Origin of the sequence: Propionispora hippei DSM 15287 (assembly GCF_900141835.1) — a bacterium.
GTDB classification, from domain to species: Bacteria; Bacillota; Negativicutes; order Propionisporales; family Propionisporaceae; genus Propionispora; species Propionispora hippei.
Genome location: NZ_FQZD01000004.1, coordinates 57672 through 114648, shown reverse-complemented (window position 1 = coordinate 114648; position 56977 = coordinate 57672). Strand labels below are relative to the sequence as shown.

The 56977-nt window shown below is 49.8% G+C and carries 63 protein-coding genes and 1 riboswitch (2 of these 64 only partly in view); of the genes, 4 read left to right on the top strand and 59 right to left on the bottom strand.

Features of this window, described 5'->3' with window-relative positions:
• The 35 genes from F3H20_RS00580 to mraZ all read right to left on the bottom strand — a co-directional run.
• A protein-coding gene (locus F3H20_RS00580; RefSeq protein WP_149733057.1) for a hypothetical protein crosses the window boundary here: on the bottom strand, window positions 1-293 show its 5' portion. The gene continues 97 nt to the left of window position 1, outside the view; the window shows 293 of its 390 coding nt (coding positions 1-293); its start codon is at window positions 291-293; its stop codon lies off the left edge, out of view.
• A 3-nt stretch (window positions 294-296) separates the two neighbouring features.
• Window positions 297-650 carry a stage V sporulation protein AE gene (gene spoVAE, locus F3H20_RS00575; RefSeq protein ID WP_188128153.1) on the bottom strand — a complete coding sequence of 118 codons (354 nt, stop codon included), beginning with the start codon at window positions 648-650 and terminating at the stop codon, window positions 297-299.
• Between the two features lie 15 nt (window positions 651-665).
• A complete protein-coding gene (gene spoVAD / locus F3H20_RS00570) occupies window positions 666-1670 on the bottom strand; it encodes a stage V sporulation protein AD (protein WP_149733056.1) in 1005 nt (334 codons plus the stop codon).
• Window positions 1671-1672: 2 nt separating this feature from the next.
• Window positions 1673-2140, bottom strand: coding sequence for a stage V sporulation protein AC (spoVAC, locus tag F3H20_RS00565; RefSeq protein WP_149733055.1), 468 nt, complete (start codon window positions 2138-2140; stop codon window positions 1673-1675).
• Between the two features lie 126 nt (window positions 2141-2266).
• Window positions 2267-2464 (bottom strand): dodecin family protein, encoded by a 198-nt coding sequence (locus F3H20_RS00560; protein WP_149733054.1) that lies wholly within the window; start codon window positions 2462-2464, stop codon window positions 2267-2269.
• 20 nt (window positions 2465-2484) lie between these two features.
• Window positions 2485-2712, bottom strand: a complete 228-nt coding sequence (locus F3H20_RS00555) for a hypothetical protein (RefSeq protein ID WP_149733053.1) — start codon at window positions 2710-2712, stop codon at window positions 2485-2487.
• A 229-nt stretch (window positions 2713-2941) separates the two neighbouring features.
• Complete coding sequence (locus tag F3H20_RS00550; RefSeq protein ID WP_149733052.1) at window positions 2942-3670, bottom strand: SigF/SigG family RNA polymerase sporulation sigma factor; 729 nt, start codon at window positions 3668-3670, stop codon at window positions 2942-2944.
• Window positions 3671-3682: 12 nt separating this feature from the next.
• A complete protein-coding gene (gene spoIIAB / locus F3H20_RS00545) occupies window positions 3683-4120 on the bottom strand; it encodes an anti-sigma F factor (RefSeq protein ID WP_149733051.1) in 438 nt (145 codons plus the stop codon).
• 10 nt (window positions 4121-4130) lie between these two features.
• The gene (gene spoIIAA, locus F3H20_RS00540; protein WP_149733050.1) at window positions 4131-4466 is read right to left on the bottom strand and encodes an anti-sigma F factor antagonist; all 336 of its coding nucleotides are present in this window, start codon (window positions 4464-4466) and stop codon (window positions 4131-4133) included.
• Window positions 4467-4587: 121 nt separating this feature from the next.
• Complete coding sequence (locus F3H20_RS00535) at window positions 4588-5757, bottom strand: D-alanyl-D-alanine carboxypeptidase family protein (RefSeq protein ID WP_149733049.1); 1170 nt, start codon at window positions 5755-5757, stop codon at window positions 4588-4590.
• A gap of 152 nt (window positions 5758-5909) precedes the next feature.
• Window positions 5910-7085, bottom strand: a complete 1176-nt coding sequence (locus F3H20_RS00530) for a phosphopentomutase (protein WP_149733048.1) — start codon at window positions 7083-7085, stop codon at window positions 5910-5912.
• Window positions 7086-7122: 37 nt separating this feature from the next.
• On the bottom strand, window positions 7123-8010 hold the full coding sequence (gene xerD, locus F3H20_RS00525; protein ID WP_091743637.1) for a site-specific tyrosine recombinase XerD: 888 nt from the start codon (window positions 8008-8010) through the stop codon (window positions 7123-7125).
• 164 nt (window positions 8011-8174) lie between these two features.
• The gene (locus F3H20_RS00520; protein WP_149733047.1) at window positions 8175-8381 is read right to left on the bottom strand and encodes a hypothetical protein; all 207 of its coding nucleotides are present in this window, start codon (window positions 8379-8381) and stop codon (window positions 8175-8177) included.
• 269 nt (window positions 8382-8650) lie between these two features.
• Window positions 8651-9286, bottom strand: a complete 636-nt coding sequence (spoIIM, locus tag F3H20_RS00515) for a stage II sporulation protein M (RefSeq protein ID WP_149733046.1) — start codon at window positions 9284-9286, stop codon at window positions 8651-8653.
• Between the two features lie 66 nt (window positions 9287-9352).
• On the bottom strand, window positions 9353-10543 hold the full coding sequence (locus F3H20_RS00510; protein WP_149733045.1) for an endonuclease Q family protein: 1191 nt from the start codon (window positions 10541-10543) through the stop codon (window positions 9353-9355).
• A 5-nt stretch (window positions 10544-10548) separates the two neighbouring features.
• Window positions 10549-11076, bottom strand: coding sequence for an NUDIX domain-containing protein (locus F3H20_RS00505; protein WP_149733044.1), 528 nt, complete (start codon window positions 11074-11076; stop codon window positions 10549-10551).
• Window positions 11077-11380: 304 nt separating this feature from the next.
• Complete coding sequence (gene sigE, locus F3H20_RS00500) at window positions 11381-12118, bottom strand: RNA polymerase sporulation sigma factor SigE (protein ID WP_149733043.1); 738 nt, start codon at window positions 12116-12118, stop codon at window positions 11381-11383.
• Window positions 12109-13050, bottom strand: coding sequence for a sigma-E processing peptidase SpoIIGA (locus tag F3H20_RS00495; protein ID WP_188128152.1), 942 nt, complete (start codon window positions 13048-13050; stop codon window positions 12109-12111). Before F3H20_RS00495 ends, sigE begins: the two co-directional genes overlap by 10 nt.
• A gap of 229 nt (window positions 13051-13279) precedes the next feature.
• The gene (ftsZ, locus tag F3H20_RS00490; protein ID WP_149733041.1) at window positions 13280-14326 is read right to left on the bottom strand and encodes a cell division protein FtsZ; all 1047 of its coding nucleotides are present in this window, start codon (window positions 14324-14326) and stop codon (window positions 13280-13282) included.
• A 226-nt stretch (window positions 14327-14552) separates the two neighbouring features.
• The gene (locus F3H20_RS00485) at window positions 14553-14882 is read right to left on the bottom strand and encodes a small basic family protein (protein ID WP_149733040.1); all 330 of its coding nucleotides are present in this window, start codon (window positions 14880-14882) and stop codon (window positions 14553-14555) included.
• Window positions 14882-15574 (bottom strand): DUF881 domain-containing protein, encoded by a 693-nt coding sequence (locus F3H20_RS00480; protein WP_149733039.1) that lies wholly within the window; start codon window positions 15572-15574, stop codon window positions 14882-14884. The genes F3H20_RS00485 and F3H20_RS00480 overlap by 1 nt, the downstream gene beginning before the upstream one ends.
• Before the next feature lie 66 nt (window positions 15575-15640).
• Window positions 15641-16393 (bottom strand): cell division protein FtsQ/DivIB, encoded by a 753-nt coding sequence (locus tag F3H20_RS00475; RefSeq protein WP_149733038.1) that lies wholly within the window; start codon window positions 16391-16393, stop codon window positions 15641-15643.
• Window positions 16394-16627: 234 nt separating this feature from the next.
• Window positions 16628-17557 (bottom strand): D-alanine--D-alanine ligase family protein, encoded by a 930-nt coding sequence (locus tag F3H20_RS00470; protein WP_149733037.1) that lies wholly within the window; start codon window positions 17555-17557, stop codon window positions 16628-16630.
• A 13-nt stretch (window positions 17558-17570) separates the two neighbouring features.
• Window positions 17571-18824: a UDP-N-acetylglucosamine 1-carboxyvinyltransferase gene (gene murA, locus F3H20_RS00465; RefSeq protein ID WP_149733036.1), complete on the bottom strand. Its 1254-nt coding sequence runs from the start codon at window positions 18822-18824 to the stop codon at window positions 17571-17573.
• Window positions 18825-18876: 52 nt separating this feature from the next.
• Window positions 18877-20262, bottom strand: a complete 1386-nt coding sequence (murC, locus tag F3H20_RS00460; RefSeq protein ID WP_149733035.1) for a UDP-N-acetylmuramate--L-alanine ligase — start codon at window positions 20260-20262, stop codon at window positions 18877-18879.
• Between the two features lie 304 nt (window positions 20263-20566).
• A complete protein-coding gene (murG, locus tag F3H20_RS00455) occupies window positions 20567-21691 on the bottom strand; it encodes an undecaprenyldiphospho-muramoylpentapeptide beta-N-acetylglucosaminyltransferase (protein WP_149733034.1) in 1125 nt (374 codons plus the stop codon).
• A 28-nt stretch (window positions 21692-21719) separates the two neighbouring features.
• On the bottom strand, window positions 21720-22826 hold the full coding sequence (spoVE, locus tag F3H20_RS00450; RefSeq protein ID WP_149733033.1) for a stage V sporulation protein E: 1107 nt from the start codon (window positions 22824-22826) through the stop codon (window positions 21720-21722).
• 165 nt (window positions 22827-22991) lie between these two features.
• Window positions 22992-24350: a UDP-N-acetylmuramoyl-L-alanine--D-glutamate ligase gene (gene murD, locus F3H20_RS00445; protein WP_149733279.1), complete on the bottom strand. Its 1359-nt coding sequence runs from the start codon at window positions 24348-24350 to the stop codon at window positions 22992-22994.
• Window positions 24351-24355: 5 nt separating this feature from the next.
• The gene (gene mraY / locus F3H20_RS00440; protein ID WP_149733032.1) at window positions 24356-25336 is read right to left on the bottom strand and encodes a phospho-N-acetylmuramoyl-pentapeptide-transferase; all 981 of its coding nucleotides are present in this window, start codon (window positions 25334-25336) and stop codon (window positions 24356-24358) included.
• A gap of 177 nt (window positions 25337-25513) precedes the next feature.
• Window positions 25514-26887, bottom strand: coding sequence for a UDP-N-acetylmuramoyl-tripeptide--D-alanyl-D-alanine ligase (locus F3H20_RS00435; RefSeq protein ID WP_149733031.1), 1374 nt, complete (start codon window positions 26885-26887; stop codon window positions 25514-25516).
• A gap of 2 nt (window positions 26888-26889) precedes the next feature.
• On the bottom strand, window positions 26890-28383 hold the full coding sequence (locus F3H20_RS00430) for a UDP-N-acetylmuramoyl-L-alanyl-D-glutamate--2,6-diaminopimelate ligase (RefSeq protein WP_149733278.1): 1494 nt from the start codon (window positions 28381-28383) through the stop codon (window positions 26890-26892).
• A gap of 65 nt (window positions 28384-28448) precedes the next feature.
• Entirely contained in the window at window positions 28449-30539 is a 2091-nt protein-coding gene (locus F3H20_RS00425) for a stage V sporulation protein D (RefSeq protein ID WP_149733030.1), read from the bottom strand.
• A 21-nt stretch (window positions 30540-30560) separates the two neighbouring features.
• Window positions 30561-31022 (bottom strand): cell division protein FtsL, encoded by a 462-nt coding sequence (ftsL, locus tag F3H20_RS00420; RefSeq protein ID WP_149733029.1) that lies wholly within the window; start codon window positions 31020-31022, stop codon window positions 30561-30563.
• A 43-nt stretch (window positions 31023-31065) separates the two neighbouring features.
• Window positions 31066-31998: a 16S rRNA (cytosine(1402)-N(4))-methyltransferase RsmH gene (rsmH, locus tag F3H20_RS00415; RefSeq protein WP_149733028.1), complete on the bottom strand. Its 933-nt coding sequence runs from the start codon at window positions 31996-31998 to the stop codon at window positions 31066-31068.
• A gap of 20 nt (window positions 31999-32018) precedes the next feature.
• Window positions 32019-32450 (bottom strand): division/cell wall cluster transcriptional repressor MraZ, encoded by a 432-nt coding sequence (mraZ, locus tag F3H20_RS00410; RefSeq protein ID WP_091743659.1) that lies wholly within the window; start codon window positions 32448-32450, stop codon window positions 32019-32021.
• A gap of 288 nt (window positions 32451-32738) precedes the next feature.
• Between mraZ and F3H20_RS00405 the strand changes: the two genes are divergently transcribed.
• Complete coding sequence (locus F3H20_RS00405) at window positions 32739-32948, top strand: DUF1858 domain-containing protein (protein WP_188128151.1); 210 nt, start codon at window positions 32739-32741, stop codon at window positions 32946-32948.
• Between the two features lie 72 nt (window positions 32949-33020).
• Here the strand turns inward: F3H20_RS00405 and F3H20_RS00400 are convergent, their stop codons facing one another.
• From F3H20_RS00400 to F3H20_RS00385, 4 genes are all read right to left on the bottom strand, one after another.
• Window positions 33021-33242 carry a FeoA family protein gene (locus F3H20_RS00400; RefSeq protein ID WP_149733027.1) on the bottom strand — a complete coding sequence of 74 codons (222 nt, stop codon included), beginning with the start codon at window positions 33240-33242 and terminating at the stop codon, window positions 33021-33023.
• Window positions 33239-35182, bottom strand: a complete 1944-nt coding sequence (gene feoB, locus F3H20_RS00395) for a ferrous iron transport protein B (RefSeq protein ID WP_149733026.1) — start codon at window positions 35180-35182, stop codon at window positions 33239-33241. Before feoB ends, F3H20_RS00400 begins: the two co-directional genes overlap by 4 nt.
• Window positions 35183-35497: 315 nt before the next feature.
• On the bottom strand, window positions 35498-35821 hold the full coding sequence (gene trxA, locus F3H20_RS00390) for a thioredoxin (protein WP_149733025.1): 324 nt from the start codon (window positions 35819-35821) through the stop codon (window positions 35498-35500).
• A 54-nt stretch (window positions 35822-35875) separates the two neighbouring features.
• Window positions 35876-36700 carry an RMD1 family protein gene (locus F3H20_RS00385; protein WP_149733024.1) on the bottom strand — a complete coding sequence of 275 codons (825 nt, stop codon included), beginning with the start codon at window positions 36698-36700 and terminating at the stop codon, window positions 35876-35878.
• A gap of 136 nt (window positions 36701-36836) precedes the next feature.
• Between F3H20_RS00385 and F3H20_RS00380 the strand changes: the two genes are divergently transcribed.
• The gene (locus tag F3H20_RS00380) at window positions 36837-37169 is read left to right on the top strand and encodes an arsenate reductase family protein (RefSeq protein WP_149733023.1); all 333 of its coding nucleotides are present in this window, start codon (window positions 36837-36839) and stop codon (window positions 37167-37169) included.
• A gap of 62 nt (window positions 37170-37231) precedes the next feature.
• Here the strand turns inward: F3H20_RS00380 and cobC are convergent, their stop codons facing one another.
• The 20 genes from cobC to F3H20_RS00280 all read right to left on the bottom strand — a co-directional run bounded on the left by cobC (window position 37232) and on the right by F3H20_RS00280 (window position 54968).
• Window positions 37232-37837 carry an alpha-ribazole phosphatase gene (cobC, locus tag F3H20_RS00375; RefSeq protein WP_149733022.1) on the bottom strand — a complete coding sequence of 202 codons (606 nt, stop codon included), beginning with the start codon at window positions 37835-37837 and terminating at the stop codon, window positions 37232-37234.
• Between the two features lie 4 nt (window positions 37838-37841).
• Window positions 37842-38930, bottom strand: coding sequence for a threonine-phosphate decarboxylase CobD (gene cobD, locus F3H20_RS00370; protein ID WP_149733021.1), 1089 nt, complete (start codon window positions 38928-38930; stop codon window positions 37842-37844).
• Window positions 38917-39810: a GHMP family kinase ATP-binding protein gene (locus tag F3H20_RS00365; RefSeq protein WP_149733020.1), complete on the bottom strand. Its 894-nt coding sequence runs from the start codon at window positions 39808-39810 to the stop codon at window positions 38917-38919. The genes cobD and F3H20_RS00365 overlap by 14 nt, the downstream gene beginning before the upstream one ends.
• A 24-nt stretch (window positions 39811-39834) precedes the next feature.
• A complete protein-coding gene (gene cobS / locus F3H20_RS00360; RefSeq protein WP_149733019.1) occupies window positions 39835-40590 on the bottom strand; it encodes an adenosylcobinamide-GDP ribazoletransferase in 756 nt (251 codons plus the stop codon).
• 189 nt (window positions 40591-40779) lie between these two features.
• Window positions 40780-41727 carry an adenosylcobinamide-phosphate synthase CbiB gene (cbiB, locus tag F3H20_RS00355; protein WP_149733018.1) on the bottom strand — a complete coding sequence of 316 codons (948 nt, stop codon included), beginning with the start codon at window positions 41725-41727 and terminating at the stop codon, window positions 40780-40782.
• Between the two features lie 9 nt (window positions 41728-41736).
• Entirely contained in the window at window positions 41737-43254 is a 1518-nt protein-coding gene (locus tag F3H20_RS00350; RefSeq protein ID WP_149733017.1) for a cobyric acid synthase, read from the bottom strand.
• A 9-nt stretch (window positions 43255-43263) separates the two neighbouring features.
• A complete protein-coding gene (gene cobU, locus F3H20_RS00345) occupies window positions 43264-43824 on the bottom strand; it encodes a bifunctional adenosylcobinamide kinase/adenosylcobinamide-phosphate guanylyltransferase (RefSeq protein WP_149733016.1) in 561 nt (186 codons plus the stop codon).
• A gap of 4 nt (window positions 43825-43828) precedes the next feature.
• Window positions 43829-45235, bottom strand: a complete 1407-nt coding sequence (locus F3H20_RS00340) for a cobyrinate a,c-diamide synthase (protein ID WP_394349553.1) — start codon at window positions 45233-45235, stop codon at window positions 43829-43831.
• A gap of 59 nt (window positions 45236-45294) precedes the next feature.
• Window positions 45295-45924: a precorrin-8X methylmutase gene (locus F3H20_RS00335; protein WP_149733014.1), complete on the bottom strand. Its 630-nt coding sequence runs from the start codon at window positions 45922-45924 to the stop codon at window positions 45295-45297.
• A gap of 27 nt (window positions 45925-45951) precedes the next feature.
• Window positions 45952-46731, bottom strand: a complete 780-nt coding sequence (cobK, locus tag F3H20_RS00330) for a precorrin-6A reductase (RefSeq protein WP_149733013.1) — start codon at window positions 46729-46731, stop codon at window positions 45952-45954.
• Complete coding sequence (gene cobJ, locus F3H20_RS00325) at window positions 46728-47417, bottom strand: precorrin-3B C(17)-methyltransferase (RefSeq protein ID WP_262501590.1); 690 nt, start codon at window positions 47415-47417, stop codon at window positions 46728-46730. Before cobJ ends, cobK begins: the two co-directional genes overlap by 4 nt.
• Window positions 47414-48505 (bottom strand): cobalt-precorrin 5A hydrolase, encoded by a 1092-nt coding sequence (locus F3H20_RS00320; RefSeq protein ID WP_223191538.1) that lies wholly within the window; start codon window positions 48503-48505, stop codon window positions 47414-47416. Before F3H20_RS00320 ends, cobJ begins: the two co-directional genes overlap by 4 nt.
• A complete protein-coding gene (cobM, locus tag F3H20_RS00315; protein ID WP_149733011.1) occupies window positions 48496-49257 on the bottom strand; it encodes a precorrin-4 C(11)-methyltransferase in 762 nt (253 codons plus the stop codon). Before cobM ends, F3H20_RS00320 begins: the two co-directional genes overlap by 10 nt.
• A gap of 26 nt (window positions 49258-49283) precedes the next feature.
• The gene (gene cbiT / locus F3H20_RS00310) at window positions 49284-49859 is read right to left on the bottom strand and encodes a precorrin-6Y C5,15-methyltransferase (decarboxylating) subunit CbiT (protein WP_149733010.1); all 576 of its coding nucleotides are present in this window, start codon (window positions 49857-49859) and stop codon (window positions 49284-49286) included.
• Window positions 49856-50482, bottom strand: coding sequence for a precorrin-6y C5,15-methyltransferase (decarboxylating) subunit CbiE (gene cbiE, locus F3H20_RS00305; protein WP_149733009.1), 627 nt, complete (start codon window positions 50480-50482; stop codon window positions 49856-49858). The genes cbiT and cbiE overlap by 4 nt, the downstream gene beginning before the upstream one ends.
• Window positions 50467-51567 (bottom strand): cobalt-precorrin-5B (C(1))-methyltransferase CbiD, encoded by a 1101-nt coding sequence (cbiD, locus tag F3H20_RS00300; RefSeq protein ID WP_149733008.1) that lies wholly within the window; start codon window positions 51565-51567, stop codon window positions 50467-50469. The genes cbiE and cbiD overlap by 16 nt, the downstream gene beginning before the upstream one ends.
• A gap of 82 nt (window positions 51568-51649) precedes the next feature.
• Window positions 51650-51824: riboswitch (cobalamin riboswitch) on the bottom strand.
• 456 nt (window positions 51825-52280) lie between these two features.
• Window positions 52281-52811: a 2-oxoacid:acceptor oxidoreductase family protein gene (locus F3H20_RS00295; RefSeq protein ID WP_149733007.1), complete on the bottom strand. Its 531-nt coding sequence runs from the start codon at window positions 52809-52811 to the stop codon at window positions 52281-52283.
• Window positions 52811-53632 carry a thiamine pyrophosphate-dependent enzyme gene (locus tag F3H20_RS00290; RefSeq protein WP_262501583.1) on the bottom strand — a complete coding sequence of 274 codons (822 nt, stop codon included), beginning with the start codon at window positions 53630-53632 and terminating at the stop codon, window positions 52811-52813. The genes F3H20_RS00295 and F3H20_RS00290 overlap by 1 nt, the downstream gene beginning before the upstream one ends.
• Complete coding sequence (locus tag F3H20_RS00285; RefSeq protein WP_149733005.1) at window positions 53632-54768, bottom strand: 2-oxoacid:acceptor oxidoreductase subunit alpha; 1137 nt, start codon at window positions 54766-54768, stop codon at window positions 53632-53634. The genes F3H20_RS00290 and F3H20_RS00285 overlap by 1 nt, the downstream gene beginning before the upstream one ends.
• A complete protein-coding gene (locus F3H20_RS00280; RefSeq protein ID WP_149733004.1) occupies window positions 54765-54968 on the bottom strand; it encodes a 4Fe-4S dicluster domain-containing protein in 204 nt (67 codons plus the stop codon). Before F3H20_RS00280 ends, F3H20_RS00285 begins: the two co-directional genes overlap by 4 nt.
• 476 nt (window positions 54969-55444) lie before the next feature.
• Between F3H20_RS00280 and F3H20_RS00275 the strand changes: the two genes are divergently transcribed.
• The gene (locus F3H20_RS00275; RefSeq protein WP_149733003.1) at window positions 55445-56194 is read left to right on the top strand and encodes a GNAT family N-acetyltransferase; all 750 of its coding nucleotides are present in this window, start codon (window positions 55445-55447) and stop codon (window positions 56192-56194) included.
• A 38-nt stretch (window positions 56195-56232) separates the two neighbouring features.
• Window positions 56233-56977, top strand: partial view of a lysophospholipid acyltransferase family protein gene (locus tag F3H20_RS00270; protein ID WP_188128150.1) — the 5' portion only. The gene runs 491 nt beyond the window's last position; 745 of the gene's 1236 nt are visible here — the first part of the coding sequence; its start codon is at window positions 56233-56235; its stop codon lies beyond the right edge, outside the window.

The following is a 56977-nucleotide window of genomic DNA, read 5'->3' as shown; positions in this document are numbered from 1 at the left end:
AGAGTACCGCCCCGTTCATACTCGATACCGCCAACAACCGCACTGACGATATAGTTGGCCAAAGGACCACTGGCCGCAATGCAGGCGGCCGCCAGCATCGTTTCCTGATTATTGATGGTAGTCTTGCCAAAGGCCCCGGCGGCTACCAGCAGCTCTATATGCTGATGTAAAAATACCGTCATCGCAATTCTTCCCGCCTCATGGATCATCGCCGCGGCAAGAACATAGTGAGGATAGCGTACGCCAACCAGCACCACGGTAAACAAAAGGCCAACAATATCGACAACAACCATGGTTTACCCCTTGGGATTGCATAGCAACGCGGCCAGAAAACTAAACAAAACGGCTGCCGTAATGCCTGCGGCGCTTGCTTTCAATGCACCGGTAAATATTCCCAAAAAACCTAACTTATCTACTTCTTCCATCGTACCTGCCACCAGGGCGTGACCAAAACCGGTCAACGGAATGCTGGCCCCGGCGCCAGCCATATCCACTAGCGGCTGATATAAGCCAAGACCGCTTAAAATTCCGCCAATTACCACAAATAAAACCAGCACGTGGGCCGGTGTCAGCGGCGTCAAATCCATTAGCAACTGACCGATCACGCAAATAAGTCCGCCAACAACAAAAACCATAACATAATCCTGCATCAGCTCACCTCTCCTCTACATTTCCAGTGCAACGGCATGGGCTATACACGGTATGGACTCCTTTTGCTGATAGGAGGTCGTACTATGCAGACTGCCCGTTCCGATCAGCAGTACCCGGCGCCATTTTTGCTCCAGTAATTGCCGGTAAATATATCCCGAGAAAACGACTGCCGAACTGGCACAGCCGCTTGCTCCGGCATGAGCATCCTGCTCCTCGCGGTAAATCATGCAGCCACAGTCTTCATAATTACTTTTTATATCCAGTCCCTTTTCCTTAAATAGCTCCAATACCAGGGTTTTTCCGACATTGCCCAAATCGCCGGTAAAAATCATATCATAATAGGCCGGCTGCCGTTTAGTATCCTGAATATGCTGCCACAGAGTATCCACCGCCGCCGGAGCCATCGCCGCTCCCATGGCGTTGGGGTCTTTAATCCCCAGGTCATTAATCTTCCCAACCGTAGCCGCCGTGATGCGCGGCCCGTTGCCAGACGCTGCGAGCACGGCCGCTCCCGCGCCGGTTACTGTCCACTGGGCAATCGGCGGTCGTTGAACGCCAAGTTCTGTGGGAAAACGATATTGCCGTTCCGATGCATCATGGTGGCTGGAAGCAGCCACCGCCACCGTGTCACCAAACTCCCCGTCAATCAGGACAGCTCCCAGCAGCAGGCTTTCCACCAGAGTGGAGCAGGCTCCGTAAAGTCCCAGGAACGGACGTTCAAGACCGCGCAGCGCAAAGTGGGTGCCCATCAATTGATTCAACAGGTCACCGGCCAGAACATAATCAATGTCGGCCATCTGTTTATTGCTTTTTTTGACGGCCTGGCTAATGGCCCATTCCATCATTGACGATTCACATTGCTCCCAGGATTGGTTGCCGTCCAAATTATCCTTCATAATCCGGTCAAAGTGCTCGGTAAGATAACCTTCTCCCTCCATGGGTCCTACAATATTGGCCGTACTGGTAACAACCGGCTGCTTTAGAAAGGCTATACTCTGTTTGCCTATTTTCTTTTTCACCGCTACATAACCCCCTGATGTCTAAACCAATAGATCATTCCCATGATAAATGCCGTTACCAGCCCGTATACAATTACCGGACCGGCGATGACAAACATTTTTGCCCCAACGCCAAAGACAAAGCCCTCCCGTTTAAACTCCATCGCCGGCGCTGCCACTGAATTGGCAAAGCCGGTAATGGGAACAACCGAGCCGGCGCCAGCATGCTTGCCAAGTTCGTCATATACGCCGAGAGCTGTAAAAAAAACACCTAAAAAGACCATGACTACGGAAGTGGCGGCAGCAGTTTCCTTTTTATCCAGCCCAATGCTCATAAAGTAATTGGCAATCCATTGCCCCAGCAGGCAAATCAGTCCGCCAACACAAAAGGCCCAGATAATATTTTTAATAATCGGCGGTTTAGGTTTAACTTGATTAAATTTATCCTGATACCGCTGCTGCATTTTCTCCTTCTCCGTCTTTCCTACCATAACATCACCCCTGACTATTTTGTCCGATACACCCTAAAATCATGCGTAAGATAAAAGGAGCGCCCTAAGCGCTCCCAGGAGACCCTTCTTGTAATGAATGTACCGGCCCGGTGAGATTATTTACTGTTAATGCACTTGAAAGGCAATTTTCACATCCGCTCTATATTCTTCAATATGTCCATTATCAATGTTGGCTGTAAAATTAGTTACTTCCACGCCAAGAATATCATCAAGTGTTTTCGAGGCTTCCATAACCGCATTATCTACCGCGTCCGTCCAGTTGTGCCGCGAGGTCCCGACAAGCTCAATGACTTTTACCACCATAACAAATACCCCCTGTTTTTTTATTGTGAATGTGCAAGTATAGTGTGCACGCCTGAGACGATGTTATACGTGTCAAAAGGCGCCACAGAAAAGGCCTGTTCGGCGACGGCATCATACCACTGGACCTGTCGTGAACGAACAGGAACCTTTTTGGGAAGATCGTCAAAGAAATAGAACCAGGCAGTCACACTGCCAACCAGCAAAATAGCTGTAATAAATAATAAGATGTACGCTTTTTTTCCCGACATATTCTCACCTCAATGACCCCAGTGTAGTGGCACATTCACATTTCGCTAAATTACTTGTCTACATTTCCATCTGCGTCGTTGTCGTCAATCGGCGTAGGAGCCACTATGCCTCACTCCTCCGCCTCGCAGATGAAAATGTATCCTGCGTCCTTTAGTTGAAATGTGAACATGTCACTACACTAGTATGTCCTAATATAATCGGTTATAAATAAAAAAACAGACCTCTGCGTTAAGAAGTCTGTAAGAAATTTCTAATCAGCCGGAGCGCCTGTTTTTCGATTCGTGACACCTGTACCTGGGACAAACCAATTAATGAAGCGATTTCTGCCTGGGTGCGGTCCTCAAAGAAGCGCATTTCGATAACCCTACGTTCTTTGGCAGGCAGCCGGGACAGGACTTCTTTCAGCACAAGATTATCAAAAAAAGAATTGTCCTGTTCACAATATTTGATTTGATCCAATAGAAGCACCTTATCGCCATCTTCCCGGAAAGCCGACTCATAAAGCGAAGCCGTTGGCTGAACAGCCTCCAGCGCCGCCACAATCTCCTGCGGTGCAATTTGCAAATCCTCGGCTACTTCGTGGATGGTAGGTTCCCGTCCCATTAATCCCTGCAGCTTCTCTTGGCTTTTATGAACCCGATAAGCCAGTTCTTTTAGCGGACGACTGACCTTGATCGGATTGTCATCACGCATAAACCGGCGTATCTCGCCGATGATCATCGGTACGGCATAGGTGGAAAACTTCACACCAAACTTCGCGTCAAACCGCTCAATAGCTTTCATCAAACCAATGGACCCGATTTGAAATAAGTCATCCCATTCGTACCCCCTGTTTACAAAACGATATACAATGCTTCGTACCAAATTCAAATTGTTTTCCAATATGCGGTCCTTTGCCGCCCGGTCTCCCCGCTGAGCCAGTTCGATTAATCTGAGCAATTCTTCGTCTGCGAGCATAGCCACCCCACCCTAATGCGTTTTTCGGGGGCTGATTTTTTTACACATTCTAACGGTGGTTCCCTGGCCCACTTCTGAACGGACCTCCAGCTCGTCCATAAACGACTCCATAAAAACAAATCCCAGGCCCATGCGCTCGGGATCGGAAGAATAAGAAGCCTGTCTGGCTAAAGCAATATCCTCTATTCCCTTACCGTAATCGATAACAATATATTCCAGCATCTCCTCGTAAAGCGTCATCGTGCATTCAATAATGCCCGCCTTAGGGTCGTTGCCATAGCCATGAATAACGCTGTTGGAGACAGCCTCCGAAACAGCCACTTTTATTTCGTCAATTTCACTGATTGGTAAATCGGCTTGTGCGGCGAAAGCGGCGGCAGCAATGCGGGCAATGCCCACGTTTTCACTGAGGCTTTGTAATTTCATAGTTAGCTGATTTTTTATCTCCATGACATCCTCCCTATAATTGTGCCAAGGCATCCGTTTGTGATGGATAAACTTCGATAATTTTTAAAAGTCCCGACAACTCCAGGATGTGAGCCACCTGTGGCTGAACACGAACGGCCAATATTCTTCCGTCCAGGGCGCTTAAACGTTTGTACCGTCCGAGGATAACACCCAAGCCGGAGCTGTCAATGAACGATACATCCTGCAAATCTAAAATCATGTTTTTGGCGCCGCAGGCATCCAGTGCCGTATCGATAGTCTCCCGGAATTTATCGGCGCCATGCATGTCCAGTTCACCTTCTATCTGAACAATTAACACCCCTTGTTTAAGTACGGTTGTAGTTTTCAATTTATCCCCTCCTTCCTTATTTCCCTTTCGCTAAAAAGGAAAATTTTTCCTCCTTAAATAACAAAAAAATTTTGAGGTTCCGGTAAAAAATAATACCGTAAACCTCAAATTTTTTTATGATTTAGCCTAACGTGAACAAACCTGTCAGCATATCCTGTAAAATCCGGATAAAACCGGCCTTTTCCACAGCCTGTTCGGCTACCAGATCCACTTTGCCAATTTCCTGCCCATCCTGAGTAACAATCAGCTCGCCGTACTTTTCTCCTTCTTTAACCGGAGCCATAATATCAGATTCTATATTAACCTTTTTTTCGATATTACTTTTCTTGTTTTTCGCCATTAGCAACGTTAAATCTTTAGCCGCCACCAGCGGAACCTCTTTCGCTACGCCTTTCATTACTTTTGCCTGTTCGACAACCGTTCCCTGTGTAACAATCGGTGCTGCCGAAAAATTAGCAAAACCCCAGTCCAGCAGTTTCATGCTTTCCCGTAAATGAGAGCGCGGCTCGGGAGTGGCAAAAACAACCGATATTAGCCGCAACCCGTCGCGTTTAGCCGTTCCGGCAAAGCAATATTTGGCCTCTTCTGTCCAGCCTGTCTTCAATCCGTCGGCTCCTTTATACCACCATAGTAATTTATTGGTATTTACCAGCCAGTTTTTCCCACCCCGCAGCCAGTATTCTTTAATACCGCAAAATTCCAGATAGAGGGGATGAGTAACCGCTTCTTTGGCAATGATTGCCGTATCATAGGCGCTCATGTAATGCTCCGGTGCCGGCAGACCATTAACGCTGTTAAAATGCGTGTCGGCCAGACCCAGCTCGGCCGCCCGCCGATTCATAGCTTCCACACCGGCTTGCTCCGAACCGTAAATATGCTCCATGACCGCCATCGCCGCATCATTAGCACTTACCACGGCAATTGCAATTAAGAGTTCCCGCAAGCTCATTCTTTCCCCGGGCTCCAGCCAGATTTGGGAGCCTCCCTGCTTATAGGCATTTTCGCTGATACTGACTTCATCAGTCAAGCTGACCTTACCCTGTTCCACCGCTTCCACCGCCAGGAGCAACGTCATAATTTTAGTTACGCTGGCCGGTGGCAATCTCTTATGAGAGTCTTTTTCAAACAGCACCGTACCATTCGCATCCATGAGTACGGCCGATTCCGCCGTAGTAGTCAGTTGAGTTGACTTTTCCTTGGTATTGGCGGCATATATCGGTGCTAGAGAAGTTAATAAAAGCAAAAGCACGGTGAGTATTGCCGAAACGATTTTCCGCTGCCATCGATGCATGGTTATCACTCCTTTAACTTTTTTTTAGGTTGTCCACGATAAAAAGCCCTTACACAGGAAAATTTAGAAAGCCCCGGCGATTGCCGAGGCTTAGGAACAACAAAAGAACCGGAAATTTCCGGTTCCATTTAAACTAATCAACATATTGTCTTTTATAAGCTTTTTAGGAAGCTTTGTCCATAAGGCAACGACGGCAAGGAGAAATTCTCTGCAATGGTAGCCGCAATATCGGCAAAGGTAGTTCTAATCCCCAGATCAATCCCTGCGGCACCTGGATAATAGGCAATGAGCGGCACGTATTCACGGGTATGATCGGTACCGGCAGAGGTCGGATCACAGCCATGATCGGCGGTAATCAAGAGCAAATCGTCGGCCTGCCACTGAGGTAAAAGCAATGAAAGCTGAGCGTCAAACCGCTCCAGGGCTTTGGCATAACCGGTCGCATCGTTGCGGTGCCCATACACACTGTCAAAATCAACGAGATTGGCAAAAATCAGCCCCGGTTTCCCTGGCTGGCTGAGCAGATTGGCAAGATGACTCATCCCTTCATCGTTTGATTTGGACTTTAGGGACTGAGTCAGGCCCCGCTGGGCAAAAATATCACCAATTTTTCCAATACCAATTACTTGCTGTCCGGCATCCTTCAACCGATCCAGCACAGTGACTGATCCAGGCTCCAGACTGTAATCATGACGATTGGCGGTACGAGTGAACGCACCGGGTTCACCGATAAACGGCCGGGCGATAATCCTGCCTACGGCATGTTCACCGACGCAAACCTTGTCCCGGGCAATCTGGCAAAATTCATACAACTTGGATAAAGGAATAATATCTTCATGGGCGGCAATTTGAAACACGCTATCGGCCGAAGTATAGACAATCGGGTGGCCTGTCGCCATGTGCTGTGCGCCCAACTCGTCCAGAATGACCGTACCGGAAGCCGGTTTATTGCCCAGCACACTGCCACAGCCGGTGTATGTGACAAACCGCTCGATAACCTCCGCCGGAAAACCCTCGGGATACACAGGAAACGGTGTAAATACCGGGCAACCGGCCATTTCCCAGTGACCGCTGGTTGTATCCTTGGCCTTGGACAACTCGGCCATTTTACCAAATCCGGCTAACGGCTTAGCAACCGGATTAACTCCCTGAATAGGCGCGATACGGCCAAGGCCCAGTTTTTCCAAAACAGGCAGAAAAAGCCCGCCCTGCGAGCGGGCAATATTGGCAAGGGTGTTCACGCTGGAGCTATCGCCATAATCGGTTGCATCCGGCGAAGCGCCAATTCCGACACTATCCAGTACAATAATAATAATTCGTCTAAACATGTCCTGTGCTCCCCTTTATGTGTTTTCTTATTATGTATTATGCACGGGGATGGGCCTTATCATATACTTCCTTTAGCCGATTTTTGGTCACATGGGTATAAATCTGGGTCGTCGAAATATCCGCATGTCCCAGCATTTCCTGTACAGAACGCAAGTCGGCGCCATTTTCCAGCAAATGAGTGGCGAAGGAATGCCGTAGTGTATGGGGCGTAATCTGTTTGGTGATGTTGGCCTCCTGGGCATATTTCTTGATAATTTTCCAAAAGCCCTGACGGGTGAGGCGATTGCCGTGATGGTTGACGAACAGGGACGGTTCCTCATAGGTACGTACTAGCTTGGGGCGTCCTTTTGACATATAATCCTGAACGCATTTGGACGCAATCGAGCCAAGCGGTACAATCCGTTCCTTCGAACCTTTACCATAGCATTTTATATAGCCCATATCAAGGTTCACATCGGAAATATTGAGCGAAATCAGCTCCGATACCCGTATTCCCGTAGCATATAAAAGTTCCAGCATAGCTTTATCTCTTAAACCGGCCGGTAAAAAACTGTTAGGTTGTTTGAGCAGCTCTTCCACTTCACCAACCGTTAAAATTTTCGGAAGCTTTTTCTCCAGCTTAGGTGATTCTAAATGAGCGGCCGGATCTTTCTCCAGATAATGCTCTCTGACCAGATACTGATAAAAAGACTTTATTGCAGCCAAATTGCGGGAAATAGTAGATACGGCTCTCCCCTTAGTTTGAAGATTAGTTAAATAAGCTAGAATGGTATTACGGTTTGAATCCTTCAAAAACTCCATTTTACTATTTTCCAAATATTCCTGGAACTGGCGCAAATCACGTCCGTAGGACTCTAACGTGTTTTGCGCCAGCCCCCGTTCCACTGCCAAATAAGTAATAAACTCATTAACAAAGCCTTCCATTTTTACCACCCTTTTTTTCAGGTTTTCCGGTCAAGAAGTTAGCTGCACTGAATCGAACATAATTCATTATGTTATTCAACATAATCCTGGTTTTTCCTTTGTTTCCCTGTAAAATTAATGCATATTTACGATAATTTTGTAGTTTATTTGTCGATCAGGGAAATTCAGCTGCTATTTACCCTGTCACTGCATACCCTTAGCGGCTTCTCCAGCAACTGCTGACGATGTAAGTCCCTGTTTTCTGTTCCGGCAGACCAGACCATGCTGATAATCTGCAGAAGTACAAACACAAGGACAAGCAGGAAAATTGTACTCCGCAAAAGGATTTTTATCTTATGTAGTATTCCCGCCCTGCTAATAATAATTGTCATAATGCCCTCCCATTTCCGCAAACTTAGAACCTGTATTCAGTCATGGAAATGCTGGAGCGGCGAGTGATTTTTTCGTCAGACGAGGCAAATTTTCGTGGGCATAATGGGGTTATGTCAAGAAAATTTAACATAGTATGGCGGAAAAATCGCCGCCGATACAGCGTTTTTTTAATGGCTGAATACAGGTTCTTAACTTAATACTATAATTATTCGTTTGAAATGGGGATTATTCACAGAAATAGCAGGCAATCTACCAGACACTACGGTTTTTACCCGTTCAAAAACATATTGACAATCATCTTCATAAATACAGGTGAAATATATACTTCTACCAGGGCAGCCAGCAGCATAACGATGACCATGATCAGGCAAAGGCAGGAATAAGCAAAGGAAGCATACAACAAATTGCCGCTGCTATTTCCCTTCCGCTTTAAAAGCATCAGGGAAAAGTTCGTAGCCGCTACACTGGTAATGAAAACGGCGGGAATAACCAGAAAATTATGCGGCAAAACAGCGGCCAAAGCAAAGAGCAAACCCTTCACAATATATTCATTCACCAAAAATCCCACAGTAAAGCCAATAATAAAGCCCCGGGTAAACAAGATGAACAAAACAAAAGGAATGCCAACAATGGTAAAGCCCAGCAGCCACATCAGCCCAATGACTTTCGCGTTGTGAAACATGACAGTCCCCAGCAGTCCTGCCACATCTCCCTGCCCGCTTCCCAGACCGTTAAAAAAAATTTGCAGATATCCGGCCAGCTCCGCCTTTTGATCGGCAGGCAAAATTTTAACCGATAGGGCTCCCAGGACCACCCCGATAAGAAAAATAAGAATGGTAAAAAAATAGGCAACGGCATTGGCTCTTACATGCTGAATTAAATTTTGACGTACGTATCCCCACATAGGTTCTCCTCCCTGTCCATACCTGCTAAAATGTATGCCCGTCAGACAGGGATTATACCTATGCCTTCATTCTATGTTTAGTTTTCCATAAATGCCGCCGGCACCTTCCGTGATGCTGACAGAACCGCTACGGATTCTGGCAATCTGTCCGGCAATCGCCTTTCCAGCCACTCTTTCCAGTTCAAGCAGAGAAACCTGGTGCAGGATATTCATTTCTGTCCCGAACGAAGCGAGCAGTTTGCCAAGCGTTTTAGCACCCAGGCCTGGAATAAATTCCAAAGGAATTTGATAGAAATAAGGCGGCCGATACGCCGGATGCCTGGAACTTTCCCAGTCGGCGAGAATTTCAATCCGCTCCCGGACCCCGCGAACCACCTTCTTGCTGCCACAATGGGAGCAGATAGATTCGGGACCGCCAATTAGCTCGATACCGCTTTGCCCGCAGGCATTGCACAAATTACGGTGATATTTGCCCAGCCGGGGATCAAGACCGTAATTGGCGAGAATGCGGTTACTGCCGGTTCGCGCCAAAGCCGCCCGGAATTGACTAAAATCGGCCCTTTCCAGCAAAAAGGCGGTATACTCTCTGGCTATTTTTTGCGGCGAATGAGCGTCTGAATTAGTTACAAAGGAAAAGCCGGCTAACTCGGCCAACCGGTCAGCCATATCACTGTCGGCACTCAAGCCCAGCTCAATGGCACTAAGCTTTGCCAGCTCCCGATCGGACACCAGCTTTGACAACCGCTCACTACAAGCGCCGTAGAGGCTCTTAAACGGCGTAAACACATGAGCCGGAATAATGACAGCTTCAAAGGAAGCCGCAAGCTGCACCAGCTTCTGAAACGGCATATGGGCATTTTGGGTACTCAGCTCCACATTCTTTATATGACGTGACATATAACGCGAAAAGTCCCGCATCGCATCAAGATCAGGCAAATACACCAGAGTATGGGCCAGCCGGCCGTCGGCCTCCGCTGTCTCAATCTCAGCTCCCAGCAACAGCAGAGTCTTTTGTTCATACAGATAACCGCCGCCTCCTGCTTGTCTCAGCAGGCCTTGTTCCACCAGCCTTGTTACGTCAGCCATGACCAACGGCGACAGGGCATCGACAATGCCCACCAGTTGGAGTCCCTTGCGCGTGGTAGCCTCTACCAGGATATTTTCCACCGTCAAATGGCGTGAGGAAGGAATCTTTATCCACTTGCCGTCGGCCGTTTGTCCGACATGAATATGTAAATCCGCAAAAAACTGCCTCATCGCAGCTATAGGCCAGCCAGTAGCAGGCCGATGATGGTTTTGGCATCCTGAATCACACCGGTAACGACCATCTCCTTTAACTGTTCCTTACTGTAGGTTTCCACGTTGATAAATTCGTCCTCATCGGTATTCTGTTCGGTCATAACCAGATCCGTAGCCAAATAAATATGAATCACTTCATTGCTAAAGCCGGGCGTAGTATAAATGGCTGTCAACTTACGAATATGCCCCGACACATAGCCGGTTTCCTCCGCCAGCTCCCGTATCACACAAGCCTCTGGGGCTTCTCCCGGATCGAGCTTGCCGGCGGGAATCTCCAGCATAGTATCGCCAACCGGATACCGGTACTGCCGGACCATAACAATATCGCCGTTATCCAGTACCGGAACCACCGCAACCGCTCCCGGATGCTTGACGATTTCCCGGAAGGACTCCTTGCCATTGGGCAGCAGCACTCTATCTGAATATACCTTTAACAAACGACCGTCATAGACAAACTTCGAGTCTAAAAACTTCTCATCCAATGTCCTCACGTATTTTCCTCCTAGACTAGGGCATACTTCCAAACTGACGGAATGCTCCATGACGAGTGATTTTTACGCCAGAGGAGGTAACATTTCACCTGGATTGGCCCTATTTCCAAAAATGTTAACGAAGTATAGCACGAAAATCACTGTCAGGGGCGTTTCGGATAATTTGAAATACGCCCTCTGTACTTTACGGAATAAATTCCTTACCGGCAGCAAATCTCCTGCCAAAAGCTAAAAAGACTTGGCTTGTGCCAAGTCCCACAAAAGATAAAGAGCAAACAATGCCACTTTATTTAGTATACCACCACTATTCCATTTTGATAATCTCCTTGCGCAATCGCTTAATAATGCGTTTTTCCAGTCTTGAAATATACGACTGGGAAATGCCCAGCATATCAGCGACTTCCTTCTGGGTCAATTCAATTCCGTCCTGATTGAGACCGAACCGCAGCTCCATGATTTTACGCTCCCGGCCGGACAGCGTGTTCATCGCATGATACAACAGGTTTTTGTCCACTTCTTCCTCAATGGATTTATAGATAATATCATTTTCCGTCCCCAATACATCGGACAGCAGCAGTTCATTGCCATCCCAGTCAATATTAAGCGGCTCGTCAAAGGAAACTTCTGTCCGGGTTTTGCTGTTGCGCCGCAAATACATCAGAATTTCATTTTCAATACAGCGGGAGGCATAAGTCGCCAGCTTGATTTTTTTGACCGGGTCAAAGGTGTTTACCGCTTTAATCAAACCAATCGTGCCGATACTGACCAAATCCTCAATACCTACCCCGGTGTTTTCAAATTTTCGGGCAATGTATACGACCAGTCGCAAATTACGTTCGATAAAAATACTTTTTACCGCTTTGTCACCCTTTTGCAGACGGGTTAGGAGAAAAACCTCTTCATCATTGCTGAGCGGCGGAGGCAAGATTTCCGTACTGCCCACATAAAATACTTCGTCCGGTTTTAAGATGTGCAGGAATTGCAACAGAACAATAAATTTCAATTTTACTAACAACTTGAATTTGAGCCAATTTAAGCGCATACACTACCTGCCTCCCTAATCTTACTGCTAATAATGTGACTTTCCGCAAATATCCCGCCAGGCAGCAGTCCCCGGAAAGATTGATCTCCCGCCAATTCCGACGGATATATTCCAATAACCACGTCATGCACCTGAAATTCACGGTCCGGTGTCAGGATAGTAATCCGGTCGGGACGAAACCCCAATATCATACTACAGTCGCCCACGGAACGATAGGGAATGATCTGTACCCGTTGCAGCCAAACCCTATCCTTGCACTCGACAAAGTCAGACAGCCAACATTCCTGGGGTGTCTCACGCAAAAACTGAGCAGCCTGATCGCTCAAAATGCTCTTCAGTGCTTGGTAGTCAACGACAATGACAGGCGTTCTGCCAAGCAAGGTGCGCAAATGATTGCCTGTGTCCAATATAGCAGGGAGCTGAACTGTTTTCCCCGCATAATCAATAATCAGCTGATATAAGGAGCTTTTCGCTTCTATACGACTCAGCATCCGTTTAAAAACGAAATAAATCAGAAAAATTCCCAATACTAACCCGCCGCTCACCTGTTGCCAGGTGACACTCTGCAAAGCAAGCTGCGACCGTTCCAGCCACCCATGGTTTTGGATAAAATATAGCCAGCCCAAAATAGCTCCGCCTAAGAAAAAAGAGGCGGCATAAAAAACTCCTAAAAGTAATAAAAATGTTTTGACCGGCCTTTTGCCAAAACAAAGCAGCAGCAATACGGCAGAAACCAGCAATTTGGCCGGTATGGTATACAGAAGGTCAAAATTTGTGAAAACTTCCGCCAGTGAATATATGCTTCCGGCTGCGGCGGCCGCAAAAATACGCCAAAGCGAATAGGAAATGCCTGTTCCCCAGGCTGTCAGCAGAAAAAGTATACTGTTTACCAGGATATTAATTAGCAGCACAACATCTCCGTATATTTGCATAGCACCACCCTGCTTCCAGCCGGCCCACATAACCGCACAACTCTGAAAAGTTGGTAATCGCCAGCGTTATAGTCACTTAAAAAATATATGAGCGTAGTTTCTAATTTATTACCAGTATAGCAGGTCATCAACTGGAAAATTGTAATTTTATGGATGCTACCCAGACTCCAAATCCCCCCAAAATTCGAAAAAAAAATCAGCCCCTCAGGACTGATTTCTCCTCATTATACTATCGCCGCATCCAGGTCGGTATTTCCAAGTTGTTGGCCTTAAACGGTTCAATCGTAGTAGTTTCTAGCTTACCGGGAGTTATTTTGGCAGGTTTAGGGTCAAAGCCTGTGGCAATGACGGTAACCCGCACTTCATCCTGGAAGGCTTCGTCGATAACAGCGCCAAAAATGATATTGGCTTCCGGATCGGCCGCGCTGGCAATAATTTCAGCGGCAGCATTCACCTCATGCAGACCAAGATTGGTTCCACCGGTAATGTTAAGCAATACGCCGCGGGCACCCTCAATCGAGGTTTCCAAAAGCGGGCTCTTGATTGCCGTTTCGGCAGCCACCACGGCACGGTTATCACCAGAGCTGATACCAATCCCCATAAGAGCCGAACCGGTTTCGGTCATGATAGTCTTTACATCGGCAAAGTCCAAATTAATAAGCCCGGGCACCGCAATCAAGTCGGAAATCCCCTGTACGCCTTGTCTCAGTACATCATCGGCAATCCGAAAAGCTTCCATGATCGGCGTTCGTTTGTCCACAACCTGCATCAAACGATCATTGGGGATGGTAATCAGCGTATCCACTTTCTCTTTTAATTTGGCAATACCCCGCTCGGCCTGCGCCTGCCGGCGGCGGCCCTCAAAAGAAAATGGCCTGGTTACCACACCTACCGTCAAGGCGCCAACTTCCTTCGCACACTCGGCTACAACCGGCGCCGCCCCGGTTCCCGTACCGCCGCCCATACCGGCAGTAACAAACACCATATCGGCCCCTTTCAGCGCTTTGATAATATCTTCACGGCTTTCCTGAGCAGCCTTTTCCCCAACTTCCGGATTCGCGCCGGCCCCCAGCCCTTTTGTCAATTTTTCACCAATCTGAATACGGTATGGAGCCTGAGCGTGCAACAAAGCTTGAGCATCAGTATTTACTGAAACAAATTCCACTCCCTGCAAGCCGGACATAATCATGCGATTGACTGCATTATTTCCGCCGCCGCCAACTCCAATAACTTTAATCGCTGCAAAACGCTCCAAATCCATATCAAATTCAAGCATGTAAAGTTTCCTCCCTTAATAACTCACAGTAATCTACCGAAACTAAATCATCGTCAAATAGCAACTCTACTTTACAACGCATGTACGGTCAAGAGAGTTTTCTATAGGTTACGCTTTCTTCCTTATGTTTCAACAAAAGTAGCATTTTCCCTTTCTATTTGGAAAATAAATATAGATATATTTGCAAATAAACATAGATTGGGAAAAAATGCACATAACCAAATGACTATTTCTTTAAGAAATACCGTCGAAGAATGGCAAGGTTTTGAAAGATACGCAAACCAAAGGCCAGCAGCGCAACATAATATAAGTCAATTCCCAAGCGTTCACCCACATAAACCAGACCGGCAGCCAACAGGGCGTTAGTAAAAAAGCCGGTAATAAACACCGTATTGTCAAACTTTTCTTCCGCTCCGGCCCTAAGTCCACCAAATACTGAATCCAGCGAAGCCAGTAGCGCAATCGACATGAATTTTGCATATTCTTGAGGAATGCTGTAAGGAAACAATGTACCCAGGAGAATGCCCAGGATCAAACCCGCAATCGGCAGAAACATTATTTCACGACCTCCTTAACAGGCTTAGCCAGCTCATAATGCAGGGTGCCTTTATAGGCGGGAATAGTAACCAGTTCCTGCGGCTTAATGGTAATCTGAATACCCCAGAATTGAAGGGTCTCAACTACACCGCCCCGCATTTTCAATGCGTTTTCCAACGTCTGCGGATCACCAATGGCCCGTATGTCATAAGGCGGGGAATAGCGTACATTATTGACCGACAAAGTAGGTCCGGCGCAACGGATCTCCGAGCTGGCAATCAACCGCTGTTCATTGATCGACATAGCCTCGGCGCCAGCCGCCCACAGTTCATTGATTACCTTTAAAATATCGTCGTCATGAATCAAATACAGATTAGGATTTTCACCCGGTTTAGATACCCGTTTGCTGTCGTCGATGGTAATAATGATGCCAGGCCCCTCAACTGCCAATACACCGGCGCTCATCTTGATCAGTTCCGCTTCCTTTGAGCTCGCTTCACTTCCGGAAGCCTGGCGGAGTTCATGGACTTCTTTCAAAAGCCCGTCACGCTCTTTTTCCGTTTGAGCTAGTCGCTGCGATAAATCCTCCACTCTTTGATAGGGAATACTGGAGCGAATATCCTGAGTGGTACGAAATTGCACGGCCAGCATAACTCCTAACACAACGCATACAAATGCGATAGATACCTGTCCTTGTTTGATGGGAAGCATGCCAACACTTCCTTTCTTAAAATTAAATGATAAGTTCCTAACTTCATCCTTCCACCGGATGAAACACTACCGAAAACGGATAAAAGGCGAAGCATAAGTAAGATCAATATATTCGATTGACTTTGCATCCTTTACATCCTGAAGAATATCATTAGTTAATTTGGCTTTTTCCGGCAACCGGTCGCCATTACCCAGCCGGATATGCACGGAACTTAGCGTATAGGCGGTCATTTGTCCGGAAGGCTGAATGTTAATTTCCGACAGTTGGTTGAGCGTTTTCTCATTCAAGGCCGCCAGATAAATTAAAACAGACTGAATCAACGGATCATTGACCTTATCGCCAACATACCCGTTATCCAGCTTAGGTCCGGTTATCAGCGGCACATTCAACTGTTTTACGTTTTTATAAACGGCCAGAATCATTCCCTGCTTGTCCAGTTCAAAAAAACCGTAACTGCCGGCCACATACGCCAAAGGCTGACTCTCTTTGATGTTGATTACAATCGTGCTGGGATACCGCCGGGTAACCGCCACTTCGGCTACGCGCAGGTCTTTGGTCAGGCGGTGTTTTATCTCATCAACATCTAGCCGGAAAATATTCAGCCGTTCAGGAATATTGGCCACCCGGTGGATATCTTCCACCGACATGTACTTATTTCCCTCAACCACCACCGTGCCGATGGCAAACAGTGATGAGTTAATCAGCAAATAGCCCGCAAGCAGACAAGCGAATAACAGCAGCAAAACGGCAAATACTTTGGGCGGCAACAACCGTTGATCCAATGGCTGGCGCCTGTTCGACCTGTCTGACTTAAGCATATAACCCTCCTCCTGCTATCCGATATACATCCCAGTACCTTTTTAGAATGCCAAAGGATTATGAATACCGGAACAATACTAATCAAGGAATTCTAACAGTAATTATAATTATACAAAAAAAGTTTACAAAGATAAATAAAAATAAGAAAGACTCGGCCTTTACCAAATCACGGAATAATAGTAAAAGCCATAGTCTCTTAATGCCTATGCAATTGAACAGGAGCACAATAAGGCTTACTCCCCGGCCATTAACAGCAACCGTTCACATAAATCGGCAAAAGAAATTCCTGATGCTGCTGCGGCTTTGGGAACCAGGCTGGTGGCCGTCATTCCCGGAATGGTATTTACCTCCAGAACATAGGGCTGATTCGCTTTATCCAGCATGACATCGACTCTGGCAATGCCACGGCAGCCCAGTAGATTAAAGGCCTGCACCGCCACCTTTTGTAGTTTTTCCACCACTAATTCTTCAAGTGGCGCCGGTACGATATAGTCAGTAGCCCCAGTGGTATATTTAGAATGATAATCATAGCAGCCGGAGTGAGGAACAATTTCGATAATTGGCAGGGCTGCCGGACTTTTATTACCCCAGACGGCAATAGTGACTTCCCGTCCGTCAATAAACTCTTCAACAACCAGATTATCACTATAGGCAAAGGCTTCCTTGAGCGCCGCCGCCAACTTTTCCGCCTGGTCGACAATAGTTACGCCGATGCTTGAGCCTTGAGCGGAGGATTTCACTACTACAGGAATGGTAAAACCAGCCAAAATGGCTGCCGCCACCTCTTCGCCGTCACTGTATTTATTAAAAACTTGCGACCGCGGTGTCGGTATACCGGACGATAAAAACAGGCGTTTGGATATACTTTTATCCATGGCTACCGCACTGGCCAAAACCCCTGAGCCCGTATACGGTATGCCCAGCATCTCCAAGGTTCCCTGCAGCATGCCGTCTTCACCGAATTTCCCGTGGACCGCATTAAACACAACATCAACCTCGGCCTGCCGGATGTCATCAATAAATTGAGCAGGATCCAGTTCCAACCCCACAGCCTGATATCCTTTTGACCGAAGTGCCTGTAAAATGGCCTGCCCGGTCCGTAAAGATACCTCGCGCTCCGAGGAAGGACCTCCCATCACTACTGCGATTTTTTTAGTTTTCATAGTACGACACCTTCTATACTGATTTTACCCGAGCAATTTGAGCTCCTAGATTTCTTAAATTTTCCTCCAGATTTTCATATCCTCGGTCAATGTGATAAATTTGTTCAATTTCCGTGGTGCCTTCCGCGGCCAAAGCGGCTAATACCAAAGCGCCGCCGGCCCTAAGATCGGGAGCGGTTACCGCTGAGCCAGTAAGCTTAGATACACCGCGAATAACAGCCGTCCGGCCTTCCACCTTTATTTTGGCCCCCATTCGCATGAGTTCATCCACATGCTTGAAACGGTTTTCAAAAATCGTCTCGGTGACAATACTCGTTCCCTTGGCAATGGTCAATAGCGATAGAATCGGAGCTTGCAAATCAGTGGCAAAACCGGGATGAGGCAGGGTTTTTATATCAACACCGCGTAATTCCCTGCTTCTGACCCGGATCGACCGGGTTCCCACCTCGAGAACCGCGCCAATTTCCTCCAATTTATCGATAACCGAAAATAAATGTTCGGGAACCACATTCTCCACTACCACATCGCCACGGGAGATAGCACCGGCAATTAAGTAGGTGCCCGCCTGAATACGATCACAAATGATGGTATGTTCCGCCGGCTTAAGTCGTCGGACACCGTCAATCCGGATGGTGTCCGTACCGGCACCGCTGACTTTTGCACCCATTTTATTGAGAAATGACTGCAAATCATAAATCTCGGGTTCACGGGCGGCATTACAAATAATAGTAACTCCTTCCGCCAGCACGGCCGCCATCATTGCATTTTCCGTAGCACCCACACTGGGAAAATCAAGATAGATTTCTCCCCCTGACAAGCTGGCGGCTTCGGCGTCAATATAGCCAAATTTCTCTTTTACCACTGTCCCCATTTTTTCTAAGGCCTTCAAGTGCAAATCGATCGGCCTGTGTCCAATTGCACAGCCACCGGGATAAGAAAGCCGGACTTTATGGAAGCGGCCCAGTAAAGGCCCCATTAAAAAAACGGAAGCTCTCATTTCCCGCATCAAATGCTCCGGCACCTCATTCTTATGTATGGCCGTTGTATCGATGACTAAGGTGCGTCCTTCCCATGTGATTTTGGCCCCTAAAAGCCGCATAATCTCCTGCATGGCATTAATATCGCTTAGACAAGGTACATCATGAATAACGCTGACTCCCGAACATAGCAGTGTTGCCGCCATAATCGGCAAAGCCGCATTTTTCGCACCACCGACCCGGATGGTGCCGTTAAGTTGTACTTCTCCCGTGACGACAAACTTCTCCATCGTCTTCCCTCCCAGAAAAGTACAATCACCCTCTACATTATATATAATAGTTTCACTTGCACTCCTGCCGCTGGACAAGCTTTTCAACAAGTTCTTCTCCCGCCAAATAGATATTTCCCGCCCCCATCGTAATCACCAGGTCACCGGACTCCACAATTTCGCTAAGGTAACGGGCTATTTGATTCCGATCAGGAATATAAATGACTTTTTGCCCGGTCTGCGCCTCGATTTCATCCTTCAAGGTCTCTCCCGTAACGCCGGGAATCGGCTTTTCACCAGCCGAATACACATCGGTCAGAATCAATAAATCCGTCGCTGTAAACGCCTGCCCGAATTCCTTGCGCAGAAAATCGGTGCGTGAATAGCGGTGCGGCTGAAAGGCGCAAATCAATCGCTGCGGCTTGGTCTGCCGGGCAGCTTTCAAGGTTGTGCTGATCTCGGTCGGATGATGGGCATAATCATCAACAATCCAAACGCCGTTTATTTTCGCCTTGGTCTGAAAGCGGCGTTTAGCGCCCCGGAAAAGTGCCAGCCCTTCGGCAATCCTGTCAAAAGGCAGTCCGGTAACCAATCCGGTCACTACAGCCGCCAGAGAATTGGCCACGTTATGTATGCCCGGCACCGCCAATTTTATCGTTCCCAGCAGATTTTCCCGGTGATACACATCATACGATGTGTTGGCTCCCTGCATGGAAATGTTGCGCGCTGTATAATCGGCGGGATGGTCCAGTCCATAAGATATGATTTTCCGGTTAACCAGCGGGCTGATTTCACGGATATAAGCATTATCAAAACACAATATGCCGGTCCCGTCCTCCGGCAATCTATGCAAAAACTTCACAAAAGTTTGCAATATGTTATCCATACTTTTGTAATAATCCATGTGATCATTTTCGATGTTGGTGACTACCGCCACAGCAGGGGTAAATTTCAGGAAGGAACCGTCGCTTTCATCCGCCTCGGCAACCAAATATTCCCCTTTGCCGAGTTTGGAGTTACCACCAATATAATCAAGGTCACCCCCGATAATGATCGTAGGATCCACCGCCGCCTTTTCCATCATAACCGCAATCATGGAAGTGGTCGTTGTCTTACCGTGTGCTCCGGCAACCGCAATACCCCGGCGCTCATTCATCAAGGCCGCCAGCACATCGGAACGATGGAATATCGGAATGCCTAGTTCCTCCGCTTTTTTCAATTCCGGATTATCGGCGGCAATGGCGGTCGAAACGACAAGCGCCTCGGCATCCCGGACATGCGCCGCATCGTGTCCTTGATAAATTGTCGCACCATGTATCTCCAGACGCTTAGTTACCTCGGATTTGGCCACATCAGAGCCAGTGATACAGTACCCCTTCTCCAGGAGAACTTTGGCAATGGCACTCATGCCCGCACCGCCGATACCAACAAAATGGAATTTTTTAATCGTATTTAACAAAAAGAATTCACTCCTTTCTTGTGAATGCTGCCGGCCCTTATCATCTGCCGGGAAAACATTCACAGTCAGCCAGCCCTTAGAACAGAGATTGGTTAGTGCCTCATCCGGCAAGAACATGAAGTACATTTCCGACCTTTTTTATCGCCAGGCTTCGTTTGCGTCGGCTTACATATGTCCGATATGCTCGCCTCCTCCGCCAAAGCCTGACAACAAAAATTCTCGGCACTCTACCCCATAACCCCGCTGGATGAGGCACTGGCGATATGCGTATCTTATATTATGCAATAATCGGTAATATGGTTACTTATGAGTGCTTACCGGCGGCCAAATTCACTGCAGCCCTGGCGATTTCAACGGCCGCCTCCGGCCGCCCCAGCGCCTTACTGGCCACGGCCATATCGCTTAATACCGCCGTATTTCCCATAATCCGTTCAATGACGGCAATAAGTTTGTCCCCATTTAGCTCATTGTCACGAATCACTACGGCAGCACCGCTATGTTCCACCGCCCTGGCGTTATGCTCCTGATGATTTTCGGCCGCATAAGGATAGGGCACTAAAATAGCGGGGATTCCCCGCGCCGTCAATTCAGCAAGGCCGATAGCACCTGCCCGGAATATGGCAAGATCGCAACAGGCCAAAGCCTGCGGCATATTATACAGATAGGGCTTGATGATAATATTACCACTGTTTTTTTCATCTATACCGTATTTCTTTAAATTTCCAACTATGTTATTATACTCGCTCTGTCCGGTAACATGCAATAGCTGGATATCCTCCCGTCCGGCAAAATGGCGGTGTACGGAAAGCATAGCTTGATTAATGCTGCGGGCACCCCGGCTGCCGCCCGATATCAGCACGGTACGCTTCTGGGCAGATAATTCCAACGCCGCCACGCCTTCCTCTCTGGTGGCGGTCATCACTTCGGAACGGATAGGATTACCGCTGACAAGAATTTTTTTCTGACTGCCTGGACTAAAATACCGGACCGATTCCTGATAGCCGACCGCAATTTTGTCGACAAACCGGGCCAGAATCCGGTTGGTAATCCCCGGTATGACATTCTGCTCCTGAATCATGGTAGGAATCCCCAGCAAGCTGGCCGCCAGCAATACGGGGCCACAAACATAGCCGCCTGTGCCAATCACAATATCGGGCTTAAACTCCCGGATAAGCTGCATAGAACGCCAGACACTGCCCGCCGTACTGCAAAGATTTTTAATATTTGCCCAGGAAAGCCGGCGTTCAAAACCTTTTACCGAGATCAGTTCCAAACGAAATCCCTCTTTGGGTATGATATCCGCTTCTAGTCCCTGTTGTGTCCCTACAAACAAAATTTCACAGGGTCCAAGCTGCTCCATGGCCCTGACAATCGTAAGGGCGGGATAAATATGACCTCCGGTCCCCCCGCCTGACATCATCACACGCATATAAAAATTAAGCCTCCCGCAAACATTTTTATTCGAGACTTACATACCGTGAAATATTGAGCAATATGCCCACCCCGGATAGCGTAAAAATCAGCGCCGAACCGCCAAAACTTAAAAAAGGCAGCGGGATGCCCGTTACAGGCATGGAAGCCGTAACCACGGCAATATTCATCAGTGCCTGGATGGTAATCATGGTCGTAAGTCCTGCTGCCAGCAAACTGCCGTATACGTCCGGCGCCGAGATTGCCACCTTATAGCCGCGCCAGGCAAATAGAAAAAACAGCAGGATAACGGCTAGCGTACCGATTAGGCCAAGCTCTTCGGCTAAAATAGCAAAGATAAAATCAGTATGAGGTTCCGGCAAATATAAAAACTTTTCCCGACTCCGTCCCAGACCTACGCCAAACAAGCCGCCTGATCCAATGGCATATAACGACTGGATAATATGATAACCTGTATTCAAAGGATCAGCCCAGGGATCACTGAAGGCAATCAACCGCTTCAACCGGTACGGCTCCACCAAAATAGCCACAACCACACCGGCCACACCGGTTAACCCCAGAGATGCCAAATGGGTGACTTTAGCACCGGCGGAAAAAAGCAGAATAAATACCGTCGCACCAATAGCCAGCGCCGTTCCCAGGTCAGGTTCCTTCAAAATCAGACCGAACACCAGCATTAGTACGGCCAGATTAGGAACAACACCCTTCATAAAGCTGTTTATCTTGTCCTGACTGCGGGCCAGACTGGTGGCACAGTAAAGAACCATGCTTAATTTGGCAATTTCCGACGGCTGAAGGTAGAGCGAGCCAAAACCGAGCCAACGGCGCGCACCGTTTACCACCCTCCCCAGCCCCGGCACCAGCACCAGCACCAGCAGTACCAAGGTTGCCAACAAAATAGGCTTCGCCAGCTTACGCCAGACATGATAATCAATATTCATGGTGAACAGCATGGTTACTATTCCTAACGAAGCCCAAATCAACTGCCGTTTCAGGAAATAATAGCTATCGTCAAAATTCACATAGGCGGAAATCGCGCTGGAGCTATATACCATGACGACTCCAATTCCCAATAATGCTATAATGGCGAAAAAAATAACATAATCAGGAGATTTTGGCCTGTTCACCTGCATTCCTCCTTAGAGTGTGTTTTCAAGCTATTCGAACGGTCCCATAACGGCGCTTTTTTACATCATACTTGGCTATTTTATTGGAATAACACTATTATTCCAATAAATTTTGCCGTGCCTGATCCACTCACTCGTCCTGGGGAGCATTCGGTTAGCTTGAAACACACCCTAGGACGAAAGTCTATGTACCAATTCTTTAAACACGCGGCCCCGTTCTTCATAATTTTTAAACATGTCGTAGCTTGCACAGGCCGGCGATAACAATACTACCTGATGCGACTGTGCCAGATTGTGTGCCATTTGTACCGCCGCCGCCATACTGTCGGCCCGCTCAATATGTTCTACCTGGTGCTCCCGGGCAGCCTGGGCAAAGCGATCACCAGCCTCGCCGATTAAAATCAGACAATCGACTTTTTCCTTAACTAGCTTCATAAACTCAGTCAAATCGGTATGTTTATCCCGGCCGCCGGCCAGAAGAATCACATGGCCGCGAAAAGCCTCCAAGGCCTTGATGGAGGATTCGGGATTGGTAGCCTTCGAGTCATTATAATAAGTGACCTGCCGAACAGTTGCCACTCGTTCAATCCGGTGTTCGACGCCTTCAAAGCGTCCCAGTACCGTAGCCATGTCGGAAACTGCAACACCGGCAAAAAAAGCCACTCCACAGGCAGCTAAAGCATTTTCCACATTATGGCTGCCGATAATCCGCAGCGTATGAATAGAACAGACCGGATAAGCCTTGTTCTTCCAGGCAATGGTAATCATGTCGCCTTTTAGAAAAACGCCCTGTGCCAATTCCGTTTTCCGGCTGAAATACACAACTTGCGACACAGCTTTATTCATCATGTTCCGTACCAGCGGATCATCGTAATTGGCCACCACATAATCCTGAGAAGACTGGTTGGTAAAGATCCGGCTTTTCATAGCCATGTAATTTTTCATCGTCTTATGCCGGTCAAGATGATCGGGAGTTACATTCAGCACGGCGGCAACAACCGGACGAAAGGTCCTGGCGCCTTCCAACTGAAAACTCGATATCTCGGCCACCACCAGATCCTTGTCTGTTACGTCTTCGACCTCCAGCGATAAGGCCTTGCCGATATTGCCGCCTACCACTACCCGTTTGCCGGTGGTCTTAGCCATTTCCCCCACCAAAGTGGTGGTTGTGGTTTTCCCATTCGTTCCGGTAATAGCCAGTATGGGCGCCGGGCATAACCGGTAGGCAACTTCCACTTCACTGATAACCTCTACCCCTTGCTGCTCGGCAGCTAAAACTAGGGGACTATAAATAGATATTCCCGGTGAAACAACTATATAATCAAAATCGTTCACCAAAATTTCATTTTGTTGCCCCAGCGCAAGTTTAATGCCCTGTTGCTGCAGGCTTCCGACCCGGTCGCCCAGTTCGTCAAGCGTTTTCGTATCCTGTAAGGTAACAAGGGCCCCTTTTTTCTGCAATATTTGGGCTACAGCCACGCCGCTGACGCCAGCCCCTGCCACCAACATTCGTTTTCCTGCAAAACTCACCTTACTCATCCTCCAAAGCCTCCCGATTTGCTTGCGGTCAATACCAGTAATGCCACGGCGCTGCACACAATCCCCGCCAGCCAAAATACAGTCACAACCTTTGTCTCCGACCATCCTGACAGCTCAAAGTGGTGGTGAATCGGACTCATTAGAAAGACCCGCTTACCTGTTGACTTAAAGGATATGACCTGTACAATGACCGACAACGCCTCTACGACAAACACGCCGCCAACGAGTACCAATAAAAGCTCGGTTTTGGTCATGACGGCAACAGCGGCCAACGCGCCACCCAGAGCCAGCGAACCAGTATCGCCCATGAACACTTTGGCAGGATGAGCGTTAAACCGCAAAAAGCCTAAGGCAGCTCCGGCCAGCGCAACACAGAACACAGCCAGGTCAAACTTGCCAAAAACCAGACAGATAGCCCCATAGGCCAGCGCCGCAATCGTAGTCGTTCCCGCCGCCAGACCGTCCAGTCCGTCCGTCAGATTAACCGCATTCGTTGTGCCGACAAGCACCAGAAAAATTAATATATAATAGAACGGCCCCAAATCGAGCTGAATTCCCAGTAAAGGAATCCACAGATCGGTCCCCCGTCCCATGTACACGGCAGCAATATAAGCCAGCGCAGCCGCCATAATAATTTGTCCCACCAATTTCTGCCTGGCCTTTAGACCTAAGGAACGTTTTAGTACTACTTTAATAAAATCATCCAAAAAACCAATAAGTCCGTGACCAAAGGTGACAAACAAGGCTAATAACACCTCGGCACTCTTTCCGCTATAAAACAAAGATGGAATCAATAAGGCGATCAGAATGATAATGCCGCCCATTGTCGGCGTTCCCGCCTTTGCATAGTGCCGTTGCGGCCCCTCCTGCCGAATGCTCTGACCAAATTTTAGCCGCCTTAACACGGGAATCAGCAGCGGGCCGCACAGTATGGCAATTAAAAACGCCATACCGGCGGCATACAACAACTCTTGCATGATAAACCTCCCATGGTTAACCAAGGCAACCGCTGATTAATTCACACGGCGCGTCCTGACGGAGCTTTTTCCGCCTGGCTGCGTCAGCAAAACCTTGCAATAGGGGTCTCTATTCCTGCGGTTTTACTGCCTTTGTCAGACGAAAAAATCTCTCGCCAGCCCGACCGGTTCATTTAATCAATGGTTACCCAGTATTTCTAATATTTGCTCCATTTTCATACCCCGTGAGCCTTTAATCAGTATCGTATCGCCCGGTCGCAGCTTATCTGCGAGGATTTGCTTGGCTGCCGCGTGATCACGGCAGGCGAAAACTTCCTGCACACCATGCTCACGGGCCGCGCCGGCAATTTCACCGGCCAGCTCGCCGACGGTAACCACCAGACCGGTACCGCTGTTGGCCAGCCTTCGGCCAATATGACGATGGGCTTCGACGGCAATATCACCCAGCTCCAGCATATCGCCTAACACGGCAACTGCCCGTTCCGGCGCGATATCGATCAAAGTATCCACGGCGGCAGCCATCGAAGCGGGGCTTGCGTTATAGGCATCATTAATCACCACATAGTCTGACACTTTGCTCACCGCCAGCCGCATAGCCGCCGTTTCAAACGCAGCCAAGCCACGCTGTATATCGGCAGGCTGCAAGCCAAGCGCCGAACCGACACTGATCGCCGCCAGCGCGTTGAACACATTGTGCCTGCCCAGAGCCGGCACAGTCACTGGAAAGGTTTCCGCTCCCACATGACAGGTAAACGTGGAGCCACCGTCGCCCAGCACGACCTCGCTGGCCCGGATATCAGCCTGCTCCGTAAAACCATAAGTCAGCACTCTCCCCCGCGCCTTGCCGGCCATGGCCAGGACATAGGGATTATCGGCGTTTAAGACAATCAACCCTTCCGGTGGTATGGCTTCCACCAATTCCGCCTTGGCAGCCGCAATATTGTCCAGCGATCCCAACAGCTCCATATGAGTTTCACCGACATTGGTAATCACGCCTACTGTCGGCAGGGCAATCGCGGCCAGCTCCTTAATCTCGCCCAAACCACGCATGCCCATTTCCACCACTGCCGCTTCGTGTTCTTTCGTCAGGTTAAGCAGCGTCAGCGGCAGACCGATTTCATTATTGTAATTTGCCTGTGTTTTCAATACATTACGGCGGCTCGCCAAAATAGCCGCCGTCATATCTTTAGTGGTCGTTTTACCGTTAGAACCGGTTATGGCAATCACTGGTACGGAGTAACGCAACCGGTGAAACCTTGCTATATTCTGCAAAGCCCTCAGCGTATTGCCTACGGTTATGACCGGCAGTTTCATTGGCTGCGCCGGACAGACATCCTGCACCACCAGTCCGGCTGCCCCGCTTGCTACTGCTTTAGTCAAAAAATCATGCCCATTGAAACGTTCGCCAATCAAGGCAACAAATAAATCTCCCGGCTTTACCGTCCGGGTATCGGTGGAAATTCCGCTAAAGATAATATCCGGTACAGCGTTTTCTACCGAAACCAGTTCACTGCCCAATGCCTGACAAATTTCTTTTATGGTAAACTGCACGGTTACATCAGCTCCTTGACAAATTCCACCGCGGTTTCCCGGTCATCAAAATGAATGGTTTTATCCTTTAATATTTGATAGGTTTCGTGCCCTTTACCGGCAATGATCACAATATCATCCGCCTGCGCCAGTTCCAAAGCCCGTTTGATTGCCTGCCGACGATCGGCGATTTTCTCATACAGCTTACCTTCCATCAACTTTTCCTTGATTCCCACTTCAATTTCTGCTAAGATCGCTGCCGGATCCTCGGTTCGCGGATTATCCGACGTGGCAATGACCACATCGCCATATTCCACGGCCAGCCGTCCCATAATGGGCCGTTTGGTCCGGTCCCGGTCACCGCCGCAGCCGAATACGACAATAATGCGCCGTTTGGCAATCTGCTGGGCCGTTTTCAGAATGTTTTCCAGGCCGTCCGGCGTATGGGCATAATCCACAATGATGCTGAACGGCTGCCCTGCGTTGATCAGTTCAAACCGACCTGGAACACTTTTAAAATCTTCCAGCGCTGCTTTAATAACCTGGGGCTCAATCCCCTCCGCCAAAGCTGCACCGACAGCACCTAATACATTGTATACATTAAACAGACCGGTAATCGGCAAAGCAAGTTCAATATCACCAGCAGTGCCATGAACGGTGAAACTCACACCAGAAGCCCTTACATCCACCTGCAATGCCTGTAAATCTGCCGTCGCTGCCTTTACGCCATAGGTCAGCGTGGCGCACTTTGCACTTTGCAAAATGCGTTTGGCCGCCGGATCATCCAGATTGACCACCGCCGTTTTTCTTCCTTTTGAGGCTGCCGGATCACTGACCAGAGAAAATAAACGGGCCTTGGCCTCCAGATAATTGTCGAAATTGCCATGAAAGTCCAAGTGATCCTGAGTCATGTTGGTAAATATGCCTACATCAAACTCGCAACCGGCTACCCGGTTCAGCGCCAGGGCATGAGAAGACACTTCCATCACCACATAATCCATGTGGCAGGCTACCATTTCGGCCAATATTCCCTGTAATTCCACCACATCGGGCGTCGTATTCTTCACCGGTAGAACCCGGTCGCCGATCAAGGTTTGGATGGTGCCGATCACGCCGACCCGATAGCCGGCACGGGTTAAAATATCACGCAGCAAATAGGTGGTAGTCGTTTTGCCGTTAGTACCGGTTACACCGATCATACGCAGTTTCCGACCCGGAAATCCAAAAAAAGAAGGGACAATCCCCTGCATGGCTGTCCTCGTGTCGGAAACTTTTATTTTAGCAACTCCGGCCGGAACCTCAACATCTTTTTCAATAATAACCGCGATAGCACCTTGCTGGCAAGCTTGCGGCACGTAATCGTGACCGTCAGTCTTTGCACCCCTCAAACAGATAAATACCGAGCCATCAGTCACTTGTCGCGAATCATAGGTAATCGACTTTACTTCCTGTGTTTTCTCTATACGGCCCGCCTGCACGGCATCCGGCAATTGCGCCAGCAAATCACCTAATGTCATCATAGTTCGCTCCTCCTGTATTATATAACTATTATTACCATCTTTGCTGATTATATTGTCGGGGATCATTCAAAATAAACGGTGACAATCGAGCCGGAAGGCACCTTGCTGCCGGCCGGCGGTTCCTGGCTGGTAACCTGCGACTTGCTATCACCGACAGGGCGAACGCTCAGGCCAATTTCACCCAATATCCGGGCGGCTTCCTCACCGGCCAGCCCCTGGCAATCAGGCACAGTAACTTCTGACCAGTTATACCTTGGCGTCGAAGTATATAGTAATACCTTGGAACCGGCAGGGACCTTGCTGCCCGGTTTAGGAATCTGATCGACAATCCGTTCCCCGTTTTCTTCCACTATTCCCGTTAAATCCAGCTTGGCAAGTTGCGCCTTGGCTTCATCTGGTAAAAGATTGATAACGCCGGGAACATCAACATGAGGCTTTTGCTCTCCTCCTGTCGGTTTTTCCGCTAATTTGGGCTGCACCTGCAGGTATTGTAAAATATCCTTCATGGCAGAGCCAAATACCGGCGCGGCAATCTGCCCGCCGTAATACATGCCTACCGGCTCGTCAATAATCACCAGCAGCACCACCTGAGGATCATCGGCAGGGGCAAAACCGACAAAAGATGCCACATATTTCCCCGGCATATAGCCACCGCCGCCCACCTTTTGCGCTGTTCCTGTTTTACCGGCTACGCGAAAGCCCTCAAGAAAGGCATTCTTTCCTGTACCTTCTTCTACAACCTTCTCCAAAACTCCTTTTACTTCTTTTGCCACAGCCGGATCAATTACCTGTTTTACACTGTCCGGTTTAAAATCCCGGAGAATTTGCCCGTTTTTGTCCCGGACCTCGCGAACAATCTGCGGGCGCAACAATTGCCCGTCATTGGCGACCGCCGCCACAGCAGTGGCCAGTTGGATTGGCGTAACGGCAATACTTTGCCCCATGGCCATCGTAGCGATATTGATCGCTTTGGCCTGCTCGGAATTAATCAAAATGCCCTTCGCTTCGCCGGGAAGGTCAATATTGGTTGCCTTGCCGAAGCCAAAGGCCTGCAAATAGCGGTAAAAAGGCTCGATGCCCAGTTTCAACCCAACATTGACAAAACCCACATTACACGAATTTTCGATAACCTCTTCAAAACTCTGGCTGCCATGCCCGCCATCCTTCCAGCAGTGAATGGTCCGGCCCTGTACCTCTACTTCCCCCGGATCAAAAAAACGGTCCGTCAGTTTGACCACACCCTCACCTAGCGCAGCGGCAGTCGTAATAATCTTAAAGGTGGAACCCGGTTCATAAGCATTGGAGACGGCAATATTGCGCCAGAGCTTCGGTGAAAAATCGGCAAAATGATTGGGATCATAATCCGGCCGGTTGGCCAGTGCTAAAACCTCTCCAGTCTGCGGTTTGATGGCCACCATTGTCGCCGCTTTTGCTCCGGTCTCCTTCATCACTTTATCCAGCTCCCGCTCGGCAATTTGCTGGATAATCAGATCAATGGTCAGGTAAATGTTATTCCCGTCTGTCGGCGGCATAAATTTATGCACGGCATAGGGAATCTCACGGCCACGGGCGTCATACTCAACGACAATACTGCCCGGTCTTCCCTTCAGGTAGCTGTCAAAAGTAATTTCCACACCGTCCAGGCCCTGACTGTCAATCCCGGTAAAGCCCAAAATATGAGACGCCACGTTATCGTGCGGATAGTAGCGCCGGCTTTCCTCCGTCAGGCCAATTCCGGGCAGATTAAGAGCCTTGATGGCCTTCGCCTTTTCCGAGTCCACCTTACGTTCTATCCAGGTAAAAGCCTGGCGCTTTTTAAGCTGTTTTACCAGCTTATTATTATCCAATACCAAAATAGCAGCCAATTTGGCTGCTGTGTCCTCAACATCACGTATTTCGGCCGGAATCGCATAAACGGAATCGGTGCTGATACTGACGCCTAACTCTCTTCCATTACGGTCAAAAATAATCCCCCGCTTCGCCTCGACAGGAATATCCCGGACGCGCTGGTCGGTAGCGTTCTCAGTCAACCATTCACTCTTGTAAAACTGAAGGTACAGCAAGCGGCAACACAGGGCTGCCATAACAAAACCAACGAGCAGCAACAAGCAAACCACTCTTTTGCGGACAACAACATGGGTAATCAGCGGCAACGGCATCTCCTCCCCAACAGATTACCGCGCCTTATGTGCTTCTGCCCTGGCTGCTTTAACAAAACCGATCAATTGATTGGTCAGCGATTTCTCCTCCGGTGGAGCGGCCGGTGAAACAGTTGCCGTTTCATTGACGGCATAGTATATATTCTTTGGTAAAACCATCCCCAGTTCACTGGTCGCAATGGTTTGGATGCGCTGCGGCGATTTTAATTTAGCAATGTCAAGATGGAGCTGTTCATTTTCTTTTTCCACTTTAGCCAGTTGCGCTTTAGATTGTACCAGGGTATAGCCGGCCCTTATCATCGCTTCACTTTGAATGGTAAATACAATAGCAATGGCAGCCAGTAGTAACACAGTAGCAAAACACTTGGCGCGCAAAGCCAAATTGGGACGTGAATTCTCTTTTACTTGCGTCGATACATTCTGATTAACCTGCTCCTGATAATAGCTATCCCAATTCTCTTTTTTATTCACTATCATATGTATTTACCCTCCCTGGATATTAGAACAACATCATAGTTGCCTACACTTTTTCAGCGACGCGCAACTTAGCGCTCCGTGCCCGCGGATTCACATCCAGTTCCACCGCCGACGGGCTAATGGGCTTACCGACCAACTTGACAACAGGCTGCTTATTGCACACACACACCGGAAACCGCGGGGGACATTCACAGCCTTTGGCAAGTTCAGCCAGAGTTTGCTTGGCGATCCGGTCCTCCAAAGAGTGAAACGTAATAATACAAATCCTACCGCCGATTTTAAGCCGTTTTACCGCCGCGGTAAAGGCTGCCTTCAGTATGTCCAGTTCCCTGTTCACTTCAATACGGATGGCCTGAAACGTTCGCTTGGCTGGATGAGGACCATCCCGCCGGGCTGCTGCCGGAATAGCACTTTTGATAATATCCACCAGTTGCCCTGTTGTGGTTATTTTACCTTCAGTTCGGGCAGCCACAATAAACTTAGCGATCCGTTTAGCCCAGCGTTCCTCGCCAAACTCAGCAATCACTGACGCCAGACGGCTTTCACTATACTCATTTATCACATCATAAGCGGAAATTTCCGCCGAAGGATTCATTCGCATATCCAGCGGCGCATCCTGCATATAGGAAAATCCCCGCTCCGCCACATCAAGTTGATGGGAAGAAACCCCCAGATCAAACAGAATCCCGTCTACTGCTTTAATCTCCAGTTCATCTAAAATCAGTTCTAACTGGGAAAAGTTATTTTGGATAATATCAACCCGGCAGGCAGAGCGCGCCAACCGTTCCCGTCCGGCCTGAATAGCTGCCGGATCCTGATCAATACCGACGAAGCGTCCCGCTTCGTTTAGTCTGGCAACAATCTTTCCGGCATGTCCACTGCCGCCCAGGGTACAATCCACATAGATCCCTCCGGCGTCAGTAACCAAGGAGTCGACGCTTTCCTGTAATAAAACACTTACATGACTAAATTCCATTACCCGTTTCACTCCTTGCGTTATATCCCCAGATCAACCAAATTTTCGGCAATTCCGGCCACTGTCGGTCCTATTTCACTATTATAAGCATCCCAGGCATCCTTGCTCCATATTTCAATCCGGCTGGATACACCGATAATCACCACATCTTTATCCAGCTTGGCATAATCCCGCAAATTGGCAGGCAGCAAAAAACGCCCCTGCTTATCACAGTCAAGTTCTGAGGCTCCGGAAAAGAAAAACCTCACGAAAGCTCTGGCATCTGCTTTAGCCAAAGGCAATTGCTTTAATTTTTTTTCTAAATTGCCCCATTCCTCTTTGGTATATACAAACAAGCAGGTATCAAGCCCTTTGGTAACAACGAAGTTGTCGCCGACTTCCTCGCGGAATTTTGCCGGTAAGATGAGACGGCCCTTATTATCAATACTATGAAGGTATTCTCCCATCAACACCGCTGTTCACCATCCCGCCAGGACTCTCACACCACTTTCCACCACTTTAAACCACTTTTTATATATAAATTCTGAAAAAGCCATAAAAATCCTTCACAAAAACAAAGGATTTTATATTTTTTCCAAATTTTAGTTCCCAAGTCCCATAACAGGACCATAGTCCCGGTGTGGATGGTATGAAATTTTACTGATGTGGTATACTAATGCTTACATTGTCCCATGGTAAGCAGAGGCTTTATATGCTATACTCATTATGATCAGCATTAGTGCAAAAGGAGGTTTACCATCGTGACTATTGATAAAAACATGAGCATTATTGAGGTTGTAGAGGCCTATCCGGCAGCAGTGGATGTATTCCGCAGCTATGGTATGGGCTGCTTGGGTTGTGCGGCCGCCCGTTTCGAGAATATTGCCCAGGGAGCTGCCGCTCACGGCATCAATATAGACGCACTCATCGCCGACCTCAATAAAGTTGCACAACAAACATCAAAAGCTTAATAAACGCAGGTCACCATAAAAATGCAAGCAGCACGCCGTAGAACAGTGTGCTGCTTGCATTTCTTATTTTCACTAAAATTTTCGTCTTACCACAATGGCGCGGGCCATCTCGTAATCCAAAGCCAATTCGGTATTTTCTATTTTCACTACATAGACCGGTATTGTTTGCAGAACTTGCAGCAGGGCCCCCGGCATTAGGCCAAAAGCAATCAGCTTCCGCTGATCCGCTCCGGACAGCCTCTCTATAGCAGTGATCAAACCGGCATCCCCGGCCTTTAACTGAGTCAAGTTCATAGTAACCCGCCTTCCCAATTGGCTGCAACTAGATTTAAAAAAGCATTAGCTAAGATGCCTGAAACTACCGACAGCAGGATAATTAACAGCAGCATAACCAATGCGGTCGACAGGCCGCGTTCTTTGATCATGGCCGCCAGTTGAGCCACGCAGGGCACAAATAGGGTCAGTGTAATCGCCGCCACCAGGAGCTGTCCGGTACTTAATGCACCAAGACGGAACAAGTCATATAAGCCGGCAGTCCCGTAATCACGGCGAAAAAATCCCAGCAAAAAGATTGACGCCATCGAATCAGGCAGTCCCAGCAGGGCTGTCACAGGCTTAATATAAGAAATAAGGGTCGTTAAAAAACCGCCATAGTCAGCACACCAGAGCAGCAAACTGGTAATCAGAAAGACAGGTAAAATTTCCGCCAAATAGTATACTACTCTTGTGTATACCTTCATTAACACATTAGCCAACACGGGTAGGCGCAAAGGCGGTATTTCCATATAAAAGGGACTTCTTTCCCCTGGCAGCACCTTACTGCTAAGCCAGCCCACCGCAATAAATAGTAAAGTTATATACCCACCCCAAATACCCAAGGCGAGCGAATTTACCGACAATAGCGCGACAACCACGCCAAGTTGGGCCGAACAGGGAATGGTCAACGACAGTAAAAAAGTGGCCAGTATGCGTTCCCGTTTAGTCTCCAGTGTCCGGGTGACAATGACCGCCATTGTCCCGCAGCCAAAACCAAGAATGACTGGAATTACCGCCCGGCCATTAAGGCCCAGGCACTTAAACAGCCTGTCAGCCAGCATGGCCAGTCGCGGCAGGTAGCCGCAATCCTCCAGTAGGGCAAATATAAAAAAAAAGCTTCCCACAACCGGCAAGATGATGGCTATGGCATAACGAAATCCAAGCGACACGAGGCCATAATCACCAATTAATAAGTCTCTCGCCCATTCCCAAGGAATCTGGCCAAAAACAATAGCTTTTATCCAGGGTATAATATATGTTTTAAAAATAATTTGGTCAAAATAATCCACCAAAAAACCGGCGCCAAATTTTCCTACAAACAAGTAAAGACCGAAGTAGAGTACCAGGCAAGCTAACGGTATGCCAGTTGCCGGACGGCGAGCCCATTCCCCAACTTTACTCCGTAAAATAAAAGTTTGGGAGGCTTGGCAGCTCACCACATCCTGCAATAAGGCGGCGACTATCTTTTGCCGTTCCAGGGCAATCCGATAGGGCAGTTCTTCTTTTCCCTGCCGTTTTAGCTTCTCACTTGCCGCTTTGCCACTACCGCTAGGTGAAAGACACGCTAGAAGCACAGGATCCTGCTGCAGCAATAGCATTGCCGCCAGCCGCTTCGACAGACCATAATCTGAAGACAGCACACTTTCCATATCGGCAATAGCCGTTTCCAGTTCCGGCGGGAAATGGCTATGATAACGGCCGGGGCAGCCGGGCTTTTGAAAGGAAGCAATGCAGGTGGTCAATTCGCCAAGCCCCAGCTTTTTTACCGCCGAAGTGGCAAGCACCGGAATCCCCAGCTCGTCAGCTAACCGGGATAAATTGAAATGAAGTCCTGCCTGATTGGTTTCATCCATCATATTAACAACCAGAATAACGGCAAACCCGGCTTCCAGCAGGTCAAGCGTCAGCGTCAGCATGCGCTTGATTTGTTTAGCGTCAATCACGTGCACAACCACATCGGGCCGTTCGGCACAAAGCAGCCGGCGGGTTACCGCCTCTTCTTCCGTCAAGGGGATTAACGAGTAGATACCCGGCGTATCCACAATTTCACAAGCTACGCCTCGCAGGGTAACCAAGCCTTTTGCCACCTCAACAGTAGTACCGGGATAATTGGACACGGCAACATAGCGTCCCGTTAAATAATTAAAAATTACACTTTTACCGACATTAGGTGAGCCTACCAGCGCTACTTTCAGCAACGGTCATTCCTCCGCCTCCCGGGAACCGCCGATGCACCGGGTTTGTGACTGGCGAGAGCTTTTTATCTGGCAAGGAAGCAAAACCTAAAAGATAGGGCTATTTCAAGGCTTTACTGACACAGCCAGGTGGAAAAAAAATCGTCCAGGACGGACAGGGTGAAAAAACCGACGGTTCCCTAAGCATAGTAATATCTTCTATGCAAAATCCTGCCGATATATGAATAAGAATAAGCCCGGCAGGTGCCAGGCCTTTGCAAAACAACTGCACTGTCGATAAATAAAAAGACGCGCCTGCATTGCAGCGCGTCTTTTTATTTATAACAGCGGGGATAGTTTGGCGTTAATAGCTGATTTCGGCATATAGCCCATTAATTTTTCCGTTTGCGCTCCGTCTTTAAAAAGCAGCATGGTCGGTAAACTCATAACACCATAATCCTGAGCCAATGAACGATTTTCATCCACATTGACTTTAACAACCTTCATCTTACTTGCGTGTTCGGTCGCCAATTCATCTAAAACAGGCGATAATTTGGTGCAGTAGCCGCACCAGGGGGCCCAGAAATCAACAAGTACCGGTGTGGCTGATTCAATAACTTCCTCCTGGAAATTTTCCCGGTTTGCGTTAACAATGGTGGACATATAAAAAACCTCCTTTTAATGTAATAATCTATATCTACTGTAAGCGAATATGTTTCATAGCCCTTTAATGAACATATCAAATAAGGACAAAACAATTTCAATCGCAATTAATATAATAACGGCCCATTCCAGACGAGTCCCGCGGCTTGACTGGGCCAGACCGGCAAACACATTGGTAATGTCCATTAACACGGCTGTTTTATGATGAATATTATTATAGCGGTCATTTAATTCAAACAGCAGCATCAACTCGTCAAACAGTTTTCCTGCTTCCTCATTCTCCCAGGTAATGTCCGGTTTATCCAGCAACATAATATAAGATATGGTATCCAATTTGAACCCCAGTATATTCGCCGACATTTTTGCCAACTTTTTGTCGGAAACCGCCAACTGTCCTTCATTTAGCTTATCAATGACGCTTTCAATTTGATCCAGCAGAACACCGATTTCAATTTCTACCTTTTCTAATGCCACCGATTTTGCTAAAATAATAGAGATAATTTCCAGATGGTACTCGTCAGGCTTGTTTGCAATAATATAATCATTGCTTAGTGTTGGCACATGGCAGGGATCAATGGTCAGTTGGTAATGATCGACATATTTGAAAAGATAGGAAAAGTCAACCTCCGGCTCAATTTCCTTCAGATAACGGACCACCTGAATCACTTCGTGATGCTCAAAATTGATAAACACCGCACTGCCAAAATAAAAAAGGTAGACAACCTTATGTTCCGAATCAGGAAGGATGCTTCTTAAATAAGTACTATCCAGTACCAGTGAGTCTTCCCACTTAAACTTGCGGTTGATTGCAAAATGCTGAGCAATTTTATTCAGGTTTAGTTCCTTTCCTAAAATAAGAGCTTCAAAATTTGCCTGCATATGATTCCTCCTCTGCAGGGAAGACAACCTGCTCCTTGGTATATTCTGTATCCGCCTACAAATATTATACTCCAAAAAATCGGACGGATTATAGTGATTTCTAAAATTCTCCTGCGAATAGTGAAAGAGGTGTTACATGAACATACAAATATTCGGTATAAAAAAATGCCAGGACACCAGAAAAGCGGAACGCTTTTTTAAAGAGCGGGGCATCAAGTACCAGTTTATTGACCTGACCATCAAAGGAATGAGCAAGGGCGAACTGAAAAGCGTTAATCAGCAGGTTGCCTGGGGCGACCTGCTCAACTCGTCAGGCAAGCTCTATCAGAGTCAATACAAAACTCATATGGTACGCGATATCGGCGAAGCCCTGCTGCAAAATCCGCTGCTTTTAAATACTCCGGTAATCCGCAACGGCACCGCCGCTACGGTAGGCTACCGGCCCGAAATCTGGAAGACCTGGACCTAGTATCTCGTCACAGCTTTAATCAAGTGGATACTATTTTAAGACGGACAAGGCACTAGTCTACATTACCGTAAATGATGTGTATCGTTAAGCAGCGTAACAACCGGGTAATTATCATGATACTCCAGGATGCTCACCGCCGTGTTGTCCTGTTTGATCTGCCAAATATGATTTAAATGAATATCCAATGCGGCACACAATAAGGTACGTATCGTTCCACCATGGGATACCAGCAGAATCGTGCTGCCGTCATTTTCCGCCACCAGTCGCTGCAGGCAGCCGGCTGCCCGCTGTTTTACCTCCCGGAAGGTTTCGCCTTCCGGTATTTGTATTTCGTCAGGTTTCTGGTACAACTGTTCAATAAGCTCCGGCCAGCCGCTATAAATCTGCTCATAGGTGAGACCTTCCCAAATACCGAAGTTAATTTCCCGCAATTCGGCAACCTTATGAACAGGCAGCCGGTGGTGCCTGGCAATTGTCTTGGCCGTTTGATAAGCCCGTCCCAAATCGCTGGCAAAAACGGCCTGGATCGGCTCATCCGCCAGACGGGCAGCCGCCAGTTCCGCCTGACGGATACCGGTTTCACTCAACTCAATATCGCTATGTCCCTGATATTTCTGGGCCAGATTCCAGGCTGTCTGGCCATGTCGCACCATAATTACTCTCGTCATAACTTCACCTCTCATCAATCACTTTTCGTAAAACTGCCAGCAACCGTTCATTTTGTTCCGGCCGTTTTACGGCTACCCGGACATAGGTATCCGACAATCCGGGATAATTGCTGCAGTCCCGTATTAAAACACACTCGGTTCTTAGTCTTTCCCGTAATTGGCCTGCGGTAAAACCGGTCCGTTTAATATCCAGCAAAATAAAATTAACCGCCGGCGCAAAAGCACTCACTTCAGGAAAAGCGGTCAGCTTCTCATACAACTCCTGTTTGACCCTTTGCACAAACTCCCTGCTATGCAAGCGGTAAGCCGCATCCCCTAAGGCAGCCACGCCGGCACTTTGCGCCAATGAATTGACGTTCCAGGGATCTTTGGCGGTATGCAGCAAGGCTGTTATATCCGGGCCGGCCAGAGCAAAGCCCAGGCGAAGTCCGGGAATGGCGTAAAATTTGGTCAGCGAATGGATGATGACCAGTCGGGGATAGAGTGGCAACAAGCTGCGGCAGGTATACGAACTGTCGTCAGGTAAAAAGTCAAGAAACGATTCATCGACAACCACCAGCGTATTCTGCTGCTTTACTCTGTCTAAGATAACTCTGATTTGACTATTCGTCAGCAAAGTTCCTGTCGGGTTATTCGGATTACCTAAAAAAATGATGTCGGCACTATCGGCCTGCTGCAAGATTTTTTCCGGCTGAATACCAAAACCTTCCTCCGGATGCAAATAAGCATACCGGACCTGCGCTCCGCCGGCCCTGGCTGCCCGCTCATACTCGCCGAACGCCGGTGCTGCCACCAACACTTGCTTAGGTTTTAGCATATGACACAACAGATAAATAGGTTCAACCGCCCCATTGCCTACCGTGATATGGTCAACCGCCACCCCGTACTGGCGGCTGATGGCCATTTTTAATTCCGTCGCCTCCGTATCCGGGTAATGAATAATATACGGCAAAGCTCCGGCCAGGGCCTCCTTTACACTATCCGGTATTCCCAAAGGGTTTATATTGGCGCTGAAATCGAGAAAATCCGTCATTTGCCCGGATTGCTCACGCATGGCCGCATACAGATTGCCGCCATGTTCAAAGTTCCTCATAAGCTTCCTCTTCACCTGCTTCCATAGATTGCCCGCCCGCAATCAGTTTTACCGTGGTCAAATACCGTACGGCAGGGCAGGCACGCTGCACTGCCTGCAAGCAGCCTGTCTGAAATTCCCGTAACGCCGGGGGAAATAAAATACCCAGCACTGTCCCGCTGTGCGCCACGGTAACTCCTGCTGCCCCGTAGCTTTGGGCAATGGAAATGACCTCGGGTAAACAAGGCTTGGGCAGGATCGACTGATTGGCCAGCGCACTTAACGTAGCCCCTTTACCAATTAATTCGCTATTGCCTGTTTTAATTCCTTGTATAACCCAGGCAGCAGCCTGTGCCGTCTGCTCCTCTTTCGCCGCGTTTAGCTGCCGCAAATCCTGACGCCGGTTAAACTGCAGTGTATCCACTTCACCACCGGCATCCAGCACAAGGATATCCAACGCAGGCGGCAGACCTAACGGCTGCCTGATTTGTCCGTGTAAATGGTCAAGCATGACAATGCCCGGATAAAAGACCCCGTCGGTCGGTTCGATCGTCAAGGCAATATCGGCTATTTCATCGGCACTGAGTCTTTGGCCCGACCATAAAGCGGCTGCCTGGCAGGCGGCACTGATATCGGCACTGCTGGACGCCATACCCTTGCCGCACGGCAAATCGGAAAAAAGCCGGACCTGGTAGCCGGCCGGCTCAGTGTTAAGATACCGGAAGGTTTTTTCCAGCGCCAGTTCCACCTTTGTCAAGCTGCTCTTGACCGTCTCCCGGCAGGAACTTAGTTCTATTGTGGAATACAGATTGACCGGGCAGGTAATCAAAAAATTGGTACCTTTGCTTACTCCCTGCACCAATTCGCCGCAAGACCCCGGTACTTTCACCTTTACCCGCATGACCGGTTCTCCCCGCCTCTTTTATTAACTAAAAAATAGCGCATATAAGAACAGCACCACCAATTCCGTTAATTCCGTAACAGCACCGTAGGCATCCCCGGTCAGGCCGCCCAGCTTCCGGCTGATATAACCGGCTATGCCAAGCCCGGTACCCACTGCCGCCAGACACAGCAGCAAAGCCGTCATGCCAAAAACACTCACCAAGGCGAAAGTATAGACACCGGCCACAAGCAAGGCTTTTTTTCCGGCATACCGGGCAAAAGCCTTACCCATACCGTCCGGTCTGGCATAGGGAAAAGACGTTATCCCGATGACCATGACCAGCCGCCCGATCACGGGCATGAGAAATAAAACGGCCGGCAGCTTTGCCACAGGCATATCCAGTAAAAGGGACCACTTCAGCAAAATAAACAGGACAAAGGCCGTAACCCCATTGGCGCCAACCCGGCTGTCCTTCATAATTTCCAGCATCCGTTCCCTGGACCGTCCGGAGAAGATTCCGTCCATCGTATCCATGAAACCGTCGCAGTGCAGCCCGCCGGTTAGCAAAATATGCGCCCCAACTAAGAAGGCAGCCAAAGCATGCGGCGGGAAAGCATGCTGAACGAGCGGCAAATACGCCTGCAACAGCCAATAGCTGCCGGCCAGCAGTACACCGATTACTGCCCCGACAAGGGGAAAGTAGACCACGCTGCGGCCAAAACGTTCTGCCGACCATTCCACTTCCCGGTAAATCCGGATGCGGGTTAAAAATTGCAAACCAGTAATAAAATCTTTCATCCATCCAGTCAGGCTGGAGCTGCTTTCAAACTAACGAATCCACGGCGAGTGATTTTTGCACCAAATCAGTTAAAATTTCGCGAGACAAGAATAGTGTCTAAAATTTTAACGAAGTATGGGTGCAAAAAAAACGCAGTCAGGGACGTACGGGTAGTTTGAAAACAAGCATAAACAGCCCGCCTCCAATTTTTATTTTATCAGTACCAAAACACCCGCCAATAAAACAAACAACCCCGTACTCATATACATGAGATAGCTGGTCCGGGTGATGTGTTCCGGTCGCAGTGCCGCAGTGCCATCTCCCATATGGGCGCGGTGGGAAGCGACACCGCCATAATAATTTAACCCGCCCAAACGGATACCTAAAGCGCCGGCCGTAGCCGACTCAGGGATACCGCTGTTAGGACTGGGATGCTTATGAGCATCCCGCCAAATAGCCTTGGCCGAACGAACCGCATCATAACGCAGCAGCCAGGCGGCCAGCACCAACAAAATACCGGTGATTCGGGCGGGAAGATAGTTGAATATATCGTCAACCCGGGCGGCAATCATGCCGAAATCAAGATATTTTTCATTCCTATAACCGATCATGGAATCCATGGTGTTGACCGCTCGATAAAGAAAAGCCAGCGGCAAGCCGCCAAGCGCCAGATAAAAAAGCGGCGCAATAATACCGTCAACAATATTTTCGGCAATCGTTTCCACGGTGGCTCTGGTTATTTCGGCCACATCCAGACTGGCTGTATCCCGTCCCACAATCCAGCCCACTTTATAGCGTGCCTGTTCCAGATTGCCGGCAACCAAAAAATCGCGGATTTCCCGGCCGGCCGCCGCTAAACTGCGGGGCGAAATGACAAAAGAGGCCAGCAGGGCTTCCAAGCCGAAGGCAAGCCAACCGGGCCACTGCCTAAGGCACTGGATAAGACTGTATACCGTTCCGAAGGTGATCAGCAAAACAATCAGGACCAAAAGGCCGCCGGCCAGCCTTTTCTGTCCGGCCGCCGCCTGCCGGTTCAATAGCCTTTGTTCGAAAAAGGCAATCAGCCTGCCCAGCAGCACAACCGGATGCCAGGCTGTGCGGGGATCTCCAAAAACCAAGTCAAGCAACACTGCCGCTAACGGCAAATATATGTCCATACTTTAGCCTCACAGTCCCATCATGCGGTATAAAGCGGCCATATCCAAATGAGCCCGCACCGTATCGGCCAGCCTGTTGTAGCTGGCCTGCTTTTCTGCCCGGCTGTTGCTCATACTGTCAAGCGGCGCCAGTCCCTTCCGTTCCCGCAGAGCATTTAATATACTCCGGCGGTACTGGTCATTGTCAAAAATACCGTGAATATAAGTCCCCATAACCAGACCATCCTGGCGAACCACACCGTCCTGGCAGGCCACTTCCTGTTCCGAACGGCGATGAATGGTAAAAGCGCTTTGTACCGTTTCACCGAACTCGGTACGCCCCATGTGAATTTCATAGCCCGTGACTGGCAGCCCGGCAGCTTCAATGCCGAGGAACCCGGCTCCGTTGCAGGTCGCGCTGACCTGATGGGTAACTTTGTCCGCCGCAAAGGTGGTAACCGTATCAAGTAAGCCCAAACCGGCAGCAGATTCCAGCTCTGACTCGGTATGCTCCGGGTCAAGGATTGCTTTGCCCAGCATCTGGTAGCCGCCGCAAATACCGATCACCGGTCTACCTGCCGCCAAAAGCCGCTCCAGTTCCCGGTCATAGCCCATTTCCTTAAGGTACAGCAAATCCTCCAGCGTGTTTTTACTGCCCGGCAGAATAATCAGGTCGGGCTGACCGATTGCTTCTCCCCGCTTCACATACCGGATAGCAACGTCGCTTTCGCCGGCCAGCGCGTCAAAATCGGTAAAGTTGGAGATTTTGGGAGTCCGGATTACGGCAATTTCCAAATCGCGCTGGCCTGCCATTTTTTTCTCATCCAACGATACCGAATCTTCGTCATCAATCCCCAGCCGTTCCAGATGGGGAATAACGCCCAAAACAGGCTTTCCCGTTTTCTGTTCCAGAAACTCGAGCGCCGGCTGAAGCAGCCGGATATCGCCCCGGAATTTATTAATGATGATGCCTTTTACCAACTCCCGCTCCTCCGGCTCTAAGAGCTCCAGCGTCCCCACAACAGCGGCCAAAGCCCCGCCCCGGTCAATATCGGCCACCAGCAGAACCGGCGCCTGCAGCAGCTTGGCAATGCGCATATTCACAATATCATTAGCCTTTAAATTGACTTCGGCCGGACTGCCGGCTCCCTCAATAACCATGATTTCGTATTCCCGGTCCAGTTTCTTAAGACATTCCTCCACTACCTGCAGGGCTTTCAGACTGTAGCCGTTATGATATTCCGCCGCCGACATGTTACCGACCGGACTGCCTTTGAGAATCACCTGCGACTTTGCATTGCCCGTCGGCTTTAAAAGTACCGGATTCATTTCCACCATAGGTTCCAAGCCGGCCGCTTCGGCCTGGGCCACCTGAGCGCGGCCCATCTCTTCGCCGGTTTTGGTCACATAGGAATTAAGCGCCATATTCTGCGCTTTAAAAGGTACGACTTGAAAGCCGTCCTGCAGAAAAATCCGGCATAAAGCCGTCGTTAGTATACTTTTACCCACATGGGAACTCGTCCCTTGAATCATGACTGGTTTAGCCATCGTTAGTCGTTACACCTCTTTGTTGTCCGGTTTTTTTATGGTTACGGGAAGGCCGCATACGATCAGATACACTTCTCCGGCATACCGGGCCGCCTTCTGATTGACCCAACCGGCAATATCGCGGTATTCCCGCGCCAATGCGTTTTCCGGTACAATGGCCATGCCTACCTCGTTGGTTACAAATATAACCGTCCTTTGCGTCGTCACTGCACTCTGTAAGAGCCGCTCCACCGCGTCCAGTATATATTGCTGCCTGGCTTCCACCTCGCCCGGCGCCTCGGAGGATAACATAAGATTGCTGGTATATAGTGTCAGACAATCAAACAATATGACATCCGCTGCGGCTGCCGCCGTCATAACCAGTTCCGCCTGATAAGGCGCCTCAAAGGTCTGCCAATTTGCCGGGCGCTGCCGGCGGTGCAGCGCCACCCGCCGTTCCATTTCCTGATCATAGATTTGCGCCGTGGCAATATAGGCTATCTTTTCTCCCGCCGCTGCCGCATATTGCTCGGCAAAGCTGCTTTTCCCGCTCCTGGCGCCACCGGTGACTAAAACAATTTTCCCTGCCATACCCTCACTCCAGGTTTTTTACTTTATTTAATCCGGTTTGCTTTTGCTCCCGGTACTGCATGCAAGCTTTCATAAAACGGTGCGCCGCCGGTTTATTGCCGGCAAAATGCATATGCAGATAAGAGGCCAGTACATTGTCGGCGGCATAACCGCCGGGATAGCCGGTTCCTGTCCGCAGTTTGATCATGGTAAACGCCCAGGGGAAACTTCCCGCCGCATCGGGAACCAGCCGGGAAAAATGAAACTCATGGCCCCGTAGCGATTGACCCGCTGCGCATAACAGATTATCCTTGAGCGGCATAGCCTCCACATAACCTACAGTCTGCAATTTTTGCTCCATAACACAGGTCGCCGGAATGACTCCCGCCATTTCATAAGCCTGGCCGGAAAAATCCACCAGTTGCCGTGTTAAATACATCAAGCCGCCGCACTCGGCATACACCGGCATGCCCTTCTGAGCAGCCAGCCGAACGGCTGCCCGCATAGCCCTGTTAGCGGTTAAGGCTTGCGCAAACATCTCGGGAAAACCGCCGCCCAGCAGCAGTCCGTCCACCGCCGGCAAGTCTTGGTCGGTTAAAGGACTAAAGGGGACAAGCTCCGCCCCCAGCACCTGCAATACGCTCAGGCTTTCCGGATAGTAAAAGGAAAATGCCTGATCCTGTGCCACACCAATGCGCAGCCGCGGTACTTCCGGAACATGCTCTGCCGGCGGCAGGTCCAGGGGAACTGCTTTACCGGCTAATTCGATAATCCGGTCCAGTTCAAGCTGGTTTTCCATAACCTTGCCCAAATCGGCCGCAAAGGTTTCCGGCGCATACTCCGTTACCGGCATAAGGCCCAAGTGGCGTTCCGGCAAAACAATACCCGGATCACGAAACAAACAGCCCAGCACTGGCATATGGATTTTTTGCAGAGCCTCCAGTACCAGTTCCTTATGGGTAGCCGACCCCAGGCGGTTTACAATGACCCCGGCGATATGCACTTCAGGGTCGTAATTCTTATAACCTAATACGGTTGCGGCAATGCTTTCCCCCATCGACTTGGCATCTACCACTAAAACAACCGGCGCTTTGAGCAGTTTGGCCAGGGCCGCTGTGCTGCTGATTCCCTGGCGGCCGCCGTCGTACAGCCCCATGACGCCTTCAATGACAGCCAATTCACTGGCCTGAGCCGTATTGACAAACAGCTTGGCCGTCAGTTCCGCCGGCATCAGCCAGGTGTCCAGATTGTGAGCCAGCTTGCCGCTGGCCAGACTGTGAAAGCCGGGATCAATATAATCAGGGCCTACTTTATAGGACTGTACATTCATACTCCGCGCGACCAGCGCCGCTAAAAGACCCGTGACTACCGTCGTTTTCCCTACGCCGCTCTGCGTTCCGGCAACAACAATCCGTGGTATATTCTTCTGCATACCCATTCCTCCCCATAAACACCACATTGGCACATGTCAACTTGTAAAGCAGTGATCACCTACCGCTGCTGATCCATGTATAGTAAGGCATTGACGGTCGCTGCCGCAATCGGGCTGCCACCTTTGGTTCCCTCCACCGTAATATAGGGCACCGGTGAAACTTTTGCCAGCAATTCCTTTGATTCACTGGCACCGACAAACCCGACAGGTACACCGATAACGAGCGCCGGCCGGAGGCAGGTTTCTTCCATCAAACGGATGACTTCAAACAAGGCGGTAGGCGCATTACCGATCGCCACAACCGCCCCGTCAAGCCGGCTGCCAAAAGCACGCATCGCCGCCATTGACCGGGTGATTCCCTCTTGTTTGGCCGTTGCCGCCACGCCCTCGTCGGCAATCAGGCAATGGACCTGACCGCCCAAACTGGCCAGAGTCTTTTTATTAATGCCGGTGCGGACCATTTCCACATCGCAGAAAATATGGCAGCCCTGCTTTAGCGCCTGGCAGCCCGCGGTGGCGGCTGCTTCGTGAATCCGGATTACTTTTGCATAATCAGGGTCGCCGGCTGCATGAATAATCCGGGAATAGATTTTTATCGCTTCCGGTGACAAATGCAGCGTATCCAGATAGGGGGCGATAATCTCCATGCTGCGCCGCTCAATAGCCATCGGGTCTTTTATAAATTCCATCATAAACCTCCTCGTATGTAGCGGTTCTTAGGTTACCTCACGGCTGCCAGCCACGTGTTTATTGACATAAGCCAGCACCTCCGCAAAGGAGGAAACCACTGTTTTATAGGGCAGCGCCGGCCGGTCAATAATCACCAGCGGCAGGCCCAGTTCCCTGGCGGCCGAAAATTTGGTGTCACTGCCGCCAATTTGGCCGCTGTTTTTGGAAACCACCACCTCAGTCCCAAACTCCTTAAACAGCGCTTTATTCAATTCATGGGAGAATGGCCCCTGCATGGCGACAATATCGCGGGGCTGAAACCCCAGTTTCAGGCACTCCGTCAGAACACCCGGTTCCGGCAGTACTCTGGCAATTAACCGGTGAACGGTCGGGTCGGCTGCCGTCTTAAAGACCTTCAAGTGGCGGCTGCCAGTAGTCAAAAAGATGACCTTACCCAGTGCCACGGCCTGCTCGGCCGCCCTTTCATAATTCGGCGCCTTATATAATTTATCATAAGCAGGCAATGCCGCCTGCGGCCGCTCGTAGCGCAAATAGGCCACACCACAGCTTTCACAGGCCTCCATGGCATTGCGCGATACATTAACCGCGTAAGGATGGCTGGCATCAACCAATAGCTCTACCTGCAGACGACGAAACAGCTCCAGCATGGCAGCCGTATCCAGCATGCCCTCTTGAGCCTGCACCTGACTCTCCGAGGCCAATTGCCGGCCATACTGACTAATCACGGAAACCATGACTTTATGGTCTTTGGCCAACTGCGCGGCCAGTTGCCGGCCGTCCTGAGTCCCCGCCAGTACCAGAATCATAGCTTGTAGCCTCGCGGGGTTACCATGCGACCGTCCTGGACGTAGGTATGGCTGTTGCCGACAATAACCAGGGAAAACATATCAATATATTCTTTAGTAAAGCTGGCCAGGTCACTGATAACAACCTGTTCCCCCGCTCTCGTCGCATGACCGACGATACCCACCGGGGTAGCCGGCGAACGGTGCTTTAACAGAATTTCCCGCACCTCTTCAATTTGCGTGATCCGCTTGGAACTTTTGGGATTATAGATAGCCACAACAAAATCACCGACGCCGGCCATTTCAGCCCGCTTTTTTATCACATCCCAAGGAGTCAGTAAATCACTCAGGCTGATTACGGCAAAGTCGTGCATAAGTGGCGCTCCCAATGCGGCGGCAGCGGCGCCCACGGCGCTGATTCCCGGAATGACCGTTACCTGCGGCCGCACATCGGCCGGATATTGAGCTGCCAGTTCGAGTACCAGACCGGCCATGCCGTAAATTCCCGGATCGCCGCTGGAAATAACGGCAACCCGCTTCCCGGTCATAGCAATCTCCACGGCAGCTTTGCAACGGTCAATCTCCTGCATCATGCCGGTGCTGACCACTTGTTTACCGGCAAGCAAGTCCTGAATCAATTCAATATACGTATCATAGCCGACGATTGTCTCTGCCGCCAGAATCGTTTCCCTGGCCCGCAGACTCATATCGGCGAGATTGCCCGGACCAATACCGATGACCGCCACCTGTTTTGGGCAATCGCCACCGTTACCCGTCCGATTTTCTGTTTGTGCACCAGCAGTTTGTCGCTCTGTCCCGCCAGTAAAGCTGCCGCTTCGCATACATTTCCCACTCCTATCTCCTGTTTGACAAAACTTGAAATCCCCAGATCCTGTTGATCAATCATATCCTGTAATTCATCATTATTAAAAAAACGCAAAGGCACCTGCAAAGCAACACCGGCCTCCAGCAGACCCGCCTCATCGGCTTTCACCACGCTGCTGCCAAGGACGGCGACACTGCACAGGCTTCGCCCGTTCTCGCTCAGCACCTGCTGGATAGCCTGCATAATTTCCTGCACCGTCGTTCCCCGGCGGCAGCCAACTCCAACGGCCAGCACCGGCGGCCGGATATATATGTGGGGTACGGTCACAGTGCACAGCTTATCGCTGAGAATAACCGCAGCATCCATGGGCTGCGCCAACTGCGCCAGAGGTTCCCAGCAGATGCCCAGTTCCGCCGCGGCCGTCCGGATAGCTGCCTGGCCGGAGAGCTCATCATCCAAAAAATATTTTACCACACCGTCATTGGCGATGACGGCGTTAACGGTTTTTAGTTGAGCGAACGGTTCCAACGCAAAACCCAGTTGCTTAGCCAGTATATCCGGCGCCGGCCGCTGCGCCAAATCGGTCGCCGTTGTAATCACCGCCTCAGCACCAATTGTCCGGCTGATCTGAACGGCCAGTGCGTTGGCGCCGCCCAAATGGCCTGACAGCAAACTGATCACATGGTGACCGTCATCGCCAAGCACGACTACGGCCGGATCCCATCTTTTATCACGTATATGGGGCGCAATGACGCGAACTACAATTCCCGCAGCCATGATAAAAATCAATCCCTCGTAGCGGTCAAAAATCCGGCTTATCAATTCTCCCAGCGAATCAAACTCTTCCGCCTGGTCCACTGCAGCCCGTCCGGCTTTCACATATACCGTGACCGTTCCAGGCAGCTCCCGGGCCAGGCGCGCCGCTAAGATGCTCCCTCTTCTCGTTACCGCTATCGCCGCTAATCGCATGAGGCATCACGGTACATATGCCCAAACTCCGGAGCGTATAACCGGGACAGCGCATAATCACTGCCGAGGCAATGACCTACCACAATCATGGCCGTACGGTCAACACCTTCCGCCGCCACCGTCCCGGCAATGGTGGCCAGTGTGCCACGAATGACTTTTTGTTCCGGCCAGGAAGCCTTTTGCACAATGGCAACTGGCGTATCCGGCGAATAGCCGCCGTCAACCAGTTCTTTTACCACCGTATTCATCATATGGACACTTAAAAAGATGCACATGGTAGCGTTGTGGGCAGCCAGGCTGACAAGTTTTTCCTTATCCGGCACCGGAGTCCGGCCTTCCAATCTCGTCACAATAACGGTCTGGGAGACCTCCGGCAAAGTGTACTCACATTTCAGCGCCGCCGCCGTAGCCAAAAACGAGCTAACGCCCGGTATCACATCGTAGGCAATCCTGTGCTTAGCCAACGCATCCATCTGTTCCTTAATCGCCCCGTAAATACTGGGATCGCCTGTATGTAAACGGACCACCTTTTTTTGTTCGGCCACAGCCTTGACCATAACCTCGATTACTTCCGGCAAGGTCATCTTTGCGCTGTTATAAATGCTGGCACCCTGCTTAGCCAGAGACAGCAGCGCAGGATTAACCAGCGAGCCGGCATAAATGATCACATCAGCCTCGCTGACCAACCGCTGCCCTTTTACCGTAATCAGTTCCGGATCGCCCGGACCTGCACCGACAAACCAAACCTGCATATCCATTCCTCCTGTATCTTTACACACTATTCCGCTTCAGCCGCGATAATATAAATGGGATTAAGCGCCTGCATCATATGGCTGGACGCAACTTTACGCAACCTTGTCACCTGAGCGCAGATGGTTTCTACGGAAAATTCCGGACAACTGTCCAGAAAGGCCAGCGCCCGCTGCAGTGTTTCCACTGTCACGGCGGTCACAACCAGTCGCCCTCCCGGCTTCAGTAGTTGCCGGGCTTCGGTTAAAATGGCGTCCAGCTTCCCGCCGCTGCCGCCGATCAGAATCACATCGGCCTGCGGTAATCCCTGCAGGGCTTGCGGCGCCGCCCCCGCTATCGGCCGGACCGCCGCCGCAAACTGGGCCGCGTTCTGTCTGATCAGTTCAATGCCCTCCGGCTCCCGCTCAATCGCATATACCTCACCGTAACCGCTTTGCAGGGCCGCCTCGACCGACAGGGAACCGGTTCCGGCCCCAATGTCAATCACCGTATCACCGGGATTGATTTTTGCCCGCGCCAGCACCAGTATCCTGATCTCGGCTTTCGTCATCGGAATATTGCCCCGGATGAACCGGTCGTCGCTGATTCCCACATGATAGGTCATGCTTTCACCACCATTACACAATGTGAATATCCTTCCCGGCTGCTCAATTCCTCCAGGGTAGCCGTAACAACCTGTTCATTTTCATAGGACAGCGCCAGACAAACAACTGCCGGCGTAGCTGCCGGCCAGCCGGCTGCCAGTAAATACCTGGCAATCGTACGGGAATTATTCTCACTGTCTGTTAAAATCCCCAGTTTTTTATCACACCGGTAAGCCAACGCCGCTGCATCGGCTTTGCGCCCATGCAGGCTGATCAGTGTGGCATCCTGCCAATAGTCGCTTGTACGGGCAAATGCCAACTGCAGGGAACTGATGCCGGGAATCACTTCGATGCATGCTGGGGGAAACCGGCGGCGGATCGCCGGCAATAAGCTGTAAAATCCCGGATCGCCGGATACCATGACAACCACATCGTGCGAGGCCAGTTCCTCTTCTATATAAGACAACACACCGGCAATATCGCCGTCAATGACTTTGCTTTTTACGCCTGCCGGCGCCAGCGTTTCCAGCGCCCGTTTACCGCCCACCAGAACGCGGGCCTGCTCAATGGTTCGCTTGGCAACCGGCAGCAGATAGTCCGCCGAGCCGGGCCCGATGCCTGCCACAATTATTTTATGTTCCACCCTAACTTCTCCCCTATCCTGACGGCACCTGCATCCATGCCCAATATGGACCCCTGCAGCGTGACAATGACCGTTCCCACTTCCAGGTCCTGAAATACATACCGCATGGCCCGTTGACTGGCCCGTTCCGCCAGCACTGCATGCACCTGCCGCAAACCGGCGTTTTCAATAAGCGGCAACGCGGCTTCGGTAGTGGCGCACCGCAAAATGGCCTGAACCGTCTGTTGTGACGCCCCCAGCGATGCGGCATAAGCCGCCAGCGTTTCCATGCGGCCGTCGGCCATACGGTTATGAGTATGAAAAATTCCGGCCGCCACTTTGCAAATCTTCCCCAGATGGCCAAACAGCAAGACCTGCTTCATCCCGTACCGAACGGCCTGTTCCAACATAAAGCCGATAAAATTGCTGGTTTGCACAATCTGCTCGGCCGGCAAACCGCATTTTTTTATCGCAATATCCTGACCGATCTTACCCGGCGCAAACACCACCGCATCGTGGCCGAGCGCTTTCACCACGCTGATCTGAGGCGCCAGCGAGTTTTTAAATGCTTCTTCCGACATAGGCTCTACAATCCCGGTTGTACCAATAATCGACAAACCGCCCTCTATACCCAGTACAGGATTTAACGTACGGGCCGCCAACGCTTCGCCGCCGGGAATGGATACGGTGACAACCGCACCCCAACCCGGGGGCAGAGCGTCCCGGACAGCCGACAGAATCATCTGACGGGGTCCCGGATTAATGGCCGGTTCACCGACAGGCACGGACAAGCCGGGCAGCGTAACCGTTCCCACGCCGCTCCCCGCCCGTAAAACAATATCCGCGCCTTCCGCCATCTCTACCGCTGCCTCAATCGTAACGCCATTAGTAATATCGGGGTCGTCGCCGGCATCCTTCACGACTGCCGCCTTACCAACCCGTTCGGTTCTGCTGCTGTCGGCAATGGCAACAGCAATGGACTTTTGCTGAGGTGACAATACAACAACCTGCTCCACCTGCTGGCCGCACCAGGCCAAAACAGCGGCCTTGGCTGCTGCTGCCGCACAGGTGCCTGTGGTAATCCCTGTTCGCATTTGTTTGAACAAACTAAAAAACCCCCTGTGACAAGAGGGTAAAAAACAACACAATGTAGATTTTACCCACCTGCCCATCTTCCGTAGGTCATAACGGTGTGTGTTAAAATAGGCAGGTCTCCTGACTTCGGATCAACGCACATCCGCACCTTCCCGGTTATCCCAGTGGCTACCGCGAATCTGCTCCCCATCACAGTGGCGGGACCGCTCCGGAATTTCACCGGCATTCCCTTTTAAGCATGACAAGCACCTATTTCCTTCCTTATTCAGCTACGGCAATATCGCCTGAAACCATCCTGCAACACCGGGGAATCACTCATTCTAGGTAACCGCTGATTTGAGTGATCCTGTCAGCCTAGCGAGAGATTTTTTCGCCGGGCAAGGAAGTAAAACCGCAGGAATAAGCGGCCCCTATTTCAAGATTTTGCTGACGCAGCCAGGCGGAAAAAGATCCGTCAGGACGCGCAGCGTGAATTAATCAGCGGTTCCCTTGCAAATTTTGTCTTATTTTATCTTATTCCACCCCGGCGCCTTGTTTTCCTGCTTGGCCGGTCCGTTAAGACACTGTTTATTATTCCTGAGTACGTACACAGCCTGACAAACCTTTTTCCGCCAGTCCGGCAGGCTCATTACATCAATGGTTCCCTAACAGAGCCAGATTATACAGACAGACCGGATGTGAAAAGGAAACGTTCAACCTTGCCTGAACGTTTCCTTCCGAATAGCTACCGCTGGGCATATAACTGGTTACCCAAAGCTAAGGCTTTTTGATTTTTTTCTTCCGTACCGCGCGGCACCCGGGCCAGTACTGCCTTGATTAAAGACGCTTCACTAACCGCACCGGTCGCGGCCACCAGCGCCCCAAGTGCAATGATATTGGCAAACATGGCATTGCCCAGTTCCTCGCGGGCTGTCCTGGTAATCGGCAAGTCAATCACTTCGGCCTCACGGCCGGAGATTTCCTTTACCAATGTGGAATCCGCCAGCAGTTTGCCGTTTTTCTTTAGTATATCGGCATACTTGTTGCAGGCTTCCTGGCTCATCACCAACAGAATATCCGGCGCCAATACCTTGGGATAGTCAATCTCGTCTTCACTGATAATGACTTCGGCCTTACTTGCTCCGCCACGGGCTTCCGGTCCGTACGACTGGGTCTGTATGGCCTGTTTTCCGTCAAGAATGGCGGCCTCCGCCAAAATGATGCCGGCCAGAATCAACCCTTGTCCGCCGGTACCACTTAAACTGATTTCCAGCATTACGCCTTGCCCCCTTCCTGCAGCCGCGCCACCAGTCTGGCATATTCCGCCGTATATTCCGCCGTGGGCGAATGGTAGAGCTCACCGATAACAAACTTGCCGGTCATTGCTTCCGGCGTCATCTTGGCCGCGGCCTTCGCCATCACGGCATGGTCACGCTGCCATAGCAGCATGGCCGCCGCTGTAGGCATTTTGTTTTTCCGGCCATAACCGATCGGACACTGGGTTATACCGTCAATCACGGAGAACCCTTTATTCTCAATCCCTTTGACAATGAGATCTGTCAACATGGCGGCATGGTACGCGGTTCCCCGCGCCACATAGGTGGCACCGGCTGCAATAGCCAATTGCGCAATATCAAAGGACCGCTCCATATGACCGAACGGCGCCGTCGTAGACCGGCTATCGACAGGAGTCAACGGCGAAGACTGGCCGCCAGTCATACCGTAAATGCTGTTATTAAAGACAATCGTGGTAAGGCCTATATTACGTCTGGCGGCATGAATGAAATGATTGCCCCCAATGGCAGTGCAATCACCATCGCCGGTAATAACAATAACCTCCAGTTCGGGATTGGCCATTTTAATGCCTGTAGCAACCGTCAGCGCCCTGCCATGGGCAGTATGAACCGTGTTGAAATTCATATAACCCGAGGCACGGGAAGAACAGCCGATGCCTGATACAATAATGGTCTTCTGCTGATCCAACTGCAGCTTGTCAATGGCCCGTAAAATAGCCGTCAGCAAAATACCGTTGCCGCAGCCAGGACACCAGATGTGCGGCAAAGCGGATTTACGCAAGTATTTTTCTATATCAGCCATTATTCCAGCCCCCCTGCCGCCAGGATCGGCCGTAAAATATCATCGGGACTGAAGAAAGTCCCGTCTACTTTAGTAACCGATACCACTTTTTCCTGCTTTACATACCGTTCAATCTCACAGGCCAACTGTCCGTAATTCATTTCAGGCACGATGATTTTCTTGGCCTTCTGCGCCTTCTGTTGCAGCAAGGCTGCCGGAAACGGCCATAGAGTAATCAGCTTAAGCAGACCGGCTTTCACACCTTGTTTGCGGGCAGCCTTCACTGCGGCAATAGCGGCCCGGGACGAGCCGCCATAAGCGACGACAATGACTTCGGCATCTTCCAGAAAATGCTCGGTGTACAAGGTAAGCTCCGCCTGAGCCCGTTCGATTTTCGTATGCAGCCGGCGGACCAGTTCATCAGTCACGGCGGCGGACTGGGAAGGCTGCCCTTCATAATTATGCACCAGGCCCGTCACATGGTAAAAATACCCTTCTCCAAACGGCGCCATTGGCGGAATTCCGTCTTCGTCCGGCTTGTACGCCCGATACTCGTCGGGAGAAACGGTCGGCTTTTTCCGGTTGACTACTTCCACCTCGGACAACTCTGGCAATTCGACCCGCTCCCGCATATGACCAATTACCTCATCCAACAACAAAATCACCGGCGTACGGAACTTTTCCGCAAAATTAACGGCTTTTACCGCGACATCAAAAGCTTCTCGCACCGACCCCGGCGACAAGGCAATCACACCCCTGTCACCGTGAGTACCCCAGCGAGCCTGCATGACATCGCCCTGCGACGGAGATGTCGGCAGGCCGGTGCTTGGACCGGAACGCTGCACATTGACTACGACCAGCGGCAATTCGGCCATCGCCGCATAGCCAATCAATTCCTGTTTGAGGGAAAACCCTGGTCCGCTGGTAGCCGTTATGGCTTTGGCACCAGCCAGGGAAGCGCCAATAATCGCTCCCATACTGGCAATTTCATCTTCCATCTGAATAAATTTTCCACCCATACGAGGGAGTTTTTCAGCTAGGAATTCTGCTATTTCCGTGCTTGGCGTAATCGGATAGCCGGCAAAAAACGTAACGCCTGCGGCTAAAACCCCTTCTGCACAAGCCTGATTACCCTGCATTAAGCAAGCTTTGCTCATACCTTCTCCCCCTTGTCCTCTTTCGTTACTTTTATCGCTAAATCAGGACAGCGTAATTCACACAGACTACAGCAAATACACTTATCCTCATCTTTTACATACACTTTGCCAACTTCGTCCAGGTCCAGAACCTGTTTTGGACAAAAAGCTATGCAAATACCGCACCCCTTACAAAACTTACGGTTGACAGTCAGCGCCATATTCCTACCCCCTCACATGCCTAAGCTAGAAGAACAAATGTCTACCGTTTATCATTATACATCACAACCTAGCTACTATTCCATACCTAAAATGCAGATTTTCCCCATAAATACTTGATTTTTCTCCAAAAGCAAAACAAGTTCCGAACTTTTAAATATTCATAATAAAATAGTAAATATTCACCACCAAGCCATAAATCAATAGTTATAACGGCCAAAGGAGCCAAATATAACCGCCCATTTCCATTTTCCCATATTCAACAGAAAACTTGCCACGTCAAGTGTAATAAGGCACTAAGCAGTTTCTTAATACTTTACTAAAAGATAACGCAATATTAACGGAAGCTTTGCAGAAATATGTAATGATTAAGGTGGCGGATAAAGCGTCCGGTACACCACCGTCCAACACGCCGAGACTCGGTTCATAAACCAACGGTACACCGATTAAATTGCAAGCACACCGAGGAGGGTTACCCATGGAATTACGAGAAGGAAAGTACCTATTAAAGCTGGCGGAAACACCGGCAGAGAAAGATCAGATTTATCTCCTTCGCTACCGTGTCTACTGTCAGGAGCTCAATTTTTCAGGAAAAAAATATGAATATGCAAATACCAACCGCGAATACGATTATTTTGATCAGCTATGCGATCATTTGATCATCCGGGACGAAGAAAACGATTGCTGTGGCGGTACATTCCGTTTTTTGCCTGGCAGCAGGCTGGCTTCACGAGAAACATTTTATTCGGAACAATGGTTTGATATTGGAGTGCTGCGCAAGCAGCGAAGTCGCATTCTTGAGCTCGGCCGCGCCTGCATTGACGCCCAGTACAGAAATACCGTCGTGTTTAAGCTGCTGTTTTCCGGCGTTGCCGCCTATTTACGACTATATCCCCATGACTATTTGATCGGACTTACCACGCTGCCGGGCAATGCCAAAAACGATATCGGCCTGATCTCCCATTATCTGGCCGCCACCGCTGCCATCAATACAGACTGGGGAATCAAACCCAAACGACGGCATTTACTGCCGGTTACCCAGGATACATTGGCGCCGGCCGGGGCCAACCAGCGAAAAGTTATTAAAAAGATGTCGACTCTTATGTTTGCCTATTATAAATACGGTGCTAGCTTCAGCAGCGAGCCTTCTGTCGATATGGACTTTGATCCACCGGTTTTTGATTTTTTCACCGTAATTGACGCACAGAAAATCCCTGCCTGGGCTTGACAGACAAGTACAGGAAAAAAGAAAGGGCTGGACCGGAATTGAAAATAAAACAGCGGATTTCCTTTTATCGTTGCTGGCTGCGGATTAAAATAGGCGCACTGTTGCAAATCACCTTATCGTACATACTGGTACGCTGGCTGTTCAGAGGCGGCCGGTTACAAATAAATAGCAGCACCGGCGAAGCGTTACAACCGCCGTTTCTCGTGCTAGGCAATCATACTTCCAATATCGATCCGGCTTTGGTGCAGTTTATCCTGCCCCCTCAGCCCTGCTATTTTCTAACCACAAACTTTTACTTTCGCCATCCTCTTTTGGGAAAACTGCTACGGCTGGCTGGCGCCATCCCCAAAGTCCAATTTCTGCCTGACCTTCGCGCAGCTCACAGGGCCCTGGCTTTATTAAATCAGGATAAAATAGTCGGCATATTTCCCGAGGGGCGCCGTTCCATTGACGGCAGTTGCGGCGATATCCCCTACAGCATTGCCCGGTTTATCCAAAAAGCCAAGGTTCCCGTCCTTACCGTCAAGACGCAGGGAGGATATTTTGTCTGGCCCCGCTGGTCTTCTTTCTGGCGCCCGGGTCAAATAGAAGTGACAATCAACCAACTTTTGACCGGCCAGGAAGCCGCCACTCTCCCGCTTGAGCAGCTTCATGCAAAAGTTCGTGAGGCGCTATCCTATAATGATTACGACTGGAACCGTCAAGCTGGCCATGACTATAGCCATCGCCGCGCCGCTGAACGGCTGGACTTAATTCTGCATCAATGTCCCCGTTGCCTGCGTG

What these genes read in the sequence shown, in the direction of transcription:
- spoVAE (WP_188128153.1), bottom strand. Translation starts at nt 650, where the DNA reads ATGCAGGATTATGTTATGGTTTTTGTTGTTGGCGGACTTATTTGCGTG.
- spoVAC (WP_149733055.1), bottom strand. Translation starts at nt 2,140, where the DNA reads ATGGTAGGAAAGACGGAGAAGGAGAAAATGCAGCAGCGGTATCAGGAT.
- F3H20_RS00560 (WP_149733054.1), bottom strand. Translation starts at nt 2,464, where the DNA reads ATGGTGGTAAAAGTCATTGAGCTTGTCGGGACCTCGCGGCACAACTGG.
- F3H20_RS00555 (WP_149733053.1), bottom strand. Translation starts at nt 2,712, where the DNA reads ATGTCGGGAAAAAAAGCGTACATCTTATTATTTATTACAGCTATTTTG.
- F3H20_RS00550 (WP_149733052.1), bottom strand. Translation starts at nt 3,670, where the DNA reads ATGCTCGCAGACGAAGAATTGCTCAGATTAATCGAACTGGCTCAGCGG.
- spoIIAB (WP_149733051.1), bottom strand. Translation starts at nt 4,120, where the DNA reads ATGGAGATAAAAAATCAGCTAACTATGAAATTACAAAGCCTCAGTGAA.
- F3H20_RS00535 (WP_149733049.1), bottom strand. Translation starts at nt 5,757, where the DNA reads ATGCATCGATGGCAGCGGAAAATCGTTTCGGCAATACTCACCGTGCTT.
- F3H20_RS00530 (WP_149733048.1), bottom strand. Translation starts at nt 7,085, where the DNA reads ATGTTTAGACGAATTATTATTATTGTACTGGATAGTGTCGGAATTGGC.
- xerD (WP_091743637.1), bottom strand. Translation starts at nt 8,010, where the DNA reads ATGGAAGGCTTTGTTAATGAGTTTATTACTTATTTGGCAGTGGAACGG.
- F3H20_RS00520 (WP_149733047.1), bottom strand. Translation starts at nt 8,381, where the DNA reads ATGACAATTATTATTAGCAGGGCGGGAATACTACATAAGATAAAAATC.
- spoIIM (WP_149733046.1), bottom strand. Translation starts at nt 9,286, where the DNA reads ATGTGGGGATACGTACGTCAAAATTTAATTCAGCATGTAAGAGCCAAT.
- F3H20_RS00510 (WP_149733045.1), bottom strand. Translation starts at nt 10,543, where the DNA reads ATGAGGCAGTTTTTTGCGGATTTACATATTCATGTCGGACAAACGGCC.
- sigE (WP_149733043.1), bottom strand. Translation starts at nt 12,118, where the DNA reads ATGCGCTTAAATTGGCTCAAATTCAAGTTGTTAGTAAAATTGAAATTT.
- F3H20_RS00495 (WP_188128152.1), bottom strand. Translation starts at nt 13,050, where the DNA reads ATGCAAATATACGGAGATGTTGTGCTGCTAATTAATATCCTGGTAAAC.
- ftsZ (WP_149733041.1), bottom strand. Translation starts at nt 14,326, where the DNA reads ATGCTTGAATTTGATATGGATTTGGAGCGTTTTGCAGCGATTAAAGTT.
- F3H20_RS00485 (WP_149733040.1), bottom strand. Translation starts at nt 14,882, where the DNA reads ATGTTTCTGCCGATTGCGGGTTTGATCCTGGGCATTCTCCTGGGTACA.
- F3H20_RS00480 (WP_149733039.1), bottom strand. Translation starts at nt 15,574, where the DNA reads ATGCTTCCCATCAAACAAGGACAGGTATCTATCGCATTTGTATGCGTT.
- F3H20_RS00475 (WP_149733038.1), bottom strand. Translation starts at nt 16,393, where the DNA reads ATGCTTAAGTCAGACAGGTCGAACAGGCGCCAGCCATTGGATCAACGG.
- F3H20_RS00470 (WP_149733037.1), bottom strand. Translation starts at nt 17,557, where the DNA reads ATGAAAACTAAAAAAATCGCAGTAGTGATGGGAGGTCCTTCCTCGGAG.
- murA (WP_149733036.1), bottom strand. Translation starts at nt 18,824, where the DNA reads ATGGAGAAGTTTGTCGTCACGGGAGAAGTACAACTTAACGGCACCATC.
- murG (WP_149733034.1), bottom strand. Translation starts at nt 21,691, where the DNA reads ATGCGTGTGATGATGTCAGGCGGGGGGACCGGAGGTCATATTTATCCC.
- spoVE (WP_149733033.1), bottom strand. Translation starts at nt 22,826, where the DNA reads ATGCAGGTGAACAGGCCAAAATCTCCTGATTATGTTATTTTTTTCGCC.
- mraY (WP_149733032.1), bottom strand. Translation starts at nt 25,336, where the DNA reads ATGCAAGAGTTGTTGTATGCCGCCGGTATGGCGTTTTTAATTGCCATA.
- F3H20_RS00430 (WP_149733278.1), bottom strand. Translation starts at nt 28,383, where the DNA reads ATGACATTAGGTGATTTGCTGGCGCAATTGCCGGATGCCGTGCAGGCG.
- ftsL (WP_149733029.1), bottom strand. Translation starts at nt 31,022, where the DNA reads ATGATAGTGAATAAAAAAGAGAATTGGGATAGCTATTATCAGGAGCAG.
- rsmH (WP_149733028.1), bottom strand. Translation starts at nt 31,998, where the DNA reads ATGGAATTTAGTCATGTAAGTGTTTTATTACAGGAAAGCGTCGACTCC.
- F3H20_RS00400 (WP_149733027.1), bottom strand. Translation starts at nt 33,242, where the DNA reads ATGAACTTGACTCAGTTAAAGGCCGGGGATGCCGGTTTGATCACTGCT.
- trxA (WP_149733025.1), bottom strand. Translation starts at nt 35,821, where the DNA reads ATGTCCACCATTGTTAACGCAAACCGGGAAAATTTCCAGGAGGAAGTT.
- F3H20_RS00385 (WP_149733024.1), bottom strand. Translation starts at nt 36,700, where the DNA reads ATGCAGGCAAATTTTGAAGCTCTTATTTTAGGAAAGGAACTAAACCTG.
- F3H20_RS00380 (WP_149733023.1), top strand. Translation starts at nt 36,837, where the DNA reads ATGAACATACAAATATTCGGTATAAAAAAATGCCAGGACACCAGAAAA.
- cobC (WP_149733022.1), bottom strand. Translation starts at nt 37,837, where the DNA reads ATGACGAGAGTAATTATGGTGCGACATGGCCAGACAGCCTGGAATCTG.
- cobD (WP_149733021.1), bottom strand. Translation starts at nt 38,930, where the DNA reads ATGAGGAACTTTGAACATGGCGGCAATCTGTATGCGGCCATGCGTGAG.
- F3H20_RS00365 (WP_149733020.1), bottom strand. Translation starts at nt 39,810, where the DNA reads ATGCGGGTAAAGGTGAAAGTACCGGGGTCTTGCGGCGAATTGGTGCAG.
- cobS (WP_149733019.1), bottom strand. Translation starts at nt 40,590, where the DNA reads ATGAAAGATTTTATTACTGGTTTGCAATTTTTAACCCGCATCCGGATT.
- cbiB (WP_149733018.1), bottom strand. Translation starts at nt 41,727, where the DNA reads ATGGACATATATTTGCCGTTAGCGGCAGTGTTGCTTGACTTGGTTTTT.
- F3H20_RS00350 (WP_149733017.1), bottom strand. Translation starts at nt 43,254, where the DNA reads ATGGCTAAACCAGTCATGATTCAAGGGACGAGTTCCCATGTGGGTAAA.
- cobU (WP_149733016.1), bottom strand. Translation starts at nt 43,824, where the DNA reads ATGGCAGGGAAAATTGTTTTAGTCACCGGTGGCGCCAGGAGCGGGAAA.
- F3H20_RS00340 (WP_394349553.1), bottom strand. Translation starts at nt 45,235, where the DNA reads ATGCAGAAGAATATACCACGGATTGTTGTTGCCGGAACGCAGAGCGGC.
- F3H20_RS00335 (WP_149733014.1), bottom strand. Translation starts at nt 45,924, where the DNA reads ATGGAATTTATAAAAGACCCGATGGCTATTGAGCGGCGCAGCATGGAG.
- cobK (WP_149733013.1), bottom strand. Translation starts at nt 46,731, where the DNA reads ATGATTCTGGTACTGGCGGGGACTCAGGACGGCCGGCAACTGGCCGCG.
- cobJ (WP_262501590.1), bottom strand. Translation starts at nt 47,417, where the DNA reads ATGAGTCTGCGGGCCAGGGAAACGATTCTGGCGGCAGAGACAATCGTC.
- F3H20_RS00320 (WP_223191538.1), bottom strand. Translation starts at nt 48,505, where the DNA reads ATGCGATTAGCGGCGATAGCGGTAACGAGAAGAGGGAGCATCTTAGCG.
- cobM (WP_149733011.1), bottom strand. Translation starts at nt 49,257, where the DNA reads ATGCAGGTTTGGTTTGTCGGTGCAGGTCCGGGCGATCCGGAACTGATT.
- cbiT (WP_149733010.1), bottom strand. Translation starts at nt 49,859, where the DNA reads ATGACCTATCATGTGGGAATCAGCGACGACCGGTTCATCCGGGGCAAT.
- F3H20_RS00295 (WP_149733007.1), bottom strand. Translation starts at nt 52,811, where the DNA reads ATGCTGGAAATCAGTTTAAGTGGTACCGGCGGACAAGGGTTGATTCTG.
- F3H20_RS00290 (WP_262501583.1), bottom strand. Translation starts at nt 53,632, where the DNA reads ATGGCTGATATAGAAAAATACTTGCGTAAATCCGCTTTGCCGCACATC.
- F3H20_RS00285 (WP_149733005.1), bottom strand. Translation starts at nt 54,768, where the DNA reads ATGAGCAAAGCTTGCTTAATGCAGGGTAATCAGGCTTGTGCAGAAGGG.
- F3H20_RS00280 (WP_149733004.1), bottom strand. Translation starts at nt 54,968, where the DNA reads ATGGCGCTGACTGTCAACCGTAAGTTTTGTAAGGGGTGCGGTATTTGC.
- F3H20_RS00275 (WP_149733003.1), top strand. Translation starts at nt 55,445, where the DNA reads ATGGAATTACGAGAAGGAAAGTACCTATTAAAGCTGGCGGAAACACCG.